Raw genomic sequence first — 57,671 nt, forward strand, 5'->3', positions numbered from 1 at the left:
TCGAAATTTAACGCTGTCGATAACTTCGCGATTGATCTTATCCAGATCTATGGAAGCAGCTGATTTAAATATCAACCGATTATGCTGAACCGTTGCCTGGATGTGAATATTTACGCTATCCTTTTTCAGGAACTTTATAAAATAGGGTTTAAGGACACTGAATTCAGGGCGGATATTCAGGTTTTCGATCTCAAAGTCGATCTCTTCATCGTTAGACAATTCCCATCTGTACTTAAATGCTATCGAACCAAACTTAAATGCAAGGGTTTCAATAGGAACTTCAATACGCTCATTAATTTTTCCGCTTATCGCTTCGCTCTCATCTGAGCCAGTGTTTAAATCATTGATCTTTATTTTATTGTAGTAAGCATTTCTTTTTTGGAATAGCTTTTCCAGGTAAAGAATATTACGATCCCGGTAATCATAAATAGTCGGTGCAATTTCCGACCGTTGAACTCGTCCGATATATTGAACCAGCTTACCTTCAAAAGCGAAGGGGTAAACCAAAAATAACGTGGTAATATTTTGAACATCTGTACCTTCTCCGAAATATTGGCCTGTCGTTATCAGGACTTGAAAATCACCATTCTTAATCGCAGTCCATTTAGATTTTTTCTGTGATTCCAAATCTTCGCCACTAATAGTGATAGTATCATAAGTTTGCTTTAGATATTGTTGTAGTGAGGTAATGTGCTCTTTGCGTTCGGTTAATATGACTACTTTCTTTCCTGTGTTTAATTCGGACGTTACATCGTTTAAAATGAGCTGGTTTCGAGCCGAATCGTGTACCAGGATCTTAAAAAGTGTTTCAAACTTGTCTGTTTTTATATTAAACGGAACAAACAGCCCGGTATCCCGGATCTTAATCTTAGCACCTTGATGATGGGTAATTTCAGGGCTTTTGATCTCATGGATTATTTCTCCCAGGTGAATGAATATCAATTTACCATCATTGTACTTTCTAAAGGGTGTTGCAGTTAACCCATATAAATAATAACTATTTAACTTAGAGATTACCTTCTGATACGTTTCCGCCGGAACATGATGACATTCATCTATGATAATAGTTCCAAAAGCATTACACAAGTCTGCGCCATCCTCTGATTCAAGTACCTTTTCCATGCTCTGAATCATTGCAACGGTAATCTGCTTTCCAAGCTTATTTCTTCCGGCGCCAATTTTTCCTATATCCTTCTTTACAATGCCCAAAAAAGATTCTATTCGCTCTATCCATTGATCGGCTAAAGTTTTCCGATGAACCAAAATTAACGTCGGCTGTTGTTTTGTCTGAATTATGGCTAAACTCACTATGGTCTTTCCAGCTCCTGGTGGGGCAACAATGACTCCAAAATCTTTTTTATTTGCTGCGTCTTTAGCCGCTTTTTGATATTCTCTTAATTCAATGGTGCCTTTAAATAGTATAGACTCCTTTTGTATTCGTTGGTCATTCAGAATATAGTCAATTTGCTTTTCTATACAGAAACGCAATAGTTTGCCAATAAAGCCCCGCGGTATCAATATATCTTCAGATGTCTCATTTAATAATTTGAAGTAGCGCTTAACGCCAAAGGTGCTTTTATTGATATTCTTCTTTACTTGAAATTCCGTATTAGCAAAGTTTAATTCTTCTTTCAGAAAAGAAACCAGCGATGCTGGCAAATTGGTTCTGCCTATACTAATCTCATTGTGTAAAGAGATAATCACTTTACCGGAAGCATCTTCTGTCGGCTGAAATAGGCCCTCTGATATGCTTACTTGCCCGGTTAGATCTTTATAGAGTTCATTTAGGTAAGCTATTTCAGCTCTTTTAATTGATTCAAAAAACTTCCATTGATCGTCATAAGGTGTTAGTGTTTCCGGATCAACGAAACAGCTGTTACCCTTATCTAAGCTGGACTTATTTAGAGGCAAGGCAATTAAATTGCCTACACCTTTCTTAGAAAGGGTATCCTGATTGGGGAAAAGGCGGTCAAAGCTTGAGTTTTTATCGAATATGGAGATGATGCCGGATTTCTCCAGCAATGTCAAGACTATTTTACGGCTTCGAAATGCTTCATAAGGCTCCTCAAAAAATATCCAAACGTGTCCACCCTTTCCAGAACGGGATCGCTCCAAATAGGCAGGAAGGCTATGTTCCTCACAAATCTTTAAAAATGACCGACATTCGTCTACCCAATTTAATTCATCAAAATCTGCAGCTATCAACCAGGATGTATTATTTTGAAGCAGAGGGTAGAGACCCACAACCTGCTCACCATTAAGGTGCTTTAAGAGTTCCTGATCATTTAAAGGTTTGTATGTTTTGTCATGGAATGATTGGAATGTACCTCCCTTTGCCAGATGCAGTTTATACCAGTGAGGGTCAAAACTAAAAGCCGGCATGTAATTTCCTTTGCCGTTCTTTTCCCAACTCACGGCAAAAACATCCTCTCGACCTTTAAAGAGAGACTTATATAGGTTTAACTGATCAGTAGTAATTGAGGTCTTCATTTCATATTCAGCAACTCATTCACCATTTCCGAGAGGAATGATCGCCCGACAGTAAATCTATATGATTATATATTAACCCCATAATTCAGGAACACACTTTCTACCTAGATTCTTAAGGCTCTTTACTGAACAATGATTAGTTAGCGCAACCTTTTCCTCAACGCCGACATACACAAGAACATTGTTGTTTTAAATCTGTTAATTAAGAAAACCAACTTTGTTAATTCTGTATACTAAAAATTGTTAATTGTTGATAAATACATTCCTTTATTAACATATTGATAAACAGATACTTTTTTGCTAAACTTGTTAAGTTTAAAAGTCGCGACTGTTAAATCATAAAATCCACTATGTCAAAAATTGATTTCAAACACATAGATCTGAAACTGTATGAGCCATCCTTTGGAGCTACATTGACAATGTTAAGCATAGAACTATAAAGCTAAAGCGTCTGAACTAGGATTTTAATCATACAAGTGCAAAAACAGCACATTGGAAATTATAGCAATCCCAAAAATCAAATAAATCATAGTTCAGACAATGAATGAACAGGAAGTAAAATCTCTACTTTTAGTTCTATTTTTAAATCCTCATTTATCAGGAGTTCGGAATGTGAAGAAATTTCCCACACCAAAATAACAAGATCAAAATCCTATTTTTGCAACATTAATCCCGATAAATGTCCGCAAATCCAATCCCTCCTTCCGCCGATACACCTGCAAAGTCCTTTGAACGTTTGTTAACGATCATGAATACCCTTCGTGAGCAATGCCCCTGGGATAAGAAGCAAACGATGGAAACACTCAGGCATCTCACGATTGAAGAGACCTACGAACTTTCTGATGCTATCCTTGAAGGGGACATGAACGAGATCAGAAAAGAACTGGGTGATATTATGCTTCATCTCGTGTTTTACACACGCATCGCTTCTGAAACTAATGATTTTAATATTGCTGATGTCCTGAACGGCATCTGTGATAAACTGATCCACAGGCATCCGCATATTTACAGCGATGTACAGGTTAATGATGAAGCTGATGTAAAACGCAATTGGGAGCAACTGAAATTAAAAGAGGGCAATAAATCAGTGCTCGAAGGGGTCCCTGCTTCATTGCCGGCCCTGATCAAAGCTTCAAGAATTCAGGAAAAAGCAAGAGGCGTTGGTTTCGACTGGGAAGAAAAGGCTCAGGTATGGGATAAGGTGGAAGAAGAATTGAGGGAATTCAGGGATGAATTTAACACCGATGATAATACAGCCATTGATAAAGAGAAGGCTGAAGGGGAATTCGGCGATCTGATGTTTTCTTTAATAAACTACGCTCGTTTCATCGATATCAACCCGGAAGATGCTCTCGAAAAAACAAACAAGAAGTTTATAAAGCGTTTTCAATATCTTGAAAGCAAGGCAAAAGAGCTTGGCAAAAGCCTGAAAGACATGACTTTATCTGAAATGGATATTTTCTGGAATGAAGCCAAAACTCAAAAATAAGCCTTCTCGAGAAAATAAATTGGGACCATTCTCAAGAAGCAATGACAAGTATTTTGTCATTGCCAACGCAGCCTCTTGTCATCGGGAGCACAGTCTCTTGTTATTGCGATCAGCCCTAGGCTGAGAAGCAATCTCCTACAATCATTAGATTGCTTCATCGTGCCTGGCCGTCCGGCCAAGCGAGCCTCCTACTCATGACATGTTATAGAGGCTTATAAATTATCCTTTTAGATTTCTCAAATGTTTTACTCTTGCTAAGACGCGTAATATATCACCTAAGCATATGATGATATGTTGCTATTTGCGTCTTAACGAGAGCCATTTTAGCATATTCAATTCCCTATAGCCCAATGTCACTATTTAAGATTTGATTTCATATTAAATACAAATTAGTATGTCTTGAATTATTTTTTACTTTTTTGATTTTGACGAACAATTCCAAATTATAGGATATTTAGCCCGCTCATGGCCGCGGGGCCTAGTCCTTTTCCTGCAGCCCGCCCGGATGAACCCGTTCGGACGGGCAGAAAAGGACCATGCCGAGGAGGAACGACGAGACCATGAGTACCTTAAAAACAATAGACAAAAACGAATAAATGCCGCCGCTGTCCCGAAGGTTCGGGAATGCTTTGAAGGTTTCTGCTTAGGGCTGGACAATTTTGCCGCACCATCCGACCTGGGCGGAGGAAGAAAGGTTATTAAAGGGGGCTGCTAGCCTGGCGTATAATATGATATTTGGTATAATTAGCAGGATCCTAGGCGTGTCGCCTTTGCAATAACATTCATATACTTTTTTTGCGGCATCGGACAGGGCGGTAAATTGAAGAGTTTCCATAGCTCTAACTTTCATAGCCCTGTACGCAGCCGTTGATGGATGAACATTCCTAAACCTCTAACGTTAATCTTAGCAGCCTTAAAATTTCAATAAAGGGGAATTAATTTGAATGAATAAGGATTTCCTGAGCGCGGGGAGGACAAAACGACGGGCCGGGTGTATGGCCTCTAGGGGTGGGAGCTTCGTTTTGTCTTGATTTTTTGGTTACTTTTTCATCAAGGAAAAAGTGAATAGGCCTCAGCGGCTATGAGCGGTTTAAAATTTGAGAATACACGGAATAATTTTAATCCTTAATAAATATAACCTACTGCATATTAAATATTAAAAGCACTAAATAATGGCATTGGCACTGCGCTCGCGAGGAGGCACGACGAAGCAATCTAATGACGTTTAGCACTATTAGTAAGGGGATTGCTTCTCCGCCTTGGTCGGATCGCAATGACATACTATTGATTATTGTGTTGAAATATAATTTTTCATATTCAAATTGATTTAAACCTCAGAAACATCTGCTCTAAGGGCACCCTTCCCTAATCAAAATATTTTTTATAATCGATGTAGCATTTCTGTATCCTGATTCGTCTTAGGTATATAAAACCCTATATATGAGAACTACAGGATTACTTTTACTTTTTTCGATTTTACTTTTTGCAGCATCATGTTCAGACAAAATTAATCTGAGCTTATTGGATGGAAACTATAACGGTTATTACTATTATACCGGCCCCGGCGAAACCAAAACCATAAAAAGCCAAAATACTGTAACAGTCAATCTTTCAGGCAAAGAGTACCATTCAAGTGGTGACGCTTCAAGAATACCGGCCGGAGGAGCCGGTGAATTTACTCTGGTGGATAAGGAAGAAGTACAGTTTAACGATAAACATATCTGGACTGCCGATTTCGACTGGAACTTAATTCTGAACGGACGATTTATTTATGAACTTAAAAATGACAGTTTAATTTTGACACGTAAATTTGAAATTTGCAAAACTTGCGCCATTAAGCCGGGAATGTTACCCGGATCATATCAATACCGGTTGAAGAGAACAAATTGATACATGTCAAAAACATCCCACATTCCTGAATCAGAGCTCATTCAGGAATGCAAAAAAGGCAATTTAAAGTACCAGGAAATGTTATATAAACATTTCTTCAGCTATGCTATGGGTGTTGGAATGAGGTATTTATCTGACCGTGATGATACACTGGAAGTTGTAAATGACTCCTTTATAAAGGTATTCAAATCAATAAAGGATTTTAAAAATGAACAGAATTTAAAACCATGGTTAAGCAGGATTGTAGTCAATACAGCTTTAGACAGGAGAAGAAAAGATCTGAAACATCAGTACCTGAGTCCGCTCGAAAATGCCTCAGAGCTATCTTATCCGGCTCAGGCATTAGAGAACCTGAACGCCAGGGACATCTGCAAATTACTGGACAAGCTTCCAAATATACAGCGGATGGTTTTTAATATGTATGAGATAGACGGGTACAGCCATGAGGAGATCGGAAATATACTTCAGATCCCTGCCAGCTCATCCCGGGTGAATTTAAGCAGGGCAAAAGAAAAATTAAGATTAGCCTTCAGTTTAGAACAATCAGCATGAAAGAAACGGAAGATCAGAGAATTGCAGCTAAATTCCGCCAGGTTTTCGAGGATTTCGAAGATCCTGCCTCCAATGAGGGTTGGCTGGAACTGCGCAAGAAATATCCGGAAGAAAAAGGAAGGCCTTTGTTCTTTTGGATCAGTTCGGCTGCTGCAGTACTAATTGTTCTATCCGGGCTATGGCTTTACATTCCTGAAATAAATCAGGAGCCTATTATAACTATAAACAAAACATCCATTGAGAGTAAAAAAACAGAATCTGAAACCAGCTCATCTGAACCACAACTTTCAATCCCTGCCCCTGCCCCATCCAAATTAATTGTAAAAGAATTACAAGCAGGTTCAGATACCAAGCCTGCCAGTATACTTTCTTCCTCATTTCATGAGGAAGAAAAATTGCTTAATAATCACCCTGATGATTATTCTAAAACATCAGACAGGTTGGTGATTTCTGCTAAGGATTCGGCATCTACCTATGAAAATCCTGTTGCAAAGTCGCCAAAAACTGCTGAAGAGCCTGCAATAACACAAGACACAATGGTTCTCGCAATGGAAGAAGTCAGAAAGACAGATTTTAATTTAAAACCAAAGTCAGAAGAATTAAAACTAACGGAAGAAAAGGAAAAAAAATCTGAAAAAAGCAGCAAAAAGAACTTTTCACTCAGTTTATATGCCGGGTCCTTCATCAATTATGCAGAAGGCAGTGAGAATAATGTGAATATGGGTGCAGGGCTTTCATCCGACTTCAGGATCAGTAAGAACCTTAGAATTTCGACCGGACTGAACCTGAGTAAAAACAGCCTTGCCTACAATCAAAATGAACCGGCAAATAATTATGGATCATTTCAGGATGCTAATTCATCAATTGTTGGAACACTTGTAGCACTTAGTAATTATGAGGCAGAACTTCTTGGCCTCGATATTCCTGTTAACGTTAAATACCTGTTTAATCCTGAGAAAAGCAGCACGTATTTCCTTGCAGGATTAAGTTCAGGCACTTATCTGAGCGAAAAATACGCTGTTAAGCAATCGAATTTTAACTCATTTGTTGGATCTTCTGCAGCCGCTAACAAGCAGGAAATAAGCAGGCAACTGAAAGACTTTGATCTGATGCGCACCCTGAATGTATCCTTTGGATTTAACACCCACTTAAGCAAAAAGCAGAGCCTGACCATTGAGCCCTTTTTAAAATATCCGCTCGGCGGACTTGGAAGTGAAAACATCAGATTTGGAGCATCAGGAATAAATGTTAAACTGAATTTTAACACTGCAAAAAAACCATGACCAAGCTTAAATTATTATTCAAAGCAGCACTCTTTTCAGGTGCTTGCCTGTTATTCTCATGCGAAAAATCTAACAGTCTATGCGGCGGAAATGACCCAATCAATGATCTTCCCTGGCTGGAACAGGAAATCAGTCGTTTAAGTTCACTCAACCAATGTTATATCATCTCAAGATCTACCTATGAGAAACAAACAGTTTTTATAATCTCAAACTGTGAACCCTACATAAATAGTGTACCTATCCTGCATGGCTGCGATGGTAAAACTCTGTATTTATCCGCCGAGGATTATCAGAATCTGAAGTTTAGCGGATCTATTGAATTGATCTGGAAGAGTAATTAATTCTTTAATATATACTTATGAAAAACATCAATAAATACCTAATAGTTCTGGTTTGTTTTACCGGACTTTTAATCAGCTCTTGTGAAAAAGATTCTATTGAATTTGACAGTCCCTTTGAACTGAAGGAAAATGAAAGTATTGTCCTGCAGGGAAACAATAATGACTTAAAAATTACATTACAAGAAGTTAATGATAGCCGCTGTCCGGTAAATGCTTTATGTATAAGTGCCGGTAATGCCAGGGTTAAATTAAGGATGTCAGATAATTCGGGAGCAGAGAATTTAGCTGAGCTTTGTCTGGGGTTTTGCGACAATATGAACAACACTGAAGACAGTGTAATCATCCGACTGAATGATATCAGTTATACTGTTGTACTTAAGGAAGTTAGCCCTTTTCCGGAACTCGGTAAGAAACAAGATAAAAAAGCCTTGCTGATCATAAGAAAAGAATGATTTACTTAAACCGGATGGCTTTAAGTGGCGATATTCTTGTCACAAGCATAGAGGGGAGTAGCAGGACAAATAAACTGATCAGCAAGGTTCCTGCATTCAGCATCAGAATATCCGGAACATCCAATTGAACCGGTACAAAATCAATGTAATATGATGCCTGATCCAAAGTAAAGAAATGAGTTTGCGACTGAAACAAACCAAGTCCGATTCCCAAAAGATTACCACAGAGTAGCCCCCATGCAATCAGGTAAGCAGCATTATAAAGAAATATTTTACGAATCTGCCAGTTCGTATTTCCCAGGGCCTTTAATATTCCGATCATATTTGTTCGTTCAAGAATCATGATCAGTAGCGCCGAAATCATATTAATAACTGCAACTGCCATCATCAGGATCAATATTACCTGAGTATTGACATCAAGCAGTGATAACCATTCAAAAATAGTTGGATAATACTGTTTTATAGTATATGATTTAAGTTCAATATCAAGATCTTCATAAACCCTGGCTTCAATTTCTTCAAGCTTATCGAAGTCAGAAACTCTTAATTCATATCCTCCTACTTCGCCCGGAGCCCATTTATTAAGACTTCGGATCAGTCCGATATCCCCGATTACGAAAAGTTTATCTACTTCTTCAACCCCAAGATTATAAATTCCGACTATCTGAAATTTTCGTTTACGCAGGGAATTTTCAATGAAATACATTAGAAAATCATCGCCTACCTTCAGTTTTAATCGGTCTGCTGTATATTTTGAAATCAGAATCTGTGTTCTCGACTTCAAGGTATCCGAAAATTCAATAACATTACCTGCTACAAGGATTTTCCTGAAATATTCCCAATTATAATCTCTGTCAACACCCTTTAAAACCACCCCTTCAATCTCATCATTCGTATTTATGATTCCGGGTTTGGTAGCGAATGATTGTATAAATTCTATCCCATTCTGTTTCAGAATTTTTTGAAGGGAAGAATCAGAAATACTAAAGGAAGTATTTTCGTAGGAAGTATTGAGATCCAGTTTAGATATCTGAATATCCCCTGAAAAACCACGAACTTTTTCACGAATCTCTGATTTAAAGCCCTTGACTATTGCTATGGCAAGAATCATCACCGCCAGGCCCAGCATGATTCCAAGAATTGCGATACGCACAATTAGCTTCGAAAAAGTTCGTTTGGAATTAAACGTTATTCGTTTTGCGATGAAAAGGGGTAAATTCAATCCTGAAATGCTTTTTTTTGTACCTTTAGCAAAGATGCATTTTTTTTAAATTCGTTTCTGAACCAATTATTAAGAACAATTAACCATTAATTTATATTCAATAATCCATATTGACTATGCACCGTTCAAGCTATTTCCTGATTTTCGCCCTTTTAATCCTGGCATGTAATTCCCTTGAAGTTCAATCTGAGCAATCAAAGATATTATCTTTAAGCAAGGATAATCCTGATACCGAATCCACCGCTAAGCTTCGAACAGGTGCCGAACAGATCGACCAGTATCTTCCTTATCTCAAAGGAAAGCGGATAGGAATGGTAGTGAATCCAACTTCCGTCATTGGGAATACCACCGTGGTTGACAGCCTGCTAAAACTTGGAGTTAAAATTGTTAAGATTTTTGGCCCGGAGCATGGTTTTCGTGGCGATGCAAGTGCCGGAGTTAAGGTGGATAACAGTTTTGATGCAAAAACAGGATTACCGGTAATCTCGCTGTATGGAAAACATTTAAAACCTACAAAAGAAGATATGGACGATGTGGATTTGATGGTCTATGATATTCAGGATGTAGGCACCAGGTTTTATACCTATATCAATACCCTGCAGCATGTTATGGAAGCCTGCGGAGAAAATAATAAAGAAGTTCTGATCCTGGATCGTCCTAACCCAAATGGTTTTTATGTTGACGGACCAATTCTGGATCCAAAATTAAAGTCAGGAATTGGTTATAATCCAATCCCAATCACTCACGGACTTACCATTGCAGAATATGCGCAAATGCTTAATGGAGAGGGTTGGATGGCAAATAAAGTCAAGTGTAACATCAGGATCATTAAGATTGCCAATTATACACATGCTACACCTTATATATTGCCGGTTAAACCATCTCCAAACCTGAACACTCCGCAATCCGTTTTACTTTACCCTTCCCTGTGTCTTTTCGAAGGTACTATCATCAGTCAGGGACGAGGAACGTATTTCCCCTTCACCATACTCGGGAATCCGGATCTGAAGGATAAATACAAATTCTCTTTTATCCCAAAAGGTATAAAAGGAATGAGTGAAACACCATTACACATGAATAAAGAGTGTTTCGGAATCGACCTGAGGCAGTATAACACTAATAAGATCAGGAAAGAAGGAAAGATTAACCTTAGCTGGTTAATTGAACTTTATAATGCCTACCCTTATAAAGAGAAGTTCTTTGATTTCAAACAAAGCAACCAAATGGGTAACTTTGATAAGCTTGCCGGAACATACGATCTGAAACAACAAATCATTGCCGGCAAATCTGAAGAGGAAATCCGCCAGAGCTGGGAACCCGGGCTTTCTCAATATAAGATTATGAGAAAGAAGTATTTGCTATATCAGTAGGGTCGGAAGCCAGAGGTCGGAAGTCGGAGGTCGGAAGGACTACCTCATACTTCATACCTCAGTCCTCAGTCCTCAGTCCTCAGTCCTCAAACCTCATACCTCAAACCTCAAACCTCATTATGAAAATCGTTTTCATGGGCACCCCTGATTTTGCAGTCGCCTCCTTAAGTGCCCTTTTGGATGCTGATTTCGATATAGTGGGGGTTATTACCGCAGCTGATAAACCGGCAGGCAGAGGACAAAAAATCAGCGAATCTGCCGTTAAAAGATTTGCTGTTGAAAAGGGATTAAAGATTCTTCAGCCGGTGAAATTGAAAGATCCGGAGTTTCTAAAAGAACTTAAATTGTTAGATGCTGATATACAAGTAGTTGTAGCATTCAGAATGTTACCTGAACTCGTATGGAATATGCCCCCAAAAGGTACTGTTAACCTACACGCTTCCCTTCTGCCCCAATATCGTGGCGCAGCACCCATCAACTGGGCAATTATTAACGGAGAAAAGCGAAGTGGGGTAAGTACATTTTTTCTGAAGCAAGAAATCGATACAGGTGACCTATTATTTGCTGAAGAGCTTGATATTGAAGATGATGATACCGCTGGTGATCTTCATGATAAACTTATGATAATTGGTGCCGGATTACTGGTAAAAACAATCAAAGCCATTGAAGCGGGAAAATATAGGGAGATACCACAAAACACTCATCAGGAACATGAGTTGAAAAAGGCTCCAAAAATTTTCAGGGAGGATTGTCAGATCAATTGGGATCGCCCGGTTAAAGATGTTTATAACCTGATCAGGGGATTAAGTCCGCATCCTGCAGCATTTTGCCAGTTACAAGATAAAACACTGAAAATTTTTAACGCCGCAATTGAAGAAAAAGCCATAACAGATAAGCCAGGCACAATATTGACTGATAATAAAACCTATCTCAAATTTGCCTGCCGCAATGGCTTGATTTCAGTCAGGGACTTACAACTGGAAGGCAAAAAGCAAATGAAAGTGGATGAGTTTTTAAGAGGAGTCAGGCTATAACCTATTTCTCATTATTACTTATTTCAATTCGAGTAAGTTGTAATCCCTGCCTCAGGCTGTTTGATCCTTCCCTGGCGGAAAAGGGACTCCGTAATAAATGGGGGCTGTTAGCGTGGCGTATAATAAAATAACTGGTATCATTAGAAACATCCTAGGCGTGTAGCCATTGTAGGAACTTTCATATACTTTTTTTGCGGCATTGGACAGGGCGGCAAATTAAACAATTGCCAAAGAACTAACTTTCATAGCCCTGTACGCAGCCGTTGATGGATGAACATTCCTAAACCTTTAACGTTAATCTTAGTAGCCTTCAAATTTCAATAAATGGAAATTAATATGAATGAATATGGATTTCCCGAGCGTGGGGAGGACAAAACGGCGGGCCGGATGTATGGCCTCTAGTGGTGGGAGCTTCGTTTTGTCTTGATTTTTTGGTTACTTTTTCATCAAGGAAAAAGTGAATAGGCCACCGCGGCTATGAGCGGTATAAAATTTGAAATTATACGGAATAATTTTAATCTCGGGTAAATATAACCTACTGTATATTAAATATTTAAGATACTAAATAATGATATTGGGCTCGACCCACCACCTCTTCCCTATTAAAAATTAGTTGCTCGCTTCTCGTTGCCCAGCCCTCAAACCAAATTCAACTTCTCACTCAGAAACCTGGACACCTCATTAAAATACCTTTTATTATTATACCCCATTACCCACTGAATCCCCTTTCCTGCATTGGTTAAAAATACCTCATCAGCTTCATTCAAAATTTCCGGATTGATTTGTGCCTCAACCAGTTCAATATCATTCTCCTTAGCAAGCCGCATCACTACCTGGCGCATGACTCCTGCTATACAGCCTTCATTTAGTGCAGGAGTATATAATTTTCGGTCATAAACAACGAAAACATTGCTGCTCATGGATTCACAAAGAAACCCCTGCTGATTTAGTATCAGTACCTCATCAAGTGCATTCTGATTCTTAAAAATGCCTGCAAGTACGTAGATCATTGCATTACAGGTCTTTAGATTGGAAAGTGCGTTTACGGGTTTAGGTATTTCATCATAAACATCAATGATGAGCCCCTTTTTATTCAAAATATACTGGCTTTCATTCAATTTCTGAATCTCGAGTAAATAGCCGAATTTATTGGAAACAGGACTGTATAAACCCTCTGAATCACGAAAAACTGTTAACCTTATCCTTGCATCTGCACCTGTTCTGTTTCTTCTTATAAGTTCTTCAACCTTTTCACGGATAAACCAGGCATCAATCAAAGAACAATTTTCAAACCTGAGTAGTTTCATGCCCTTTTGAATGCGGTCAATATGCATTTCAGAAAACTTCAACTTCCCTTTAATGTAGCGCATTGATTCAAAAAGCCCATCCCCATAGCGAAAACCGCGATTATTTGCCTTAAAAATCAGTTGATCAGCAGGAAGTATACTTCCGTTAAAATTAATATACTCGACACTCATATTTATTCCTTAATGTAATTACGCCACTTCTCAAGCACTGCATAAAAATCAGCAGGCAACTCTGTTTCAAAGTGAACAAATTTTCGGGTTGTAGGATGAATAAAGCCTAAAGACTTTGCATGCAGAGCCTGTCTAGGCATTAGCTCAAAGCAATTTTCAACAAACTGCCTGTATTTATTAAAAATAGTACCCTTTAAAATCCGGTCGCCACCATAGGCACTGTCATTAAACAATGGATGACCGATGTATTTCATATGTGCTCTGATCTGATGTGTCCTGCCGGTCTCCAACTCACATTCAATGAGTGTAACATAATTGAAGCGTTCCAGGACTTTATAATGGGTAACTGACCATTTTCCCTTTTCTTCCTCATCATAAACAGCCATCACTTTCCGGTCTTTAACACTTCGACCTATATAACCTTTTACAGTACCGGCTTCGGCCAGATCTCCCCAAACAAGAGCCAGATATTTACGTGTGATGCTGTGATCGAAAAATTGCTTGGCGAGAAAAGTGATTGCCCATTCATTTTTACTTACCAGTAGGAGTCCGGAGGTATCTTTGTCGATCCGATGCACCAAACCGGGCCTTCCTTCATTTCCGGGCATTTGCGGCAATTGCTGAGCATGATAAACCAGGGCATTTACCAGGGTTCCTGTATAATTATTGAAACCGGGATGAACTACCATTCCGGCAGCCTTATTGACCATAATTACATCATCATCTTCATAAATGATGTCGATCGGAATATTTTCGGGATAAACTTCGGTATCACGGGGAGGATGTGGCAAAACCATTGAAATGACATCGAGCGGCTTCACCTTATAACTGGACTTTACCACCTTTTCATTCACTAAAACATTTCCGGCATCAATGGCATTCTGAATCCTGTTGCGGGAGGTATTCTCGGTACGAATAATCAGGAATTTATCCAGCCTCAGTAATGACTGACCTTTATCCACAACGATTCGCAGGTGTTCATACAAATCCTGCTCCTCTAATTCCTGATTATCCTCTATCATGCTGCAAAATTAATTCTTTGCAGGGAAAACGATGCATAAACCTTCATTCATATTCCCGGAGATTTTATTTCCTCTTAAATCCTGAATTAACATCCAATTAAGACCAGTTTTAAGCAAAAGACCTTAACTTTACATTGAAAACATAAATATCCTGTATATGAAAAATCATTTTCACTACCGCTTCATTATTTTTGGCTTGTTCCTAACACTCCCTGGCTTTGTATATTCTCAAAGTGATGTGTCAGACCTCATAAAATCAAGTCCTGCGGATGCTACCAAACTTGCTCAAGCCTATTTAAAGCCTCTTTTTAAAGGCTTAGGTGTAGGGTTAAATTCAGGATGGAATAATACAGCACACTCCAAAAACCTTCTGAGGTTTGATCTTCGCTTCGGCATAACAGGTGCAGTAGTGCCGCAACCGGATGAGAGCTTTGATGTCACTAAAATTGGATTATCTAATAATATAAGACCAAGTAATCCGGCTCAAACCATAAGTCCTACACTCTCAGGTTCAAAGGATAATAACACCCAATTAACCGTATATGATAATAATAATCAGGCATTAGAAACATTTGCATTGCCGGGAGGGACAGGTATCGGCTTAATTCCGGCACCACAACTTCAGGGTTCTATCGGACTATCCAGAGGGATAGAACTAAGTGTTAGAGCTATGCCTACTGTTAAACTTGGCAGCGATTTCGGATCTATCGGGATGTTAGGTGGAGGACTAAAAGTTGAGCTGATCCCCTTAATTTCAGGAATGGCTGATAAAATAGTTCCCTTTGATATCGCTCTGGCTGCCGGATACACTCAATTTACTTATGAAGTTCCACTAAATGTACCGGCACCTTCCAACGCTGTACCTTCTTCAGCAACCCAACCTAATAATTTCTCAAATCAGAGGGTAGAAGCCAAATTCTCGGGCATTAATACTGAATTTATCGTTTCAAAAAGAATCCTGCTTTTTACCCCATTTATAAGTTTGGGTTATAATACTGCGAAAACTGATGCTGGTATGAAAGGCAATTTCCCGATAATTGATGGAGTAACCCCACTGGGACAGAGAACCTATACTGTGTTTACCGACCCTATAAATATTAAACAAACTGATATCAATGGGTTCAGAACAAACATTGGTTTTCAGTTAAATCTTGCCTTTTTCAGGATTTACGGATCATACAGTATGGCAGAATATAATTCATTTAACGGGGGTATTGGATTTGGTCTGGGAAAATAGATTCATTGTTCCAAATGATTGATCTGCCCATTTATAGTCCGCTGGAAGAAATATTTAACCCGCTCTTCAGCTTAAAGGGAGTTCAGATATTCATAAAAAGGGATGATATGATTCATCCCTTCATCTCAGGAAATAAATGGCGTAAGCTTAAATACATCCTCCTGGAGGCCAAAGAACATCAAAAAAAGCATCTGGTCACCTTTGGCGGCGCTTATTCCAACCATCTGATTGCTACCGCCTGCGCAGCAGCAAAATTCGGCTTTAACAGTACAGGAATCGTACGTGGCGAAAATGTCGAAAATGAGACTCTTTTACTATGCAGACTATTCGGCATGCAATTAATCTTTGAGGATCGTGAAAGTTATCGTGATAAGTCCCTGCTGTTCAAAAAACACTTCCATAAGAATCAGGAAGCCTTTTTTATTGACGAGGGTGGTTCGGGCAGCTTAGCTGCAAAAGGCTGCTCAGAATTGATTGATGAGCTTCCGGATGTGTATGATCATCTCTTTTGTGCCGCAGGAACCGGAACTACTGCGGCAGGCATACTTTCAGGTATAAACAGAAAGGCTTTAAGCACTAAAATGCATGTCGTTCCTGTGCTCAAAGGAGCAGATTTTCTCAAAAATGGGATTGACAACCTTACGAATGGGGCTTTTTTTGAATTTCACACAGATTATCATTTCGGAGGATATGCGAAAACGAGCGATGCGCTATTGAATTTTATTAAAGATTTTACTAGTTCAACCGGCATATTAATCGACCCGGTCTACACCGGAAAGTTGCTTTATGCAATTTATGATCTGATCTCGAAAGATTATTTTGCACCTGAATCTCGGATACTTGCAGTACATACCGGAGGAATTACCGGAATATTGGGAATGGCAGAGAGATTTAAATTCTGATTGCCCGAATTCAGGCAGAATTCTCCGTCATTTCTTGTAATTTTTAAGGATCAATAAAATTACCGAAAAGACCATCAGTTCAAAAAACAGGTTTAAACTGTTTAAACCTATTTTTTATAAAAAACTTAGTAAAACCTCGAAATTTGCTCATTTGAGGGCATTTCAGTAATTTTGAGTATATCCTAACCAATATGTATAAACTATCCGTTTCACCAGAAAAAGTTCAGGAAACACTCAGCAAACATATCCTCGCCGACGGTTACGACCTTACTTTCGACATGGAAAAAAGCAATGGTGTTTATATTTATGATTCCAAACATGAGCGTACATTATTAGATTTTTTCACCTGTTTTGCATCAGTTCCTTTGGGCTATAATCATCCCAAAATGGTGAATGATGAAGAATTTAAAAAAAATCTGATGCTGGCTGCATTGACCAATCCTTCCAACTCAGATATCTATACCACCCAATACGCTCAGTTCGTTCAAACTTTCTCACGCGTTGGAATTCCGGATTACCTGCCCCATGCTTTTTTTATTGCAGGTGGCGGGCTTGCAATAGAAAATGCACTTAAAGTAGCTATGGACTGGAAAGTTCAGAAAAATTTTCAGAAAGGGTATACGAGGGAACGCGGTTTTAAGGTACTTCATTTTGAAAATGCATTCCATGGCCGAACTGGGTATACCATGAGTTTAACCAATACCATTCCGGATAAAACTAAATGGTTTGCGCATTTTGACTGGCCAAGGGTGAGTGTTCCAACTATTCATTTTCCGTTTACAGATGAGGGCTATGAAGATCTTAAGAAAAGAGAAGCCCTTTCTCTGGCACAGATCCGACAGGCATTTATTGACAACAAAGATGATATCTGTGCCATTATCATCGAACCTATTCAATCAGAAGGTGGTGACAATCATGTTCGTCAGGAGTTTCTTGAGCAATTAAAGCTGATCTCAGATGAAAACGATTGCTTTTTAATTTATGATGAAGTTCAAACAGGTGTAGGTCTCTCGGGTAAATTCTGGACTCATGAGCATTTTGGAGTGAAAGCTCGTCCCGATATCGTAGCATTTGGCAAAAAAATGCAGGTCTGCGGAATTCTGGTTGGAAATAAAGTTGATGAAATTGAGAACAATGTTTTCAGAGTACCCTCACGGATTAATTCAACATGGGGTGGAAATTTGGTAGACATGGTCAGGTCGACCCGCATACTTGAGATTATTGAAGAAGATAATTTACTGAGTAATGCTACCATCACAGGGAACTACCTTCAGGAACGATTACGTAAAATTTCCGATAAGCATGTAAAAGTATCCAATGTGAGAGGCCGTGGTTTAATCACTGCATTTGATTTTCCAAATAAAGGTATGCGCGACAAGTTCATCACTGAAGGAATGAAAAAGAATGTCATGTTTCTTGGTTGCGGTGACAAGTCGATCAGGTTCAGGCCTTCTCTGATCATTGAAGAGAAACACATTGATGAAGGACTGGAAATACTTGAGAATATTGTACCTTCTTTGTAATAAATTATAAATGCCCTCATAAACATCGAGGGCATTTTTTTTCATTCAATGATCTGATTTTACCTCAGATCGAATATATTATCAATTCCAAGTAATTTTCTGCTTGTAAATCCTTCGGCATATTCAGCACCAATGGCCTTACCTAATTCACGGGATCTGGCTTCTATTACTTTTAGAAAAGATGGAGAAGATATATATGTCTCCTTTTCGTCACTATCCGGATCAAAGAACTGGGTTTTGAATGCACGGATACATTCCATTTTTTTATCCCAGAAATCAGTCACATCAACCAGAATATCCGGTTCAATGTACCTGTCTTGTATGTATTGAAGCAATAGACGGGGTCTGAATGCAATCTGTACGTTCCCATCTAACTCGGTTTCTATTTTTGAAAGTCCGGCAAGAAAAAATGAATCATTAACCAGATCCCCTGCTTTTCCATGGTCTGGATGCCGGTCATGCAGTGCATTACTGAATACAATATCAGGGGTGTATTTTCTAATCATCCGGATGATCTGTAACTGATGCTCTTCATCATTCCGAAAAAAGCCATCTCTCATTCCCAAATTTTCCCTGGCATGCAGACCCAGGATACGGGTTGATGCTTCGGTCTCCTTATCACGGGTTTCAGCTGTTCCACGGGTACCTAATTCGCCACGGGTAAAATCAATAATTCCAACTTTCCTGCCGGCTGAGATGTATTTCAGTATGGTTCCGGAACACCCGAGTTCAGCATCATCAGGGTGAGCAGCAAAAACCAGCAAATCTAATTTCATAATTTCTCTGTAATCAGCAATTTATTAATCCTCTTTTTGATTCTGGAAGAATTCGGTTTGGTAAAAGGATAGAAAAAATCTACGGGTTCACCCTTAGTATTTATGAGATATTTATGAAAATTCCATCTTGGCGAAGCACCAACATTTCCATTAAGTTTCTTATCTGAGAGAAATTTATATAAGGGATGAGCATATTCACCCCTAACACGGATCTTTTCAAACACCGGAAAACTCACACCATAATTCTTTTCACAAAAATCACCCAGCGCAAAGCCTTCCAGCGGTTCCTGTCCCCCGAAATCATTGGATGGGAATGCCAGTATTTCAAAATCCTCGCCCTGATAATCCTTGCGAAGGCTTTCGAGTTCCTTAAGCTGTGGCGTAAAGCCACATTCAGAAGCTATATTGACCAGCAGCAATACTTTACCCCCATAAATATCCAAATTCATATGCTCCCCATTCAGTTTTTGAACACTGAACTGGTAAACTGATTTTTTATTCATAAATAGCTGTATGAGTAATATCCTGAAGACTGTATAATGGCCTCTATATCCCGATCTTCCTGAGGATCATAAGTATTTTTAAGGTTATTGCCAAAAATTCTCGCGATTGACTGATAGAAGAAGGCAGTTATACCGCCTTTCATATCCTTTAACAAATCATAGCTACTGGTGCCGGTTTCCCTGTCAATTAATTTGATCAATATTCCACCCTGTGTAATGGTCAGATTTTTCACCTCACGGTTAAACATATCTTTAATTTCTCCTTCAAATGCCTTAATCATTACCCTTTTTTCCTTTCTGCTCTTAACGTTATCCAGATTCAGTTGCAATTCCTGATACTTTCGTCGGGCATACATGGCATATGGTAAAACCTTTAACACATTATATCTCAGCCTGTTAAACTTTGCTTTTTCTTCTGGCGATCTGAAAAGACGGGTATCAATAACTGAAACTTCAGGAATAACGATCCAGGGGATCATTTCATTGTCCACATTGGTAGTTGAAACTCTGATGGTATCTTTCGGTCCTTTTATAGTAGGGTCGTTTTTATACTGGGCAGATGTCACGTTTGACATCAAAACCACACAAATAATTACCGATAGCCTTAAAAATTTCATAAATTTATGGTCTGCAAATTTACAGCTAAATTTTGTATATATTAATACATAATTTACGCAATGTAACCCGGCATATACGCTTAAGGCTTTAAAATATAGCTATTGCATGACAAAATGAAAGAAATAGTAATTGATCTTGAGGCTGAAAAGAAGGAAATACTAAAGCGGTACCGGGCTTTACTACGTGCGTGTAAATCGACCATGCAAAAGGGCGACAAGCGAATGATCCGTCTTGCTTTTGACATGGCCCTTGAAAGCCATCAGAATATGCGCCGAAAATCCGGTGAGCCTTACATATACCATCCTATTGCAGTTGCCCAAATCGCGGCAGAGGAAATTGGTCTTGGAACCACATCCATAGTTTGTGCACTCTTACATGATGTGGTAGAAGATACTACCATTACGCTGGATGATATTGAACGTGAGTTCGGAAAGAAAGTAACCAAAATCATTGACGGATTGACTAAAATATCCGGTGTTTTCGATTACAACAGTTCACTTCAGGCCGAAAACTTCAGGAAAATGCTTCTCACCCTCGCCGATGACGTCAGGGTAATTCTCATCAAACTCGCTGATCGTCTGCATAATATGCGGACAATGGAATTCATGCCCAGGGATAAACAGTTAAAAATTTCTTCAGAAACAGTCTATCTCTATGCCCCCTTAGCACACCGTTTAGGGCTTTACACATTGAAATCCGAGCTTGAAGATCTTTCCATGAAATACATGGAACCTGTTACCTACAAGTTCATCGCCCAGCAGCTAAATGAAAAAAAAGCTGAAAGGGAAAACTTTATTAAAGATTTTATTGCTCCGATCAAGGATATATTAAATGAGCAGGGACTTCATGCTGATGTGTATGGCAGACCAAAGTCAATACATTCTATCTGGACAAAAATGCGTAAAAAGAACATTCCTTTTGACGAGGTATATGATCTTTTTGCAGTTCGGATCATTTTGAACAGCAAGCCCGAAAATGAAAAATCTGATTGCTGGAAAGCCTATTCCATCGTTACCGACCTCTATCACCCAAATCCTGACAGGCTTCGCGACTGGATCTCCTCACCACGTGCCAATGGATACGAATCGCTTCACACCACTGTAATGGGCCCCCGGGGTCAATGGGTTGAAGTTCAAATTCGTACAACACGAATGAATGAAATTGCCGAGAAAGGATTTGCCGCACACTGGAAATACAAAGAAGAACCTAATAATGACAGCGGGCTTGACCAATGGATTCATAAAGTAAGGGAACTGCTGAGCAATCCGGAGTCAAATGCCCTTGACTTTCTGGATGATTTCAAGATGAACCTCTTCTCAGATGAAATCTTCATTTTTACACCAAAAGGGTCTTTAATTCAGCTCCCTGTAAATGCCACAGCATTGGATTTTGCATTTGAGATTCATACCGATATCGGTGCAAGTTGTATCGGAGCCAAGGTGAACTACAAACTGGTACCATTATCTTATAAACTTCAAAATGGCGATCAGGTAGAGATTATTACTTCCAGTAAACAGTCACCCAAAGAAGACTGGCTAAATTTTGTTGTTACTGCAAAGGCTAAATCGAAGATCAAATCCTCCTTAAAAGAAGAAAAACGTAAAATAGCTGAGAATGGCAAGGAAATCCTCGAGCGCAAGCTTAAATCATTAAAGGTCACTTACAATTCAGACAACCTCTACAAGCTTGCTTACTTTTTCAAGCTTCCATCAACACTTGATCTCTTTTATAATGTTGCACAGGGTAAAATTGATGTGAAGCAATTAAAAGAATTTGTTGCATCTGAAAAAATTGTCGAAAATAAGCCTGAAAAGATTGAATTTGTTCCGAATGAACAATTTAGTAAGAAGGTTAAAGGCGATGATAGCGATACTTTACTAATAGGTGAAGATCTGCAGAAACTGGATTATAAACTTTCGGCTTGTTGTAACCCGATCCCGGGAGATGATGTTTTTGGCTTTGTAACCGTCGGTGATGGAATTAAGATTCATCGTACCAACTGCCCGAATGCAGCTAAATTAATGGCAAACTACGGCTACAGGATTGTCAAAGCCAAATGGAATTCACAAAAAGAACTTGCATTTTTAACCGGCCTTCACATAACCGGAATTGATGATGTAGGACTGATCAATAAAATTACAACCGTTATATCCAGCGATTTCAAAGTCAATATGCGTTCGATCACAGTAGATACTGAAGATGGAATTTTTGAAGGCTCAATTATGGTCTATGTTAACAACACAAAACATCTGGACAACCTTATTTTAAAATTGAAGGAAGTGGTTGGGGTAAGCTCTGTGACCCGATTTGACTCTCATGATGAAGATATGGTAAAGGCCTCCTGAATTAAATGCTGAATATTCTTATTTTTTGGATAAATTTGGGCGTTATTTAATAGCACTATGCCCGGAAAAGATACAATTGCCCTAGTTATAAAGATTTTTGAGGCTTATCTGGAGAACAAAAGCCTGAGAAAGACTCCTGAACGTTACGCAATCCTGGAGGAAATCTACTCCCGTAACGATCATTTTGATGTGGAATCTTTGTACATCCATATGAAAAACAAGAAGTACCGGGTAAGTCGTGCCACTGTTTATAATACCCTTGAACTTTTAGTTTCATGTGATCTGGTTACCAAGCATCAGTTTGGCAAGAACATGGCTCAATTCGAAAAATCATATGGCTTTAAGCAGCATGATCATATAATTTGCATTGATTGCGGGAAGGTCGTGGAATTTTGTGATCCAAGGATACAGCAAATTCAAAGCATGATGGGTGATATTCTAAAATTTGAGATCAAACATCATTCACTCAATTTATATGGAAATTGCATACGCCTGAAAGAAGGGCATTGTGATTCATATGTTAATAAAAGTTAATCTAAACATACCTAATACTCCCTTATTATTAATCATGACTGTTGACGTATTGCTAGGCCTCCAATGGGGCGACGAAGGAAAAGGAAAAATTGTTGATGTTTTAAGTCCCGAATATGACTTAATTGCCCGCTTCCAGGGTGGGCCAAATGCCGGTCATACTTTGGAATTCGACAATCAGAAATATGTGCTGAATACCATTCCTTCCGGAATATTCAATGATAAAGCGATGAATCTCATTGGTAATGGTGTGGTTATTGATCCAATCATCCTAAAAAGGGAACTTGATAACCTTAAAAAAAATGGGTTTGACCCGGTTGCAAGAAAAAAAATGGTTATTGCCCGAAAAGCCCATTTGATTCTGCCAACACATCAGCTTTTGGATGCTGCATCCGAAAGCAATATGGGTGAAAGCAAAATAGGCTCAACTTTAAAAGGGATTGGACCAACCTACATGGATAAAACCGGCAGAAATGGTTTACGCGTGGGCGATACCATGCTTCCTGATTTCCGCGAACGTTACATGCGTTTGGTTAACAAACACCGTTCAATCTTATCACATTACGGTGAAATACCTGATTATTCAGAAAAGGAAGCTGCTTTTTTTGAGGCAATCGAATTATTAAAAGCAATACCACAGGTTGATAGTGAACATTTTGTAAATCAATACCTTAGAGATGGAAAAAAGGTATTGGCAGAGGGTGCACAGGGTACCATGCTCGATATTGACTTTGGCTCATATCCTTTTGTAACTTCATCCAACACAACCACCGCCGGTGCATGCACCGGACTTGGAGTGGCCCCTAAAAATATAGGCCATGTCATTGGTATCTTTAAAGCATACTGTACACGTGTAGGAAGCGGCCCCTTTCCAACTGAGCTTGAGAATGAAACCGGTGAAGAACTGAGAAGGCTTGGACATGAATTTGGGGCTACCACAGGCCGACCACGCCGTTGCGGATGGATAGACCTACCTGCTTTAAAATATGCAATCATGTTAAATGGCGTTACTGAGATGGTAATGACCAAGGCTGATGTATTAAGCGGGTTTGAAACTATTTATGCCTGTACCCATTATAAATACAATGGTGAAGTAGTTGATTATATGCCATACGATATTAACGCGATAAAGGCAGAACCTATATATGAGCCTATACCGGGATGGAAGGAAGATTTAACAGGCATCCGTGAAATTGATCAGATTCCTGAAAAGTTGAACAATTATATCGCTTACCTTGAAAAGCAGTTGGGTGTACCGATTAAATATCTTTCAGTAGGTCCGGATCGGGTTCAGACCCTGACTCTTTGTTAATTCGGGAAACAGAACATCCAGGGGTATTCATTTGATTCAAGGTATCTATGTTAAAGGTTTTTCATACCGATGATCCGGAAACTTTTAAATCAAAAGCTTTGTTTTGGGCAAACTCATTTGATACAGTTTGTTATTTTGATTCCAATAATTTTTCAGATCCCTACTCCGCATTTGGGGTTTATATAGCTGCAGGAAAAGCTGCCGGATTAAGTGTTACCAGTGGTAATGCTTTTACAGAGCTGGAAGATTTTTTACTTACAAACAAGGGCTATATTCCGGGTTACTTCTCCTACGACCTTAAAAATGAGACTGAAAACCTTATATCCGAAAATCCGGATTACCTGGAGTTCCCTGAAATTCATTTTTTTTCTCCAAAACACAGCATTCTGATCAGGAATAATGAGGTTAGTATCTTGAGTGATGCTGCAGATGAAGTTTGGAGCATGATTCATAAAACTCCTTTAAAGCCGCCTATGGGGAAGGCTAGCGGGCTCGCAATAAAAAGCAGGTTTAACAGGAATGAATACATCCAAACCGTTCAGGATATTAAAAAACACATTCAGAGGGGAGATATTTATGAGATCAATTTTTGTCAGGAATTTTATGCAGAGAATGCAGAAATTGATCCGTTAGAGATTTTTATTGCACTTAACAAACTCTCTCCAACCCCATTTGCCAATTATTTTAAAATAAATGAGCACTATATTGTTTCGGCTACACCTGAACGTTTTTTGAGCCGCAGAGGAAACAAATTGATCAGTCAGCCTATAAAAGGTACATCATCCCGGAAGACCAATGGTTCAAGAGATAAAAAGCAGAAAGAAGAACTATTAAAAAATGAGAAAGAACGTGCTGAAAACGTCATGATTGTAGATTTGGTTCGGAATGACCTCACCAAAAGTGCAAAGCCAGGAACAGTACGGGTGGAAGAACTCTTCGGTATATATAGCTTTAAACAGGTTCATCAGATGATCTCAACAGTGGTTTGTGAAGCAGATCAAACCCTTACCAATGCCGGGATCATTGCAAACACTTTTCCGATGGGTTCAATGACTGGTGCGCCTAAAATAAGAGCGATGCAACTGGCTGAAAAATATGAACGGAGTAAACGAGGTGTCTATTCAGGTGCTGTTGGTTATTTCGCACCTAATGGTGATTTTGATTTCAATGTGGTCATCCGCACAATCCTCTATAATGCCAAACATAAATACCTCTCATTTCATGTTGGCAGCGCCATTACCCTGGATTCAGATGCGGAGAAAGAATATGAAGAATGTCTTTTGAAAGGAAAGGCAATCAGGGATGTATTAAAGTAAGACGATTCCTGATTGCCACATGTTTATTTCACTCTGGCGCCGGTATAATACTGGCGCGCTTCAGGCAACAGTTTCCTGATCGCAGAAATCCTGCTTGCATCGCTTGGGTGTGAACTTAAAAATTCAGGAGGTGCACCACTGCTGCTTTTAGCTGTGGCCATCCGCTCCCAGAATGCTACAGCATTATCAGGATTATATCCGGCCATAGCCATGAAAATAATCCCTAAACGATCCGCTTCACTTTCCTGGTTGCGGGAGTACTTCAACATTGCAAGCTGACCTCCTATACCGTAAAGCTGACCTATTATCTGCTGAGTGCCTTGTGATGCACCGCCTACAGCAGCACCAAGAATTCCACCCCCGGCCTGAGCAAGTGACATTTGAGAATATCTTTCTGCAGCATGTTGTGCGATGGCATGAGCGATCTCATGTCCCATAACAGTTGCAAGACCTGATTCATTCTGGGTAACAGGCAAGATTCCTGAGTAAATTGCCACTTTTCCTCCCGGCATACACCAGGCGTTAATATCCTTACTCTCTACCAGAGTAAATTGATAATTATAGTTGTACTTATCCCCAAAACCATTTGCCTGCATGTAACGGTTAATAGCTGAGGCAAGTTTATTTCCAACTGTTTTCACCTGCTGTGCATTCGTACCACTTGAAATTACTTTGGTAGAAGGATCAGAAAGAAATTGATTATAAGCATTGGCAGCTTCATTTTGCAGGGCGGAATCATCCACCAGACTTAACTGGCTTCGCCCTGTTAGCGGAACCTGAGAGCAGGAAGACAGGAATATTCCGACCGCTGCTGCGATGATCAAGTTTAATTTTTTCATGATTAATAATTAAATAATGTGATTATTGAGCTTTTCTTTTAAACAGATTTACTCTGGATTCTTTTCCTTTTAGAAGTCGCTCGATATTCTTTTGATGTGTCACTAAAATCAGAACACATATGCACATTCCATAAAGCAGGACGGAACGGATTGGTGATTGAAATATGAAAATGATACTGAGGGGGAACGAAAACCCCGCCATTATGGAGCTTAGTGATACATATTTGAAAATCAGCAAAAATACAACAAAGGTAAGAACGCAAAGCATCGCTGCCTCCGAGTGTACTGCCAATATCATACCAAATAATGTGGCAACCCCTTTACCTCCCCGAAAACCTGCAAAAACAGGAAATAAGTGCCCTAATACTGCGGTTACCCCTAGCGCCAGCTGATAATTCACAAATTGTACCGAATTTTGAGGACCGGTTACCGAAAGTCCGATCAGATATGCAAGATTTGTTGCCGTATAACCTTTAAAAATATCGAGAAACATCACAGCGATGCCGGCTTTTTTACCCAATACCCTGAATGTGTTGGTTGCACCGGCATTCCCACTGCCATACTCCCTTACATCTATTCCATAAAAAGCCTGACCAATCCAAACTGCCGTAGGAATTGATCCGAAAAGATATGCAACAATTAAGGCCGAGAGCGAGAAAATCGAGATCATTCTTTACAATATTACAAATTCGATCAGGTCTATCTGTGAAAAAATAAATATTAATGGGACTTAACAGCCTTTAGGCTCATGTCCATACTTTTAACTGAATGTGTTAATGCACCCATTGAAACATAATCAACCCCGCATTTGGCGTACTCTAAAACATTCTGCTCAGTAATACCACCCGAAGCTTCTGTTATATATGATCCATTAACCAGGCCAACAGCCTCTTTGAGTAAAGAGAAATTAAAATTATCAAGTAATATTCTATCGATTTGACCAAAATTCATCACTTCTTTCAACTCATCCAAATTTCTAACCTCAACTTCAACGGGAATACTGATTTTATTCGCTTTTAAATAGGCCTGAGCAGATTTTATTGCATTACTTATCCCCCCGGCATAATCAACGTGATTATCCTTGATCAAAATCATATCGTACAAACCAAACCTGTGATTGACCCCTCCCCCTATTTTAACAGCCATTTTTTCGAGATAACGGAGGCCGGGAGTAGTTTTACGGGTATCCAGCACTTTGGTACCGGTATCTTTAAGGATTTTTACTATCCGATTGGTGGTACTTGCTATACCACTCATTCTCTGCATTATATTCAATACCAAACGCTCTGCTTTAAGAATGGAATGCACACTACCGCTTACATAAAGGGCAATGTCACCCGGCTTAACAGACTCGCCGTCCTGAATGAAAATTTCAATTTGAAGATTTGGATCAACCAGTTTGAATATTTCTCTAGAGACATCAACACCTGCGATAATACCATCGTCTTTGATCAACAACTTCGCTTTACCTGTCTGGCCTTTAGGGATAGTTGAAAGTGAGGTATGATCACCATCACCAATATCCTCGGCAAGAGCGCTCAATAGGAATGGCTCTAATATTGCTTTGTCTAAATTCATTGTAATTGGTCAGGCAAAAATAGAAATACTTAATTAAAATCCCTATTCTTTATCGTTTTCGATCGTAATGGTTTTGATCAAAAATTTATTGCCATTATTTGCCATTGATATTGAAACCCTTAGTTTTTTTGATTTAGATTCAAACGATAGCACTCCAAATTTATAGTTTGAACTTGAACTAAGCCGGTGAAGAACTTTTACCGAAACTGCTGAATGCCTGGAAAAAAAATCACGAAGAATTAATTCCGCTTGTGCTTTTGAGTACTCACCTTCCTCAGAAAGTATGTCTAATTCAATCACACTTTCAAAGTATGCTGCAATATCTTTACTGTTTGAATCCTTGAAATAGACTGATAGAGTGTCAAATATATCCTTCTGTTGTACCTCAGGTTGTATAAATAAAAAAAAACAAGAAATAGTACTGATTATTAGAATTTTGATTCCCATTTTTTTTTAAATAATAGCACTAAAAGTATGCCATAATACAGATACTGTAAATTTATTTAATTTGGGCGTATATTTGCATTGTGAAAAATAAAAAAGCAATTCTTTTAATCCTCGACGGCTGGGGCTACGGAAATCATGATAAATCTGATGCAGTGAGTATGGCTGATACCCCTTTTTTCGATTATTTAATCAACACCTACCCAAACTCAAAATTACAGGCTTCCGGAGAAGCGGTTGGCCTTCCTTCCGGACAGATGGGTAATTCGGAAGTGGGGCATATGAATCTGGGAGCAGGCAGGGTTATCTATCAGGAATTAGGACGTATAAACAAGGCGGTTGAAGATAATGAGCTAAATGATCAACCAGTACTGAAAGCAGCATTCAATTATGCAAAACATGCAAATAAAAATGTACACTTTATTGGACTTTTATCCAATGGAGGCGTTCATTCTCACATTAATCATCTGAAAGGTTTATGCGATGCTGCAAAAGCCAATCAGGTAAAAAATGTGTTCATCCATGCTTTTATGGATGGGCGCGATACTGATCCGGCCTCCGGATTACAGTTTGTGCAGGAATTGAATGCTCATCTTGAGCATTCGACGGGAACCATCGCTACTGCTATAGGCCGCTATTATGCAATGGATAGAGATAATCGTTGGGAACGGATTAAACTGGCCTATGATCTGATGGTTCATGGAACAGGTAAACCAAGCAATAATATTTCAGACAGTATACAGCAGTCGTATGAGGCAGGAATTAGCGATGAATTTATTGAACCTATTGTAAAAATCGATAATGACGGTATACCAGTTGGAAAGATTGAGACTGGAGATGTAGTAATATGCTTCAATTTCAGAACTGACCGGGGAAGGGAAATTACTACTGTACTGACTCAGCAATCATTTCCTGAATACAATATGCAGGCACTTGATCTTTATTATGTAACTCTGACCACTTATGATGAAACATTTAAAAATGTTCATGTTGTATTTACTAAAGATGATCTGAATGAAACCCTTGGAGCAGTCCTGGAACAAAATCACAAAAATCAAATTCGGATTGCGGAAACAGAAAAATACCCCCATGTTACCTTTTTCTTCTCAGGGGGGAGAGAGCGGGAATTTGATAATGAGAAACGGATTCTGATTCCATCCCCTAAAGTTGCAACTTATGATCTCCAACCAGAGATGAGTGCCTCAATAATTGCAGAGGCAATTTGTATCGAACTTGAAAGTGGATGGCCTGATTTCGTCTGTTTGAATTTCGCTAACCCGGATATGGTAGGACATACAGGTGTATTCAGTGCGGTGGTGAAGGCAGTAGAAACCGTTGACCGGTGTCTGGAACAAGTAGTTAAATGCGGAATAAAAAACGGTTATTCATTTATTATCCTGGCAGATCATGGCAATGCAGATTATATGATAAATGAGGATGGCTCTCCAAATACCGCACATACTACAAACCTTGTTCCCTGTATTCTGATAGATGAGAATTATAAACATATCAAAGACGGCAAACTGGGTGATATTGCACCTACAATCCTGAAAATAATGAATATTAAATCGCCGGAAATAATGAGCGGTGAAATATTGGTTTTTTAATGTATCGTAAGTCATTTATTCTCCTTATTATTTTTATTTCCTCATGTACAGGTGGGGAAGAATTGGAAACAAAAACTCAATTTTTTGATATCAAAGGATTTTTTGAAGCTGAGGCTAATAGACTGTCAAACAAAAAATCATACGTAGATAAGAGTGTTATTCAAAATAATCAGGCAGAGGTTAAAAAAAAACTAGCTGTAGACTGGGATAATGAACTTGCCCTATTCATAGCCTCAGATATTAATAAGCCTGCCTGGATTGATAGCTACAAGGTTGTAGGTGATGGTGTCCGGGTCACCTACCTGGCAATTGATACGAATCTTCGCACCAGATTTGTGGAGATACTAAAGGATAAGCAGGGAAAAGCTGTATATTTCAAAATAAAAAATTATACCCGGAGTAAGTTGTATGAATCTTCTGAAGAATTGTCATATTTTCCAGATTCGATTTACAAGATAAATAAAAATCAAACTGTGCTATTCCTGGGCAGTAACACTTATCAGATCATTGGGAAAATATTAAAATAAAAATCAATCCTATTCCCTGCTGTCTTGAAAATTTGCTAACTTATTATAAATAAACCCATAATAGATCATCAATATAATAAGACCAATGATAAAAAATATCATTGCAAAAGAACGTAAGCTATCATCGTAAAAAAACTCACCAATCATCCAGATTGTATTGGCCATTATCCAAAAACAGACAGCCAGGTTGTGATAAAGTTCGGAAATTATCTTTCTGAACTTAAATGTGATAAAAAAAGCGAGGAATAGTGTAGGGAAGATCATAATTAACCCAAATATCCGCAAATCCAAAACCCAACAGGTGTCTTTAAGTAACCAGCATGCAATATGAAGATTTTCGAACTTTCTGATTGATTTAAGCATTGGAGAAAATGAGTAATCTGAATATCCTAAATTTTCAATAAAAGGAAAACCCGGAACATGCCGGGTTTTCAAACTGTATTGATAATACTATTTCAGATTCTGAAGATATATTTTTGCGTCTTCCAACTGAGTAATGATATCCCTGCGGTCGGGGGTGATTGATAATACTTTTTCAAAATCTGAAATGCAGGATCTGAAGGAACCCGTTGCTTTGTTCTTATCGTATAAGCCAGGAATTTTTTGACCTTTAAGTACACCATAATCCCGGTAAGCTACCGCCCTGTTCTGATATAATTTAACATCATCGGCGTTCAGGTCAATTGCTTTCGAAAAATCCTTGATAGAAGAAAGGAGCAGTTTCTCTCTATCGGCATTTGCAATACCCTTTGTATCATTTGCCATAATATTACTGGCTTTGCCTCTGTAGTAATAGGCACTATTTTCAGAAGGTTTTAAGGCAATGACCTTATTGAAGGTATTCACCGACTCTTTATACCTTGCAGCATGATAATAAGAGTACCCTAACATATACAAGGTATTTAAATCAGTTGAGTCTTTCGCAAGTGCTTTTTCAAGGTTTGAAACGGCAGCTTTGAAATCCCCGTCAATCAGAGCCTTCTGGCCCATTTTGTGGTAAGCGGTCTGAGCGAAAGCAATATTCGCTGTTAATAGAATAATTAGTAAACCTGAAAATGATCTCATTTTAATTGGTGACAGTTTAATTTCGTAGCAATAACGATCCTTTATATTTAATATTTTAAATGTACGAATTTAGTTTCTTGATAGAAACAAACTATGCCAAATTAATAAAACATGTCAGAAAATTTGTCTGTATATTTCTTTTTATCTGCCTATTTTATTAAATACAGGGATTTGGCACATACCTTGCACTTTTAGTTTTCAGGCTGATTTAATCGGCTTTTGAGAAAATTCAACTGTCATAATGACGTTATTAAGATATAGATGAGTAACTACGATAATTTTGATTTCAATCGCACTTTACCTTTAATTAGTGAAGATACCGAGTTCTTTCCACTGATGTCACAGGAAGATGAGGAGGAAATGAATAATGAAGAAACACCCGACATTTTGTCGATACTGCCTTTACGCAATACCGTATTATTTCCGGGTGTGGTAATTCCGATCACGGTTGGGAGGGATAAATCAATCAAACTGATTAAAGATGCATATCGTGGTGAAAGAATAATTGGAGTGGTGTCTCAAAAGGATGTAGGAATTGAAGATCCTGAATTCGAACAATTAAATCAGGTAGGTACAGTTGCGCTGATAATTAAGATGCTTCAGATGCCTGATGGGAACACTACGGTGATTATTCAAGGTAAACAGCGTTTTCGTTTGAATGAAGAGGTACAGAGCGACCCATATATTAAGGCCAGTATACAGAAGTTTGAGGAGGTTCGTCCCAAGGCCGACAAGGAGTTTAAGGCACTAATGGCATCTATAAAGGAGATGGCCATGCAAATTATTCAGCTTTCCCCGAATATTCCAAGTGAAGCCGGTATCGCCATAAAGAATATTGAAAGTTCATCTTTCCTGATCAATTTCATTTCTTCAAATATGAATGCTGAGGTTTCTGCAAAACAGCAGATGCTGGAAGTTGCTAACCTTCATGATCGGGCAAAAATGGTTCTGGTGCATTTAACCCAGGAACTGCAAATGCAGGAACTAAAAAACCAGATACAGTCGAAAGTGCGTGTTGACCTGGATAAGCAACAGCGGGATTATTTCCTGAATCAGCAGTTAAAAACTATCCAGGAGGAGCTCGGAGGAAATTCCCCCGACCTTGAGTTAGAAAACCTGAGAGGCCGTGCCGCGCTTAAAAAATGGAGTAAAGAGGCAGCCGTTCACTTTAACAAAGAAATTGAGAAACTGGCCAGAATGAATCCTGCTGCAGCAGATTATTCGATTCAAATCAATTATCTCGAGCTATTACTGGATCTTCCATGGAATGATTTCACTAAGGATATTTTTGATCTTAAACGTGCCGTTAAAATCCTTGAAAAGGATCATTATGGATTGGATAAAGTAAAGCAACGAATTATTGAATACCTCGCTGTACTTAAATTAAAACATAATATGAAGGCGCCGATCCTTTGCCTGGTAGGCCCTCCGGGAGTAGGAAAAACCTCACTTGGTAAATCAATTGCGAAGGCTTTAGGCAGGAAATATGTCCGCATGGCCCTTGGTGGAATCAGGGATGAAGCGGAAATCAGAGGCCATCGCAAAACATATATCGGTGCCATGCCTGGTCGTATTATCCAATCCATAAAAAAAGCGGGCAGTTCAAACCCGGTATTTGTACTTGACGAAATAGATAAAGTTGGCAATGATTTTCGGGGTGATCCATCATCAGCACTTCTCGAAGTGCTTGATCCTGAGCAGAATAATGCATTCTACGATCACTATGTAGAAGTAGATTATGACCTGTCGAGCGTGATGTTCGTAGCAACTGCCAACAACCTTAGTTCTATTCAACCGGCCTTACTGGATCGGATGGAGATTATTGAAGTAAACGGCTACACCATTGAAGAGAAAATTGAGATCGCCAAACAGCATCTCTTACCAAAGCAGCGTGAACAACACGGCATTAAAGCGAAAGATATCAGCCTTAAAAATCAGGTTCTTGAAAAAGTAATCGAAGACTATACCAGAGAATCCGGAGTTCGTGGCCTTGAGAAGAAAATAGGTTCACTGGTACGTGGAATTGCGACCAAAATTGCAATGGATCTTGATTATAATCCGGCAGTCAGTAAAACCGATGTGGAAACTATTCTTGGTCCGCCAATTTACGACAAGGACTTGTACGAAGGCAATGAAGTTGCCGGCGTAGTAACTGGCCTGGCATGGACCCAGGTGGGCGGGGATATTTTGTTTATTGAAGCAAGTCTTAGCCCCGGGAAAGGGAAATTATCCATGACCGGGAGCCTGGGGGATGTAATGAAGGAATCTGCAACAATTGCTATGGCCTATTTACGAGCCAACTCATCAAAATTTAATATAGATAACCGTTTATTTGACCAATGGGATGTCCATGTGCATGTTCCTGCCGGAGCAACACCTAAAGACGGCCCATCGGCAGGGATTACCATGCTCACGGCACTTACTTCGGCATTCACCCAACGCAAGGTCAAACCTCATCTGGCAATGACAGGCGAAATTACCCTGCGTGGTAAAGTGCTACCAGTTGGTGGTATTAAAGAGAAGATATTAGCCGCAAAGAGAGCAAATATTAAAGAGATAATTCTATCAAAATCGAACAGAAAAGATATACTTGAAATTAAGGAGGATTATATTAAAGACTTAAACTTTCATTATGTGACCGAAATGAAGGAAGTAATTGAGCTTGCATTGAGTAAAGACAAGGTAAAGGATGCAATAGATCTTTCTTTAAAGACTAAATTAGCTGAAGTGCATTAATTTGTCAAGAAATTCTGTAATAATCTTAATTTTATTGTGCACCTATCTAAAATTCAGATTATGATAGCCAGAATTACTATAATATTAATCTTTTGTATTTCGCTAATAAGTAATACAAGAGCGCAGGAAAACAGAGCAGAATCTTCAGTACCTGAAAAAAGAGCGCAAAATATATTTGTTGAACTTGGTGGGCAGGGCTTATTATTCACCGCCAATTATGATACACGTTTTTCCAACCGAAGGGATGGGCTAGGCGGGAGGGTTGGAATAGGTTATGTTGCCATAGACGGAGATAATGCTACCACTGTACCATTATCCCTCAATTATCTTTTAGGCAAGGGGAAACATTTTTTTGAAATGGGTCTTGGAGCAACATTTATGGCTACAGGCGGTACTGAAAATTCCTTTTTTTTTGATGATAATAATAGCAATGTAATTGGTACTATGAGCTTTTCATACCGATTACAGCCCTCGAATGGCGGCTTTTCACTTAGGGCTGGAATTACTCCGGTTTTCAACAAAAACTTTTTTATTCCATACTACGCTGGTTTAAGCTTAGGTTACAGTTTTTAATCTATAATACAAGATGTTTACAGTTTTAATTCCCTCTAAACATATTACTCTAAATAACTGAATGAAAAAAATACTCCTGTTATTAACTCTTGCGTTATGTCTTACATTTTTGAGATCAAATGCTCAATACAATAGTTATAAAAGTGAATTGGGATTTAGAAGTGATAATGATTCCTATCTGGCACAAGGCCAGGACAGATATTACACCAATGGCCTGTTTGTGAAGTACAGAAGTGCCATCGATCAGTCGGCTATAAAAAACCCAAAGTTGAATAAAATTATCTGGGAGCTTGAATCCGGGCAAAAAATGTTTAATCCGCAAACAGGAAGTATTATGAATCCGGATTTTATTGACCGGCCTTTCGCAGCTTATCTCTATGTAGGCGGAGCTATCAATTTCCTTTATAATTCTGAAGGCAATCTCAAATTAAAAATGCAGATTGGAACTATTGGCCCATCAGCAAAAGGGAAAGAGGCCCAGGAGTTCCTGCACAATACATTTGGTTTTTATGAAATTGATGGCTGGCAATGGCAGGTTAATAATGAGTTAGGGATCAATTCGAGCCTGGAATTTCAAAAGCTTATCGGTAGGCTGGGGTCCCAAAAAACAGATTTTAGTGTAAGCTCTTATCTCAATGCCGGAAACACTTTTGCCGGTGCAGGTGCCGGAATACTTTTCCGTACGGGTGCCATAAATCCACTACATAGCTCTGCAAGTACCCAAAGCGTTGTTTCAAATAATAGCAAATCAAAAGTTGAAAAAGAATTTTTTTTCTACGCAAAACCCATGCTTCATTTCATAGCTTATGACGCAACGATCAAGGGTGGTATGTTCAGGAATGAAAAAGGACCTGTGGTCTTTGATGCAAAACCCCTGGTTTTCAGTCAGCAGGCCGGTGCTATTTTTTCAAGAAACAGATGGACAGCTGATTTTTCTGTTATATTCAAATCAAGGGAGATTAAAAGTAGCGCAAAACCTCATCAATACGGCTCTATGGCCCTATTTTACAGGTTAAATAAAGAATAGTTTATTCTCTAAAAAAATCCCTTCTGCTTATTTTCTTTAGCGCATTTAAATGTTTTGTCCTGAGCCTGCTTTCAATAGCTGAATGTTTGGGTTTTGTAGCTTTTCTGGCAGGAGGCACAAATAGGGCATTTTTGATCAATTGCTGAAGTTTTACCAAACTTTTCTGTTTATTAAGCAACTGACTTCTCTCCTCCTCGGTTATAACTTGTAATATTCCTTCAGAATTTATCTTATTAGCAAGTTTTTTCATTAAAATTTGCTTCTGCTCCCCGGTAAATAACCCGGATGCCTGAATATTGAGATTCAGTTCCACTTTTGAGGAAACCTTATTCACATTCTGACCACCTTTGCCACCACTTCTGGAAGTTTTGAAGCTAACCTCCTTAATCAAATCCTTTACCGCAAATTCCATGAACAAAATTATCGATTACTGAATAATAAATAGCATCCTATAGCAGCTCCTTTCAAAATAATATCAACCGGAAATCGAAAGCAAATTCTATTTTTGCAGTGATGAGCAAAAACATAGTCATAGCCATAGATGGTTATTCATCCTGCGGAAAGAGTACAATTGCAAAAGCCCTGGCTAAAAAGCTGCATTTTATTTACATAGATACCGGTGCGATGTACCGTGCTGTAACGCTCTATTTCCTGCGGAATAAAATTGACCTAAACAATCCTGTTGCTGTAAATACCGCTCTGGATAATATCAATATCAACCTGGATAACCATAATGAACAGACTTTAGTACTGTTAAATGAGGAAGATGTATCTGAAGAAATACGACAAATGCCTGTATCAGAGAAAGTGAGTCAGGTAAGTGCAATCAAAGCTGTTCGCACAGAAATGGTAAAACAGCAGCAAAGAATGGGTAAATCCAAAAACATCATCATGGATGGTCGTGATATAGGTACAGTAGTCTTTCCTGATGCTACACTGAAATTTTTCATGACTGCCGACCCGCATATTCGTGCAGAACGACGCTATAAAGAACTGATAAATAAGGGAGAAAAGGTGAGTTTAGAAGAAATCTATGAGAATCTTGCACTTCGAGACCATCAGGACACAACCAGGGAAGAAAGTCCCTTATCAAAGGCAAAAGATGCCATTGTACTTGACAATTCAACAATTAACCAGGAAATGCAACTGGAATTCGCATTAACTTATATAAGGCCATTGCTATCAGATAAAAACCTCGAATAATACCTCTCTATTCAATAAAAGCCTTCATAACAGAGAGGCTTAATCCAAGGATTCCAGTCGTCCCAAAGATTTAAATACCCAGACCCCTCCGATTTAATTAAAATAAAGCATAGAAATGTTTTTTATTAAAAATCTTATTTTCTACCTTTGCAGTCCGATTTAATGATCGGAAAAAGGAGATAAATTAATTAATGGCCAAAAAACTAGAAGCCGAAAAGGAGTTGACTGCTAAACAAGCGGAGCTTCAGGGCGAAGAAACCACTACGGTTAAACAAAAGGAAACCATTGAATCAGAAGCTGATTCAGTGTCGATCGAAGAGATCAAATCAAAAACACTCATCACCCCTACAGGCGATTTCGACTGGGATGCTGATGACAAAGGGTTCGGAAATTACAGTGCAGCAGACCGTGAAAAGTTTGAAGAAATGTATGCAGGGACTTTTAATTCGATTAATAAGGGCGAGATTATCTCGGGAATTGTTGTATCAATCAACAACAAAGATGTAGTATTGAACATTGGGTTTAAATCTGATGGTTTAGTATCACTATCTGAATTCCGTGATACACCTGACCTTAAAATCGGTGACAGCGTTGATGTATTTGTAGAATCACAGGAAGATGCTAACGGTCAGTTAGTATTATCCCGTAAGCGTGCAAAAACCCAGCGTTCATGGGAAACAATCAATGAAGCTTTGGATCAGGACAAAATCATTACTGGTTTTGTTAAGAGCCGTACAAAAGGTGGATTAATTGTGGACATTATGGGTGTTGAAGCTTTCCTTCCGGGATCGCAAATCGACATCAAACCTATTCGTGATTACGATATTTACGTTGGTAAAACAATGGAATTCAAGGTTGTTAAAATCAATCATGAGTTCAAAAACGTTGTAGTATCACACAAAGTGTTGATTGAAGACGATTTAGAAAATCAAAAAACTGAGATCGTTGCGAAACTGGAAAAAGGACAAGTACTTGAAGGTACAGTTAAAAACATTACTGATTTCGGTGTGTTTATTGACCTTGGTGGCGTAGACGGTTTATTACACATAACTGATATTTCATGGGGCCGTATTGAACATCCACGTGAAGTATTAAACCTTGATCAAAAGATCAACGTTGTTGTTTTAGACTTTGATGACGAGAAAAAACGTATCGCATTAGGATTAAAGCAATTAACTCCACACCCTTGGGAAGCATTAGATACGGCATTAGAGATCGGATCTAAAGTTAAAGGAAGAATCGTAACTGTTGCAGATTACGGTGCATTCCTTGAAATTACTCCGGGTGTTGAAGGTTTGATTCACGTATCTGAAATGTCATGGTCTCAAAATCTTCGTAACCCTCAGGAATTCCTGAAAGTTGGCGACGAGGTAGAAGCTCAGGTTTTGACCTTAGATCGTAACGAACGTAAAATGAGCCTTGGTATCAAGCAACTTACTCCGGATCCATGGAAAAACATCGGTGAGCGCTACCCTATCGGAAGCAAGCACAAAGCTGTTGTTAAGAACATGACCAATTTTGGTGTATTTGTTGAGATTGAAGAAGGTATCGACGGATTGATTCATATTTCTGACCTTTCCTGGTCTAAGAAGGTTAATCACCCCAATGAATTCACTAAAGTAGGTGAAGAACTTGATGTAGTTGTCTTAGAACTTGATGAGGCTAACCGTAAACTGAGCTTAGGCCATAAACAGTTAGAGGAAAATCCTTGGGAAACTTTTGAAACTGTATTTACAATGGATTCAATCCACGAAGGTACTGTGTTAAAAGTTACTGATAAAGGTGCTATCATTGCTCTACCATATGGTGTTGAAGGATTTGCTCCAACTAAACACATGGTAAAAGAAGATGGCAGTTCAGTTAAAGCTGAAGAAACTGCAGAATTCAGAATCATTGAATTTAATAAAGATTCTAAGCGTATTGTAGTTTCTCATGCCCGTATTTGGGAAGAGGCTAAAGCTGAAGAGCGCAAAGAAGAGTTCAACGCTAAAAAGAAAGAAGCTAAAGCAACAACTACTGCCGTTAAAAAGGTAAAAGAGTCTGTTGAAAAATCAACTTTAGGTGATCTGGGTGTATTGGCACAATTGAAAGAGAAGATGGAAGGTGCAGAAAGCAAAGCCAAGAAAGCTAAGAAAACTGAAGAGGATGCAGCTGCAAGTACTGAAGCAGCAGAAACTTCCGAAGAAAAAGCAGAATAAGCTATATCTTATATTCTTGAAAGCCCTGATGAAAATCAGGGCTTTTTTTGTTTTTACTCATTCTCCACCCGAAAGCTTTCGGGTCTCCATTCTCAATTCCTTAGCATCTAAAACTTACCTGTAAACTTTTAGCTTAATCCTTTCAGCTTTTAGCTTTTTTCCCTACTTTTGCTCAAATTAAACCAAGATGCAAAAACTCACCCTGCTTGACGGTCCGAAATTCCAGATCACCATACAGCGCCTTTGCCATCAATTAATAGAAAATCACAATCTTTTTGAAAACTCTGTCATATTAGGAATTCAGCCGCGTGGAATTTTTCTTGCAAAACGTATTATCACAGAACTAAAAATCAGTCTTCCCAAGGTTGAGATTGAAAGCGGAAATCTGGACATAACATTTTTCAGGGATGATTTCCGTCGCAAGGATGGATTATTGATACCAAGCAGCACAGAAATCGATTTTATTATTGAAGGAAAAAAGGTAATCCTGGTGGATGATGTACTTTGGACCGGCAGAACCATCAGGGCAGCAATGGATGCTTTGCAATCATTCGGAAGACCAGAAAAGGTTGAACTTTTAACCCTTGTTGACAGGCGTTTTTCAAGGCACTTACCAATTGAAGCCGATTATATCGGAATTAAGGTTGACACCATTGCCTCACAAAAAGTTATTGTTAGCTGGAAAGAAACTGATCAAGAGGACAAAGTAATCTTACTATCAGAAAAATAATGGCAGAACCAATTCAAACGTTAAGCACTAATCACCTGCTGGGAATTAAGGATCTCACTACCAGAGATATTGAATTGATTTTTGAAACTGCCGATACCTTTAAAGATGTATTGAACCGGCCCATTAAAAAGGTACCCTCCCTGCGGGATATCACCATTGCGAATATTTTCTTTGAAAACTCGACACGTACACGTCTTTCCTTTGAACTTGCTCAGAAAAGGCTTTCTGCAGACATAGTAAATTTTGCTGCATCTTCCTCCTCTGTCAGTAAAGGGGAAACCCTGATTGATACAGTGAATAACATTTTGTCAATGAAAGTTGACATGGTCGTTATGCGACACCCCTATCCTGGTGCTGCTGTATTTTTAAGTAAGCACGTTAAGGCCCAGATTGTGAATGCGGGAGATGGTGCGCATGAGCATCCTACACAAGCACTTCTTGATGCCTTTTCGATCCGGGAGAGATATGGAGAAGTCAGAGGAAAGAAAATTGCCATTATTGGTGATGTACTTCATTCACGCGTTGCACTTTCAAACATTCTCTGTCTCCACAAATTAGGTGCTGAAGTAATGGTTTGTGGACCCAGTACACTAATCCCCAGGTATATTGAAACATTGGGTGTAAAGATTGAACATGACCTTATGAAGGCTTTAAACTGGTGCGATGTCGCAAATATGCTTCGTATACAACTCGAACGTCAGGATATTAAATACTTCCCATCTTTAAGGGAATATTCCATGATGTATGGTTTGAATAAGCATATCCTTAACTCACTGGATAAGGAAATCACCGTAATGCATCCCGGCCCTATCAACCGGGGGGTCGAAATCACCAGCGACGTTGCTGATAGTAAGCAGTCAATCATCCTTGATCAGGTTGAAAACGGGGTAGCTATCCGGATGGCTGTATTATATCTACTTGCGAACCAGGGGAACAAGTAACTCAATTGTTGACCTGATTTTACTGATTATCTCATCTACTATAACATCATTTACTATTTTCCGTTAATACTCTGTTTTCAACACATGTTAATTACTAATGTGAATAGCCTTAGGGCCTTTAGATTAAATTAGCGAATATTATTTTGGTTACTTATGCTCAGACAATACGCAATCTTCACACTACTGCTTACATTTTTAGCCACCCCACTCTTTGCTCAAAATACGGCATGGATTGAAATAAATCAGTTCTATAAAGGTGGAATAGAATTGTTGGATCAGGGAAAATATGCCGCAGCAGCACAACAATTTGGTCGTGCAAGCAAATTTGAACAAAAAAGCTCTGTGCGGGCAGAATTAAATCCGGAATTAAGTCTGATAAAAGAAAATTCCCAGTATTATATAGCTTTTTGTGCCCTTGAATTAGGGAACAGTGATGCAGAATCTTTATTTATCGATTTTATCAATAAGTATCCGGCAAGCAATTACACTAAACTCGCTTATTATCATCTTGGAAGATCCTATTTTTCAAAGAAAAACTACCCTAAAACCATAGAATGGCTAACAAAACTCGAAGGAAATAATATTTCCGGAAAAGAATCTTCAGAATACAGATATAAACTGGCTTATTCTTATTTCGAAATCAAAGACAATGATAAAGCAAAACCAATATTTGCTGAATTGAGAAACGAGAAAAGCACGTATAATGAGCTCTCTATCTATTACTATGCTTATATCAGCTACCTGCAAAAGGATTACAAAACTGCTTTAACTGAGTTTGAAAGACTAAAGGGGTCAAAATCTTATGAAACTAGTTATCCCTATTATATTTCGGCGATGTACTTCCTGGATCAGCGTTATGATGATGTGCTAAACTATGCGATACCAATATTGAATTCTACTAAACAAGTCTATGAAACAGAAATGTTCCGGATAGTAGGTGCTTCATACTTTGCAAAGTCTGATTACACTAATGCAGGTGTTTATTATAAAAACTTTCAGCAAAATGATCAGGGTAAAACTCAAAACAATCAGGATAATTATCAGATTGGTTATACCTGGTATAAACTAAAAGATTACAAGAATGCAATAGTTGAGCTTGAAAAACTGGAAACAACAGATCAGTATTTCCAGAGTGGAATGATTGCTCTGGGCGAGTCATTTCTAAAAACAGATAATAAACAAGGTGCGAGAAGTGCTTTTTTTAAAGCCTCAAGGTTAGATTATGATAAAAAATTACAGGAAGAAGGTTTATTCAATTATGCGAAATTATCCTATGAACTTGATTTTCATCAGGTTGCTTTAGACGCTACCCAACAATTCATTAAAACATACTCCTATTCAGAAAAGCTGGATGAAGCTAAAATTCTACTGGGTGAAATCTTGCTCAGCACAAAAAATTACAAAGATGCAATTGATATCCTCGAGAGCATTCCCAATAGAAACCGGGAGGCCAACGCTGTCTATCAAAAAGTTACCTATTTCCGCGGACTTGAATACTATAATGAAAGGGCATTTCAGAATGGAATTTCCATGTTCATGCGCTCAAATACTAATGCGGTAGACAATGAGATCCATGCCCTATCAACCTACTGGCTGGCAGAAGCGATGTACGAGGTCAGGAAGTTTGGTGAATCGGTTGACAACTTTGAGAAGTTTATGACTCTTCCGGCTGCAAAAAGAACCGATGTATTCAATTTTGCACATTATGCATTGGCATATGCTGCTTTTGAACATGAAAATTACAGAAAAGCAGCTACCTATTTCAAGCGATTCCTGCAAGGGAATGAAAAAGATGTGAATACTATCAATGATGCAGTACTTCGGCTAGCCGACTCCTATTTTGTATTAAAAGATTATGGTGATGCATTAGGCTATTATGACCGGATTATCTCCTATAAAACATCTAGTGAGGATTATGCAATGTTTCAACGGGGTATGATCCAGGGTTTACAAGGACAGAATGATTTAAAAATTGCAACTCATCAATCTTTATTAAAACAATTTCCGAAGTCCAATTATTCGGATGACGCCGGATTTGAAATTGCATATACCTATTTTATCAAAGGCGATTACGAAATTGCAAAAGCTGATCTTAGTTCATTAATTGAAAAATATCCGCGAAGCAGTTATGTACCAAGAGCCCTGATCACTATTGGACTGGTTGAGTTAAATCAGGATCAGGAAGAATCTGCATTGATTACCTTTAAACGCGTAATCAGTGAATACTCTACTACTGATGAAGCCAAACTTGCACTTGAGTCTATAAAGAATATATATCTGCAAAGATCGGATGCATCAGGATTCCTGGATTATGCAAACAGTACAAGTATTGGAAACCTTAGTTCTTATGAACAGGACTACATTACCTTCCAGGCTGCAAACAACCGCTTTTTAAACGGTGATTATCAGGGTACTTTTGAATCTGTCAATGCCTATTTTGATAAGTTTCCAAAAGGTGTTCATGATAAACATGCCAGATTTATCAGGGCTGAAAGTCTGGTACGACTGAAACGTCCGGATGAAGCTATTCCTGATTACGAATATATACTGAACGACTGGACAAGCGATTATACAGAAAGAGCACTTATGAGTATTGCGAAAATTTACATCGCTCAGAAAAAGTATAACGAAGCCATAGTTCATTTGAAAAAACTGGAGCTAACCTCAGAGTACAAAGCAAATTACAATTTCGCAGTCAACAATCTGATGGAAGCCTATTCCAGTATGAACATGCCTGATGAAACCCTTAAATATGTCAAATTCATCAGGGAATCTGATAAATCGTCTGAAGAAGATATCTTCAGGGCAGGTCTTTATGCCGGTAAAGCGGATCTGGCTATCGGTGATACGGTTCAGGCTGTAAAAGAAATAGAAGCTATTGCAGATAAGACTCAAACTGTTACGGGCGCAGAAGCGAAGTATATCCTGGCAGATCTCCAGTATAAAAAACGTGACTATAAAAAATCACTTGCAACTGCATTTGATCTGACTAATAAAATGCCTTCTCATGATTACTGGGTTGCAAAAACATATATCCTTATCGCAGACAACTATGTGGCAATGAAGGATATTTTTCAGGCAAAGAGTACTCTTCAAAGTATCATTGAAAATTATGATGTAAAAGAAGATGGTATTCTGTTGCTGGCTAAAGAAAAGTTGGATTTACTGAATAAACGCACTAAATAATGAATACAAATACTTTTAAATATTCTCTGTTCTTAAGCCTATTTAGTTTATCGGTATTGACCAGTGCGCAGGACAAAAAAGATCAGAATCCACCGGCTCAGCAGCCCCCTGGCGGTGCAACACTTCTCGAAGAAATTGAGGTTGTACGGCCATATAAACCGGTTCTGGCAGACGCTGTTAAAATCAGACGGAATCCTGACATGAATACAGTTGCGGCATTTAAACCTGTACTAACTTATACAATAATCGATAAAAAACTGGACCTGAATTCCAATATCAAGGAATTACAGGCACAGAAAATGGCGGATGAACTGCCAGTAGTTCAGAGCAATAACTACGCAAAAGCAGGTGCCGGAAATTTCAATACAGCATTAGGTGAGGTCTATCTCAATACAGGCAGGGATGAAGCTTTGCAGGGCGGAGCGTTTTTTAAACACCTTTCACAAAAAGGCAATCTGGATATGCAGCAATTTTCAAAACAGGAATTCGGCTTGTTTGGAAGATCAATCGCAGATGATTATGCATTAAGCGGTAGATTGATCTACGATAGAAATGCCACTAACTTTTATGGTTTTGATCCGGTTTCTTCGATACCTGCCGATATGAGTAAACAACGCTTCAGTACAATCGGTGCCGAAGCAGAGATCGCAAACAATTACTCTGAATCTTCCACATTCAATTACTCTGCAAATATCAATGCTTACCAGTTCAGTAATATTGATGATGCCCGTGAAAGTTCAGTATTACTTCAGGGATCACTTAATAAAGTTGTAAAACAATCAAACATCGGTGTAAACTCTTCAATAGATTTAACTTCTACAAAAGACCTCGCTTATAAGGTCGGAAACAATATTCTGAGAGCCAACCCGTACATAAAGCTAAGTGCAGGTGGTTTTAACCTGAATCTTGGAGCAAATATTGTTCAGGAATTCGGTACACAGTCAAGGCTTAATATTTTCCCGGCAGTTGCAGCCGAACTTCCCATCATAATGGGATATGCTACGATATTTGCAGGTGTCAACGGAGATGTTTTAAAGACAAATCTGAGAGATCTTGCCTTTGAGAATCCTTACCTGAATAAGAATATCGGCATAAAAAATTCCCTTGAGAAAATGAATATATATGGTGGTGTAAAAGGAAATGCCAGTGCTGAATTCGGCTATAAAATAATGGCCTGGTACAAAACAATGGAGGATCTTCAATTATTTGTAAACAGTCAGGCACTCGTAAACCGATTTGAAACTATTTACGACAATGGGCAAAGTAAGATTCTCGGACTTGAAGGTGAGATCAATGTTAAAGCATCAGAATTTCTGAACCTGACCGCTAAGGCACAACTCTTTGATTATCAGTTGGCTTCAGAGCAAGAAGCATGGTTCAAACCTAAGCTCAGACTGATGTCAAATGCAAGGTTTCAGATAAACCGAAAAGTATTCATAGATGCAGAATTGTTATTCCAGGAAGAGGTCTACGCCAGGGTAAATGGTACCCCTGGAACATTTACATCAAAAAGCTTAAATGGCTTCATTGACATAAGTGCCGGGGCAGAATATAAGGTGAACAATAAAATCGGGGTATATTTACGGGCTAATAACCTTACCGGACAGTCATATCAAAGATTTCTTTATTATCCAAGGCTGGGGATGAATGTATTGGGCGGAATAAATTATGCATTCTGATCCATTTTTTGGCTAATGAGAATTAAAAATTAACTTTACCACCCAATGGAGATCGGACTTTACATCGCAGAATTGTTAGGTGAGCAGGATGAAGTAAGCGTCGCTGGTTTAGGTACTTTTTTTAAAGAAAGGGTTGCCGGTACATATGATAAACAAAGTAATTTATTTTATCCACCTTCCTACCATTTATCATTTAAAGAAGATGTCTTCAACTTTTCAGGATTAAGTGAATATATCAGCCTGAAAAGAAGCCTTAGTATTTCGTCTTCAGAAGAATTGATCAAGAAGTTCACCGAAACTATACTTGATGTACTGAATGGTTCTGATGCAGTGGAAATAAATCACCTTGGCAGCCTGTATAAAAGGAATAATCACCTGACTTTCAAGCCTTCCGACAGTTTTGGAATTGCTGATAAATTTTATGGTTTAAAACCAATTCCAGAGCTAAATGTAGCTGCAGGTCCTCTGATAGAGCAAAAAGATATCCAAACAGAGGTTCATGAAAATAAATACAAGCCTGAAAATCCCGAATCTGAAGAAGAAGTTTTTGAACAGGCACCTAAAGCCAGGCTTGTGCCAATTCTAATGATCAGTTTTATTGCAATTATTGCATCCCTGCTTGCCTTATTCTATTTTGACAAGAGTTTCAATCATTTTGTAAAAGACATAATATACCCAAAAGCTAAACCTGCAGCTTTACCTGAAACTATGACCGATTCAGGGGCTGCTTCTGTAGTATTAGATTCTATTGTTGAGCCGCTTGATAGTAGCGGGACTATAAAAACGGAAATTCAGGAAGAATCCAAAACTAATATTGAAGCTCAGGCAACTGTTGCATCACTTGAAGAAAAAATTCCGGCTGCCAACCAGGATATAAGCTACGAAATTATTGTTGCTGCATTTTCGAGAAAAATTGATGCAGAGACTTATATAAAGGAAATGGATTCAAGAGGTATAAAGGCAAAAATTGTTGAGAATTTACCAGGAAAAATGCTTAAAATCAGCCTTGGAACGTTTAGTGAAGAAGAGCCGGCTACTATTGAACTTAATCGAATTCAAAAAGAGATAAATAAAGATGCCTGGATAGCCAGGGTTAAACCGTTAAAAAATCCATAAGAATGTTATTACTGCAAATTGACACATTAAACCCGGTAGCTGATGCCGCAGCTTCAACCATTCAAACAATGCCAACCAGTGAAGAGTTAAGGTTCATTGAGCTCCTGTTCAAAGGGGGCTGGGTAATGTTGCCGCTCGCAATTCTGGCTTTTATTGGTCTGGTCATTTTTGTGGAACGATATTTAACTATACGCAAGGCCTCCAAAGATGAAATGAATCTTATGTTACAAGTTAAGCAGAGTATTAAATCGGCTAAACTTGAGTCTGCACTCGCTATTTGCAGAAACAGTAACACGCCTTTGGGAAGAATGCTGGAGAAAGGTTTGCTGCGTATCGGAAGGCCAATAAAAGATATTGAAGGTGCTATTGAAAACGTAGGAAAACTGGAAGTATCGAAGCTCGAAAAAAACATAAGCATACTTGGTATTATTGCCGGAATTGCACCAATGCTCGGTTTCGTTGGTACTATTATTGGTGTAATTACGATCTTCCATGAGGTTTCTGTAAAGGGAATTATTGAAATAGGAACCATATCGGGAGGTCTATATGTGAAAATGATCACTTCTGCAACCGGATTGATTATTGGAATAATTGCTTATGTTCTATATCATATATTGAATATTATGGTAGACCGGATTATCCTTAAAATGGAAACCGATGCTATTGAATTTATTGACTTGTTAGAGGAGCCCGGCAAATGAATTTAAGAAAAAGACAAAGAGGGCACGTTGAGGTTCACACATCAGCATTGAATGACATCATGTTTTTCCTGCTGCTGTTTTTTTTGCTGGCATCAGCTGTTGCCAACCCAAATGTGGTTAAGTTATTTTTACCAAGATCAAATTCCGGACAATCCATTCCTCAGAAAACGATCAATGTATCAATAACAAAAGATCTGGAATATTTTGTTGAGAAAAAACAGGTTGACGCGGCAAATCTCTTTCAAAGCATAGAAACCTATCAAAAGGCAGCACCTGACTTAACCATCATATTGTATGCCGATCGCAGCATTGCCATTGAAAATGTGATCGAATTGACCGATATTGCAAATAAACTAAAGGTAAAACTTGTTTTAGCGACAGAAACAAAGAAATGATCGAATACCGTCGACAGGAAGAAAATAATTACCCGAAAGCATATGCCGTTTCCAGCGGTATAATGCTTGCTTTTTTGGTGATCAGTTATTTTATTATCGCCAGCCGAGTTGAGCCTGATACCGGTACAGGTGGAATAATTGTGAATTATGGCACTTCTGAGTTCGGCATGGGCGATGATTATATGAGCGTTGAAGAGCCTTCTAGCTCGCCCGATGCGAACAGCACTTCTCCTGATAAGGTAATTATGGATAAAACTACTTCCACGGAGTCCAATTCGGAAGTTTCTGACAAAGCAATTGCCACCCAGGATAATGAAGATGCCCCCGAAGTTATAACAAAAGAAAAGAGTAGTGCGAAAGCTCCAGCTGTCACTACTCCTGCGAAAGAAAATAAACCTGTTGTGAATCAAAATGCCCTCTACAAGGGTAAACAGAACGATGGATTAGGAAAAGGTGATGGTACAGGTACAGTTGCTGGAAATCAGGGAAGTACTAATGGCGACCCATTATCGCCGGATTATGGTGAAGGAGGGTCAGGCAATGGCCCCTATAGTCTCGACCTGAAGAGCCGCAGATTCACTAATCTGACCCCTCCTCAAGATAATGGACAGAAATATGGCAGAGTAGCTGTACGGATTTTTGTAGATAAAAATGGAGTCGTGGTAAACGCCATTCCGGGAGTAAAAGGCACAACTTTATCTGACAAAGAAATATGGGAAAAATGCCGTCTGGCTGTCATCGGATCTTCATTGAATAAGCTTGAATCTGCTCCAGAGGTACAGATTGGCGTGGTTATGTTCAACTTCAAGGTAAAATAAGTCCGTTTATCTAGGCTGATCAATGAATATGCCTGAAAATACCTCTGATAATCTTAAGCCTGAGGGGCCCTTTAATTCTTACTCAAATGTAATTTCCTATTTATACTCCCGTCTTCCGATGTTTTCGCGGCTGGGTGCTGATGCAATAAAGGCTGATCTGATCAATACCGAAAAATTTTGCACCCATCTTTCTGAACCTCAGAATACATTTAAATCGGTACATATTGGTGGAACCAATGGAAAGGGCTCTTCATCACATATGCTAGCGGCAATCCTCCAAACTGCCGGTTATAAAACCGGTTTATACACTTCTCCACACCTTAAAGACTTCAGGGAAAGGATCCGCATCAATGGTGAAATGATTTCAGAACTTGATGTTTTGCAATTTGTGAACGATAATTATGAATTTATTGAAAGACTTGAACCCTCATTTTTTGAAGTTACTGTCGCTATGGCTTTCCATCATTTTGCGATCAATAAAGTCGATATTGCAGTAATTGAAGTTGGCTTAGGAGGAAGGCTCGACTCAACCAATGTAATCCATCCGCAACTTTCCCTGATCAGCAATATTGCATTCGACCACATGAATATTCTGGGAAATACACTTCTACTTATAGCCGGGGAAAAGGCCGGAATCATAAAAAAAGAAGTACCGGTAATCATCAGTCAGAAACAGGATGAGGTAGAAGACATTTTTATAAAAAAGGCAGCAGAACAGCAATCCAAAATAGTATTTGCAAGTGAAGTATGGCTTATAAAAAAGAGTAGTCCTCAACCAAATTTACCTGAACTGCTAAAAGTAGACATCAAACAGAAAAATGATTCAGTTCCATCCTATTTCGGCTTTAATACACTGGAATTGGATCTGACAGGAATCTACCAGTTAAAAAACCTTGCCGGTGTATTAAGCGCTATCAAGCAGTTACACGATTTTGGCTATCAAATAGCCGAGCAAAACATTATTGATGCATTAAGGCAGGTAAAGGCCCTGACAGGGCTAATGGGGCGTTGGCAGATGTTACAGAAAGCTCCTTTAGTTATCTGTGATACCGGACACAATGAAGATGGGATTAGGGAAGTGCTAAAAAATATAGAACAATGCTCCTTTGATCAGCTTCATATGGTTATCGGAATGCTCAGCGATAAAGACAGCTCCGGAATTTTGAAAATGCTTCCTAAAAATGCAAAATATTACTTCTGTCAACCTGATTTACCAAGAGCAAAACCGGCAATTGAGTTAAGAAATGAAGCCCAAGCCTATAATTTGCATGGTAAATATTATTCTTCAGTATCAGATGCGCTGGAGACAGCAAAAAAAAATGCTGGCAAGAATGATCTGATCTTTGTTGGTGGCAGTACATTTGTGGTTGCAGAAGTGGTTTAAACACTGGTGGATGCTTAAAAAATTAAGTGCGAAAAAAATGCTTCAGGTTTTATTTTGCCATGAAGCATTGAAAATGAATTCCTGCCACAATTTTTACTGTGCCAGATAACCGCCATCAATTGGATAATAAGATCCGGTAACAAAGGAAGATTTATCAGATCCTAACCAAAGAATAAGCTCTGCGATTTCTTCTGATTCTCCCAATCTGCCAATTGGATGCATTCCTTTTATCACATTGAGTGTGGCCTCATCAAGTGCATTCATTACCATAGGTGTTTTAATATAGGCCGGCCCAACTGAATTGACCCGGATTTTCTGATCTGCATATTCCAGGGCGGCGGCTTTTGTTAAACCAACAACACCATGTTTTGCTGCTACATAGGCTGGTGAAAATTTGGTCCCTGCAGCACCCAGGATTGATGCAATATTGACAATGCTACCTCCACCCGACTGCATCATTGCAGGAATCTGATATTTTAATCCGTAAAAAACTCCTGATAGATTTGTGTCAATGACTTTTTGCCAGCCATCAATAGGATAATCAGCAACATTACTTAATGGGCCGGCAATCCCCGCATTGTTAACTGCAATATGCAATGCACCATATTTCGCAACCGTCTGTTCAACCAGATTCAGGTTATCTTCGGCTTTGCTGGTATCCGCCTTTATAAAAAAAGCCTGCCCCCCAGCTTTATTGATCTCTGAAACAACTGCAATCCCATGTTCTTCATTTATATCAGAAACTACCACCCTGGCACCTTCTGTTGCATACAAAATTGCTGCTGCCCTTCCAATACCTGATCCTGATCCGGTAATTATTGCAACTTTATCTTTCAAACTTTCCATAGAATATGATTTTTAGAATTATACAAATGTCGAAAAAACAAAAATCAGGAACATGACCCAGATCACTTGATTTCAAAGTATTAGTCATATTTACTCAGAAAATACATATTATTAAGTCTGAAATAATGGATATTAAACATCCGATGTTTATACCCCTTTCTTGGCAAAAGCTTTCCACATGTAAAATACAGGAACACCGGTTAATACAACGATCAGGCCGGGCCATGTGAAATTTGGCTTATAGATGATGAGAAGGGTACAAAAACAAATCCCCATCACAATGTAAATAGCAGGCAGGAATGGATACCCAAAGGCTTTATATGGCCTCTCTGCACCAGGACGTTTAGACCTCAATATATATATTCCAATAATCGTCAGAACATAAAATATGACAACCACGAAAGAGATCATATCCAAAAGATCCCCATACCTTCCGCTCAGACAAAGTGCTGATGCAACCAGGCATTGCAGCCATAAACCGAATTCAGGTACGGCATGTTTATTTAACGATGCAGTTTTCTTAAAGAATAAACCATCATTTGCCATGGTATGATAAACCCTTGCCCCGGCCAGAATTAATCCGTTATTACATCCAAAGGTTGATACCATAATCATTAGCGCAATAATTACAGTGCCTATATTTCCGAATATGACACTGGAGGCTGCAACTGCAACCCTATCTTTATCAGCCGTTGCTATCTCCTGCAGTGGCAAAACCGCCATATAAACCAAATTCGCGAGAACGTATATCAGGGTAACAATCAGGGTACCTAAAAATAAGCTGAGCCCGATATTACGTTTGGGATTTTTGACCTCACCTGCAATAAAGGTGATATTATTCCATGCATCACTACTGAAAATAGAACCTACCATAGCTGCAGCTACAGCACCCAGGGCTGCCACCAGGGAATACGATTCTAATGTTCCGTCAACATTTAATTTTTGCATACTCCAGGCATTGACCCAGTTGGCCTCCCATATATCCGGTTTGAGCATGATGAAACCAAAGATGATCAATCCAAATAAACTCACAAGTTTTGTCAAGGTAAAGGAAGTCTGTATAATTTTACCCCCTTTTACCCCTTTGGTATTGATATAAGTCAGCAAAATAATAATCCCAATGGCCAGAACCTGGGCAGGGGAAACTGATATTGTGCCCAAAGTAAATAAGACAATATCCTCACTTACAGCCGGCCATAGATAGGCTGTGAATTTAGAAAAGGCAACCCCTACTGCCGCAATCGTTCCTGTTTGAATTACTGCAAAAAAACTCCAGCCATACAAAAATCCAACAAGCGGATTATAAGCTTCTTTCAGGTAAACATATTGTCCTCCAGCTTTTGGAAACATGGCACTTAATTCCCCATAGCTCACTGCAGCAATTAATGTCATCAAACCAGTGATCAGCCAGACAGCAATCAGCCATCCAGCAGAGCCTACATTTCGGGTTATATCTGCAGTGACAATAAAAATACCTGATCCGATCATACTTCCTGCAACCAGTAAAGTCGCATCAAGCAGACCAAGCTCACGCTTCATTTCATTTTGCCCCAATGTTTCATTCATGCCAATAATAAATTTGATTCCAGAATAAACTTACACTAAAAATATACCTCATACCCAACTATTTTCATCCAAATGAATATATTCTTAAATAGCTAAAAAAAAAACAACAATATTTACAAATAAATAATCTATATAACTACCTCATAATCAATAGATATACTAATAAGTGTTGATAAATAGGACTGAATATCATAACATTATGAATTTCAATATTTGATTAATAGAATAAGCCTGCTATTTTTGCGCTTCGTATAAGAAAAAATATCAATAATAAATAGGACTTTCTATGGAGTTTTTACAAGACAATTTAATTTATTTAATACCTGCAATGGGTGTTTTCGGTATTATAGTAATGGCTGTTAAATCAGCATGGGTTACTAAACAGGATGCCGGAGACGAGAACATGCAAAGACTTTCTGGTTATATTGCAGATGGTGCCATGGCCTTTTTGAAAGCAGAATGGAAAGTACTCGGATATTTTTCTGCTATTGCCGCTATTTTGTTGGCTTATTCGGGTACCCTGGTTGAAACTTCAAGCTGGGTTATTGCCGTTTCTTTCATTATTGGTGCCTTTACATCTGCTCTTGCAGGATATATCGGGATGAATATTGCAACCAAAGCAAATGTTCGTACTACTCAGGCAGCCAGAACCAGCTTAGCAAGTGCTTTAAAAGTATCATTTACCGGTGGAAGTGTAATGGGTATTGGTGTTGCCGGACTTGCTGTACTTGGTTTAGGAAGTTTATTTATTGTATTTTATCAGATATATGTTATTAATACTGGTGCAAGTGTCAATGGTAAAGAAATGGAAAAAGCACTTGAGGTTTTAGCCGGTTTTTCCCTTGGTGCTGAATCCATTGCACTTTTTGCACGTGTTGGAGGTGGTATTTATACTAAGGCTGCTGATGTTGGGGCTGACCTAGTAGGTAAAGTGGAGGCTGGTATTCCTGAAGATGATGTACGTAATCCTGCAACTATTGCAGATAACGTAGGTGATAACGTAGGTGATGTTGCTGGTATGGGTGCCGATCTTTTCGGATCTTATGTTGCCACCATCCTTGCAACAATGATCCTTGGACGTGAGATCATTTCAGTTGATAACTTTGGTGGAATTGCTCCTATCCTCTTACCAATGCTAATCGCTGGTCTTGGACTTATTTTATCGATTGTAGCCACTGCCTTTGTTAAAATCAGCAAAGAAACCGACAGTGTTCAAAATGCCCTCAATATGGGAAACTGGTCATCCATCGTCTTAACTGCAATTGTTTCGTTTTTTGCGGTGACCTGGATGCTTCCTGATAATATGATTATCCGTGGTTTCGAATTCAGCAAAATGGATGTGTTTTACGCAATCATAGTAGGACTTGTTGTAGGCACATTGATGAGTTTAATTACTGAATATTACACTGCAATGGGCAAGCGTCCGGTATTGAGCATTATTCGCCAGTCTTCGACAGGACATGCTACCAACATTATTGCAGGACTTTCTGTAGGTATGGAATCAACAGTATTGCCTATTTTGGTACTTGCCGGTGGTATTTATGGATCATTTCACTTTGCAGGTTTCTATGGTGTTGCAATTGCAGCCGCAGGAATGATGGCAACTACAGCAATGCAACTATCAATTGATGCTTTCGGGCCAATTGCTGATAATGCGGGTGGAATTGCCGAGATGAGTGGTCTGCCCCCAGAAGTAAGAGAACGTACTGATAATCTGGATGCTGTTGGAAATACAACTGCAGCAACCGGAAAAGGTTTTGCAATTGCATCTGCAGCACTAACCTCACTGGCCTTATTTGCGGCATTTGTTGGAGTTGCAGGTATTGATCAGATCGATATCTATAAAGCTGATGTACTTGCCGGACTATTTGTTGGAGGTATGATTCCATTCATTTTCTCAGCTTTATGTATCTCTGCAGTAGGTAGAGCAGCAATGGACATGGTAAACGAAGTTAGAAGACAGTTTCGTGAAATCCCTGGTATTATGGAGTACAAAGCAGAACCGGAATATGAAAAATGTGTTGCAATATCTACCAAAGCATCTATCCGTGAGATGATGCTCCCTGGAGCCATAGCACTAATTGTTCCAATTATCATTGGTTTCGCATTTGGACCAGAGGTATTGGGTGGTTTGCTTGCAGGTGTTACTGTATCTGGTGTTTTAATGGGTATGTTCCAGTCGAATGCAGGAGGTGCATGGGACAATGCAAAGAAATCATTCGAAGCGGGTGTTGAAATTGATGGTGAGATGTACTATAAAAAATCGGAACCGCATAAAGCCTCGGTTACAGGTGATACAGTTGGAGATCCATTTAAGGATACCTCAGGCCCTTCGATGAACATTCTGATTAAACTAATGTCAATTGTTTCCCTGATTATTGCCCCACATATTTCAACCGGCAACTCCCATCAGGTAAAAGTTGAGGTCAGAAAAGAGATTAAGATGATCAGTGCTGTTGACCAATCTGGAAAAACGGTAATTGATACTTTAATCAATACAACTGATTCAATCAGCAGATAATTAAGAAAATAAAAAAAAGCAGAAGGAGTTTAATAAAATTTCTTCTGCTTTTTTGCTTTAAAACAATTTGTTAAACCGTCCAGACAGCTATGTTTTGGGAATCAATTTCAATCATATGTAGGTTTCATTATTCCAATTAAATTAATTACGTTTGAAATCTTTAAAAACAAACTCCAATTAAATATTATTAACTAAACCAATTTATATGTTCCACAAAAAATCCATAGAACAGTTACTGTTCGAATCCAACCAAACGGGTGCAGGCACATTAAAACGTTCACTAAGCAGTTTAAATCTCGTTGCGCTTGGAATTGGTGCAATCATTGGAGCGGGCCTATTCTCATTAACCGGAATAGCTGCAGCAGAGAATGCAGGGCCGGCAGTAACCATTTCATTCGCTCTGGCAGCATTTGCCTGTGCGTTTGCGGGACTATGCTATGCAGAGTTTGCATCCATGATACCGGTTGCAGGTAGTGCCTATACCTATTCGTATGCAACAATGGGTGAATTTATGGCCTGGATAATTGGATGGGACCTTGTTCTGGAATATGCCTTAGGTGCAGCTACTGTTGCTGTAAGCTGGTCGCGATACCTTCTTGAGTTATTGCATAAGTATAATATTAATTTACCACATGAGCTCATTGTATCCCCCTGGGAAACTATGAAACTTGGGGATGGAACAGTCATAGAAGGTGGAATAATCAATCTCCCGGCGATCTTCATCGTATGCGTATTATCACTGGTTTTGATCAGGGGCACACAGGAGTCAGCAACTATGAATAATGCACTCGTTATTCTTAAAGTTGCAGTGGTATTAATGTTCATTACTTTAGGCTGGAGCCATATCAACCCTGAAAATTATGTTCCATATATTCCTGAGAATACCGGAAAATTTGAAAATTTCGGATGGACTGGTATCTCCACAGGAGCAGCCGTGGTATTTTTCGCATTTATCGGGTTTGATGCGGTTTCAACAGCGGCTCAGGAGGCAAAAAATCCACAAAAAGGAATGCCAATAGGTATTCTGGGTTCATTGGTTATATGTACTATACTTTATGTATTATTTGCACACGTTATGACAGGTCTTGTTAATTATAAAGACTTCGCGGGCGATGCAAAACCAGCTGCAACAGCATTTGCAATGACAGGATACACCTTCCTGCAGGACGCTTTAATTATTGCGATTCTGGCAGGTTATACCTCCGTAATATTAGTTATGCTGATGGGACAGTCCCGGGTATTCTATACCATGGCCAAAGATGGCCTACTGCCAAAATTCTTTGCTGTGGTTCATCCTAAATTTCGTACCCCATGGAAAACCAATTTATTCTTCCTGGTTTTTGTAAGTCTGTTTGCAGGATTCGTTCCGATTTCTGATCTGGGGCATATGGTAAGTATTGGTACATTATTCGCCTTTACACTCGTTTGTATTGGAATAATGGTGCTTCGGAAATCATTGCCTAATGCAGTCAGACCATTCAGAACTCCCTTCGTACCATTCGTGCCAATAATGGGAATCATTACCTGTCTTTATCTGATGTACACTTTACCAAGTGAAAGCTGGTTCCGTTTATTTATTTGGATGGCGATGGGTGTACTCCTATATTTTTTATATGGTAAAAAACACAGTAAGATTCGTGAGTTAAGGGATGGCAAAATTATTGAAAAAGACAGAGAATAAACAAAGCATATTTTAAAGCAAATAGGTTTCCGACATAGTCTGAAACCTTTTTGCTTTTGGTCTGATTTTAAACTATCAGAACAGATTCGAAAAAATGATGGAAAATTTCAACTACAAGCAGATCCTTTCGGTAACTATGATCTTATTTGCGATCATAGATATTCTCGGATCAATACCTGTTGTGATATCACTGAGAAATAAGGTTGGACATATTCAGTCTGAAAAGGCCTCTATTGTAGCTCTGATGATCATGATACTTTTCCTTTTTATAGGAGATGAAATGCTCAAAATTATAGGGCTTGATGTTTCTTCATTTGCAATTGCAGGTTCTGTGGTTATTTTCATCATTGCAATGGAAATGATATTAGGGATCAATTTTTTCAAGGAGGAAGTACCTGAAAGTGCATCGATTGTTCCATTGGCTTTCCCACTAATAGCAGGATCAGGAACATTGACTACCCTCCTATCCCTAAAATCCGAATATGAAACACAGAATATAATTGTTGGAATTATTCTGAATATTATCTTTGTTTACGTCGTTCTGAAGAACACGATTTACCTTGAAAAACTGCTGGGAAAGACTGGTTTGAATATCATGCGTAAAGCCTTTGGGATTATTCTATT

At 38.8% G+C, this 57,671-nt stretch carries 49 protein-coding genes (2 of these 49 cut by a window edge); 34 read left to right on the plus strand and 15 right to left on the minus strand.

Going from position 1 to position 57,671, the window contains the following annotated elements:
* On the minus strand, positions 1-2,490 hold the 5' portion of the coding sequence (locus tag Q8S11_RS17350; RefSeq protein ID WP_305663381.1) for a DEAD/DEAH box helicase. 507 nt of this gene lie to the left of the window's left edge; only the first 2,490 of its 2,997 coding nucleotides appear in the window; it begins with the start codon at positions 2,488-2,490; the stop codon falls past the left edge of the window.
* 679 nt (positions 2,491-3,169) lie between these two features.
* Here Q8S11_RS17350 and mazG point away from each other — a divergent pair.
* From mazG to Q8S11_RS17380, 6 genes are all read left to right on the plus strand, one after another.
* Positions 3,170-3,979, plus strand: coding sequence for a nucleoside triphosphate pyrophosphohydrolase (mazG, locus tag Q8S11_RS17355; protein WP_305663382.1), 810 nt, complete (start codon positions 3,170-3,172; stop codon positions 3,977-3,979).
* 1,440 nt (positions 3,980-5,419) lie between these two features.
* Positions 5,420-5,869: a hypothetical protein gene (locus tag Q8S11_RS17360; protein ID WP_305663383.1), complete on the plus strand. Its 450-nt coding sequence runs from the start codon at positions 5,420-5,422 to the stop codon at positions 5,867-5,869.
* Positions 5,870-5,872: 3 nt separating this feature from the next.
* Positions 5,873-6,421 (plus strand): RNA polymerase sigma factor, encoded by a 549-nt coding sequence (locus Q8S11_RS17365; RefSeq protein ID WP_305663384.1) that lies wholly within the window; start codon positions 5,873-5,875, stop codon positions 6,419-6,421.
* Complete coding sequence (locus Q8S11_RS17370; protein WP_305663385.1) at positions 6,418-7,704, plus strand: outer membrane beta-barrel protein; 1,287 nt, start codon at positions 6,418-6,420, stop codon at positions 7,702-7,704. Before Q8S11_RS17365 ends, Q8S11_RS17370 begins: the two co-directional genes overlap by 4 nt.
* Positions 7,701-8,045: a hypothetical protein gene (locus tag Q8S11_RS17375; protein ID WP_305663386.1), complete on the plus strand. Its 345-nt coding sequence runs from the start codon at positions 7,701-7,703 to the stop codon at positions 8,043-8,045. Before Q8S11_RS17370 ends, Q8S11_RS17375 begins: the two co-directional genes overlap by 4 nt.
* Before the next feature lie 17 nt (positions 8,046-8,062).
* Positions 8,063-8,497 (plus strand): hypothetical protein, encoded by a 435-nt coding sequence (locus Q8S11_RS17380; protein WP_305663387.1) that lies wholly within the window; start codon positions 8,063-8,065, stop codon positions 8,495-8,497.
* A 1-nt stretch (position 8,498) separates the two neighbouring features.
* On the opposite strand, the gene Q8S11_RS17385 is transcribed toward Q8S11_RS17380, so the two are convergent.
* Complete coding sequence (locus tag Q8S11_RS17385) at positions 8,499-9,719, minus strand: FtsX-like permease family protein (RefSeq protein ID WP_305663388.1); 1,221 nt, start codon at positions 9,717-9,719, stop codon at positions 8,499-8,501.
* A gap of 116 nt (positions 9,720-9,835) precedes the next feature.
* On the opposite strand from Q8S11_RS17385, the gene Q8S11_RS17390 reads away from it, so the two are divergent.
* Positions 9,836-11,089, plus strand: coding sequence for a DUF1343 domain-containing protein (locus tag Q8S11_RS17390; RefSeq protein ID WP_305663389.1), 1,254 nt, complete (start codon positions 9,836-9,838; stop codon positions 11,087-11,089).
* A 119-nt stretch (positions 11,090-11,208) separates the two neighbouring features.
* Positions 11,209-12,123, plus strand: coding sequence for a methionyl-tRNA formyltransferase (gene fmt / locus Q8S11_RS17395; protein ID WP_305663390.1), 915 nt, complete (start codon positions 11,209-11,211; stop codon positions 12,121-12,123).
* 638 nt (positions 12,124-12,761) lie between these two features.
* Here the strand turns inward: fmt and Q8S11_RS17400 are convergent.
* Together Q8S11_RS17400 and Q8S11_RS17405 are read right to left on the minus strand one after the other, a co-directional pair.
* Complete coding sequence (locus Q8S11_RS17400) at positions 12,762-13,601, minus strand: aminotransferase class IV (protein WP_305663391.1); 840 nt, start codon at positions 13,599-13,601, stop codon at positions 12,762-12,764.
* Positions 13,602-13,603: 2 nt separating this feature from the next.
* Positions 13,604-14,623, minus strand: a complete 1,020-nt coding sequence (locus tag Q8S11_RS17405) for an RluA family pseudouridine synthase (RefSeq protein ID WP_305663392.1) — start codon at positions 14,621-14,623, stop codon at positions 13,604-13,606.
* Positions 14,624-14,780: 157 nt separating this feature from the next.
* On the opposite strand from Q8S11_RS17405, the gene Q8S11_RS17410 reads away from it, so the two are divergent.
* From Q8S11_RS17410 to lat, 3 genes are all read left to right on the plus strand, one after another.
* Positions 14,781-15,860: a DUF6588 family protein gene (locus tag Q8S11_RS17410; RefSeq protein WP_305663393.1), complete on the plus strand. Its 1,080-nt coding sequence runs from the start codon at positions 14,781-14,783 to the stop codon at positions 15,858-15,860.
* A gap of 14 nt (positions 15,861-15,874) precedes the next feature.
* Positions 15,875-16,762: a 1-aminocyclopropane-1-carboxylate deaminase/D-cysteine desulfhydrase gene (locus Q8S11_RS17415; RefSeq protein ID WP_305663394.1), complete on the plus strand. Its 888-nt coding sequence runs from the start codon at positions 15,875-15,877 to the stop codon at positions 16,760-16,762.
* 191 nt (positions 16,763-16,953) lie between these two features.
* Positions 16,954-18,285 (plus strand): L-lysine 6-transaminase, encoded by a 1,332-nt coding sequence (gene lat / locus Q8S11_RS17420; protein WP_305663395.1) that lies wholly within the window; start codon positions 16,954-16,956, stop codon positions 18,283-18,285.
* A gap of 59 nt (positions 18,286-18,344) precedes the next feature.
* Here lat and bshB1 read toward each other — a convergent pair whose 3' ends face one another.
* From bshB1 to Q8S11_RS17435, 3 genes are read right to left on the minus strand one after another with little or no spacing between them, the layout of a single operon-like run.
* Entirely contained in the window at positions 18,345-19,061 is a 717-nt protein-coding gene (gene bshB1, locus Q8S11_RS17425) for a bacillithiol biosynthesis deacetylase BshB1 (RefSeq protein WP_305663396.1), read from the minus strand.
* Positions 19,058-19,564, minus strand: coding sequence for a glutathione peroxidase (locus Q8S11_RS17430; protein WP_305663397.1), 507 nt, complete (start codon positions 19,562-19,564; stop codon positions 19,058-19,060). Before Q8S11_RS17430 ends, bshB1 begins: the two co-directional genes overlap by 4 nt.
* Entirely contained in the window at positions 19,561-20,181 is a 621-nt protein-coding gene (locus Q8S11_RS17435) for a DUF4294 domain-containing protein (RefSeq protein WP_305663398.1), read from the minus strand. Before Q8S11_RS17435 ends, Q8S11_RS17430 begins: the two co-directional genes overlap by 4 nt.
* A 114-nt stretch (positions 20,182-20,295) precedes the next feature.
* On the opposite strand from Q8S11_RS17435, the gene Q8S11_RS17440 reads away from it, so the two are divergent.
* The 4 genes from Q8S11_RS17440 to Q8S11_RS17455 are packed head-to-tail and all read left to right on the plus strand — an operon-like array spanning position 20,296 to position 25,686.
* Positions 20,296-22,527 (plus strand): bifunctional (p)ppGpp synthetase/guanosine-3',5'-bis(diphosphate) 3'-pyrophosphohydrolase, encoded by a 2,232-nt coding sequence (locus tag Q8S11_RS17440; RefSeq protein WP_305663399.1) that lies wholly within the window; start codon positions 20,296-20,298, stop codon positions 22,525-22,527.
* A 57-nt stretch (positions 22,528-22,584) separates the two neighbouring features.
* Positions 22,585-23,061: a Fur family transcriptional regulator gene (locus Q8S11_RS17445; protein ID WP_305663400.1), complete on the plus strand. Its 477-nt coding sequence runs from the start codon at positions 22,585-22,587 to the stop codon at positions 23,059-23,061.
* A gap of 34 nt (positions 23,062-23,095) precedes the next feature.
* The gene (locus Q8S11_RS17450) at positions 23,096-24,370 is read left to right on the plus strand and encodes an adenylosuccinate synthase (protein WP_305663401.1); all 1,275 of its coding nucleotides are present in this window, start codon (positions 23,096-23,098) and stop codon (positions 24,368-24,370) included.
* Positions 24,371-24,417: 47 nt separating this feature from the next.
* Positions 24,418-25,686, plus strand: a complete 1,269-nt coding sequence (locus Q8S11_RS17455; RefSeq protein ID WP_305663402.1) for an anthranilate synthase component I family protein — start codon at positions 24,418-24,420, stop codon at positions 25,684-25,686.
* Between the two features lie 23 nt (positions 25,687-25,709).
* Here Q8S11_RS17455 and Q8S11_RS17460 read toward each other — a convergent pair whose 3' ends face one another.
* The 4 genes from Q8S11_RS17460 to Q8S11_RS17475 are packed head-to-tail and all read right to left on the minus strand — an operon-like array spanning position 25,710 to position 28,550.
* Positions 25,710-26,525: a M48 family metallopeptidase gene (locus Q8S11_RS17460; protein ID WP_305663403.1), complete on the minus strand. Its 816-nt coding sequence runs from the start codon at positions 26,523-26,525 to the stop codon at positions 25,710-25,712.
* A gap of 22 nt (positions 26,526-26,547) precedes the next feature.
* Positions 26,548-27,195: a glycerol-3-phosphate 1-O-acyltransferase PlsY gene (gene plsY / locus Q8S11_RS17465; protein WP_305663404.1), complete on the minus strand. Its 648-nt coding sequence runs from the start codon at positions 27,193-27,195 to the stop codon at positions 26,548-26,550.
* A 50-nt stretch (positions 27,196-27,245) separates the two neighbouring features.
* Positions 27,246-28,103 (minus strand): carboxylating nicotinate-nucleotide diphosphorylase, encoded by an 858-nt coding sequence (gene nadC, locus Q8S11_RS17470; RefSeq protein WP_305663405.1) that lies wholly within the window; start codon positions 28,101-28,103, stop codon positions 27,246-27,248.
* Between the two features lie 42 nt (positions 28,104-28,145).
* Positions 28,146-28,550: a DUF4783 domain-containing protein gene (locus Q8S11_RS17475; protein WP_305663406.1), complete on the minus strand. Its 405-nt coding sequence runs from the start codon at positions 28,548-28,550 to the stop codon at positions 28,146-28,148.
* Positions 28,551-28,630: 80 nt separating this feature from the next.
* On the opposite strand from Q8S11_RS17475, the gene gpmI reads away from it, so the two are divergent.
* Together gpmI and Q8S11_RS17485 are read left to right on the plus strand one after the other, a co-directional pair.
* On the plus strand, positions 28,631-30,154 hold the full coding sequence (gpmI, locus tag Q8S11_RS17480) for a 2,3-bisphosphoglycerate-independent phosphoglycerate mutase (protein ID WP_305663407.1): 1,524 nt from the start codon (positions 28,631-28,633) through the stop codon (positions 30,152-30,154).
* Positions 30,154-30,681 carry a hypothetical protein gene (locus tag Q8S11_RS17485; protein ID WP_305663408.1) on the plus strand — a complete coding sequence of 176 codons (528 nt, stop codon included), beginning with the start codon at positions 30,154-30,156 and terminating at the stop codon, positions 30,679-30,681. Before gpmI ends, Q8S11_RS17485 begins: the two co-directional genes overlap by 1 nt.
* Before the next feature lie 450 nt (positions 30,682-31,131).
* Here the strand turns inward: Q8S11_RS17485 and Q8S11_RS17490 are convergent, their stop codons facing one another.
* Positions 31,132-31,746, minus strand: a complete 615-nt coding sequence (locus Q8S11_RS17490) for a tetratricopeptide repeat protein (protein ID WP_305663409.1) — start codon at positions 31,744-31,746, stop codon at positions 31,132-31,134.
* A gap of 261 nt (positions 31,747-32,007) precedes the next feature.
* Here Q8S11_RS17490 and lon point away from each other — a divergent pair, with 261 nt between their 5' ends.
* The 3 genes from lon (at position 32,008) to Q8S11_RS17505 (ending at position 36,082) form a co-directional block, all read left to right on the plus strand.
* Positions 32,008-34,482, plus strand: coding sequence for an endopeptidase La (gene lon, locus Q8S11_RS17495; RefSeq protein WP_305663410.1), 2,475 nt, complete (start codon positions 32,008-32,010; stop codon positions 34,480-34,482).
* A gap of 60 nt (positions 34,483-34,542) precedes the next feature.
* Positions 34,543-35,055 (plus strand): hypothetical protein, encoded by a 513-nt coding sequence (locus tag Q8S11_RS17500; RefSeq protein WP_305663411.1) that lies wholly within the window; start codon positions 34,543-34,545, stop codon positions 35,053-35,055.
* A 61-nt stretch (positions 35,056-35,116) separates the two neighbouring features.
* Positions 35,117-36,082: a lipid A deacylase LpxR family protein gene (locus tag Q8S11_RS17505; protein WP_305663412.1), complete on the plus strand. Its 966-nt coding sequence runs from the start codon at positions 35,117-35,119 to the stop codon at positions 36,080-36,082.
* Between the two features lies 1 nt (position 36,083).
* Here the strand turns inward: Q8S11_RS17505 and arfB are convergent, their stop codons facing one another.
* Positions 36,084-36,494 (minus strand): alternative ribosome rescue aminoacyl-tRNA hydrolase ArfB, encoded by a 411-nt coding sequence (gene arfB / locus Q8S11_RS17510; protein ID WP_305663413.1) that lies wholly within the window; start codon positions 36,492-36,494, stop codon positions 36,084-36,086.
* A 101-nt stretch (positions 36,495-36,595) separates the two neighbouring features.
* On the opposite strand from arfB, the gene cmk reads away from it, so the two are divergent.
* The 11 genes from cmk (at position 36,596) to Q8S11_RS17565 (ending at position 50,433) form a co-directional block, all read left to right on the plus strand.
* Positions 36,596-37,285 (plus strand): (d)CMP kinase, encoded by a 690-nt coding sequence (gene cmk / locus Q8S11_RS17515; RefSeq protein WP_305663414.1) that lies wholly within the window; start codon positions 36,596-36,598, stop codon positions 37,283-37,285.
* Between the two features lie 191 nt (positions 37,286-37,476).
* Positions 37,477-39,483 carry a 30S ribosomal protein S1 gene (rpsA, locus tag Q8S11_RS17520; protein WP_305663415.1) on the plus strand — a complete coding sequence of 669 codons (2,007 nt, stop codon included), beginning with the start codon at positions 37,477-37,479 and terminating at the stop codon, positions 39,481-39,483.
* A 187-nt stretch (positions 39,484-39,670) separates the two neighbouring features.
* Entirely contained in the window at positions 39,671-40,213 is a 543-nt protein-coding gene (gene pyrR, locus Q8S11_RS17525) for a bifunctional pyr operon transcriptional regulator/uracil phosphoribosyltransferase PyrR (protein ID WP_305663416.1), read from the plus strand.
* Entirely contained in the window at positions 40,213-41,154 is a 942-nt protein-coding gene (locus Q8S11_RS17530; protein WP_305663417.1) for an aspartate carbamoyltransferase catalytic subunit, read from the plus strand. Before pyrR ends, Q8S11_RS17530 begins: the two co-directional genes overlap by 1 nt.
* Before the next feature lie 153 nt (positions 41,155-41,307).
* On the plus strand, positions 41,308-44,340 hold the full coding sequence (locus Q8S11_RS17535; protein ID WP_305663418.1) for a tetratricopeptide repeat protein: 3,033 nt from the start codon (positions 41,308-41,310) through the stop codon (positions 44,338-44,340).
* Positions 44,340-46,019, plus strand: coding sequence for a TonB-dependent receptor (locus Q8S11_RS17540; RefSeq protein WP_305663419.1), 1,680 nt, complete (start codon positions 44,340-44,342; stop codon positions 46,017-46,019). Before Q8S11_RS17535 ends, Q8S11_RS17540 begins: the two co-directional genes overlap by 1 nt.
* A gap of 45 nt (positions 46,020-46,064) precedes the next feature.
* Positions 46,065-47,135 carry an SPOR domain-containing protein gene (locus Q8S11_RS17545; protein WP_305663420.1) on the plus strand — a complete coding sequence of 357 codons (1,071 nt, stop codon included), beginning with the start codon at positions 46,065-46,067 and terminating at the stop codon, positions 47,133-47,135.
* A 2-nt stretch (positions 47,136-47,137) separates the two neighbouring features.
* Positions 47,138-47,836, plus strand: coding sequence for a MotA/TolQ/ExbB proton channel family protein (locus Q8S11_RS17550; RefSeq protein WP_305663421.1), 699 nt, complete (start codon positions 47,138-47,140; stop codon positions 47,834-47,836).
* Positions 47,833-48,231 carry a biopolymer transporter ExbD gene (locus Q8S11_RS17555; protein WP_305663422.1) on the plus strand — a complete coding sequence of 133 codons (399 nt, stop codon included), beginning with the start codon at positions 47,833-47,835 and terminating at the stop codon, positions 48,229-48,231. Before Q8S11_RS17550 ends, Q8S11_RS17555 begins: the two co-directional genes overlap by 4 nt.
* On the plus strand, positions 48,228-49,049 hold the full coding sequence (locus Q8S11_RS17560; protein WP_305663423.1) for an energy transducer TonB: 822 nt from the start codon (positions 48,228-48,230) through the stop codon (positions 49,047-49,049). Before Q8S11_RS17555 ends, Q8S11_RS17560 begins: the two co-directional genes overlap by 4 nt.
* Before the next feature lie 28 nt (positions 49,050-49,077).
* Positions 49,078-50,433 carry a folylpolyglutamate synthase/dihydrofolate synthase family protein gene (locus tag Q8S11_RS17565; protein WP_305663424.1) on the plus strand — a complete coding sequence of 452 codons (1,356 nt, stop codon included), beginning with the start codon at positions 49,078-49,080 and terminating at the stop codon, positions 50,431-50,433.
* A gap of 93 nt (positions 50,434-50,526) precedes the next feature.
* Here the strand turns inward: Q8S11_RS17565 and Q8S11_RS17570 are convergent, their stop codons facing one another.
* Positions 50,527-51,279 (minus strand): SDR family NAD(P)-dependent oxidoreductase, encoded by a 753-nt coding sequence (locus Q8S11_RS17570; RefSeq protein ID WP_305663425.1) that lies wholly within the window; start codon positions 51,277-51,279, stop codon positions 50,527-50,529.
* Positions 51,280-51,426: 147 nt separating this feature from the next.
* A complete protein-coding gene (locus Q8S11_RS17575; RefSeq protein ID WP_305663426.1) occupies positions 51,427-52,845 on the minus strand; it encodes an APC family permease in 1,419 nt (472 codons plus the stop codon).
* Positions 52,846-53,131: 286 nt separating this feature from the next.
* Here Q8S11_RS17575 and Q8S11_RS17580 point away from each other — a divergent pair, with 286 nt between their 5' ends.
* The 3 genes from Q8S11_RS17580 to Q8S11_RS17590 form a co-directional block, all read left to right on the plus strand.
* Entirely contained in the window at positions 53,132-55,366 is a 2,235-nt protein-coding gene (locus Q8S11_RS17580) for a sodium-translocating pyrophosphatase (RefSeq protein WP_305663427.1), read from the plus strand.
* A 205-nt stretch (positions 55,367-55,571) separates the two neighbouring features.
* Complete coding sequence (locus Q8S11_RS17585; RefSeq protein WP_305663428.1) at positions 55,572-57,047, plus strand: amino acid permease; 1,476 nt, start codon at positions 55,572-55,574, stop codon at positions 57,045-57,047.
* Positions 57,048-57,141: 94 nt separating this feature from the next.
* A protein-coding gene (locus tag Q8S11_RS17590; RefSeq protein ID WP_305663429.1) for a MarC family protein crosses the window boundary here: on the plus strand, positions 57,142-57,671 show its 5' portion. 43 nt of this gene lie beyond the right edge of the window; only the first 530 of its 573 coding nucleotides appear in the window; its start codon is at positions 57,142-57,144; its stop codon lies off the right edge, out of view.

It is taken from the genome of Daejeonella sp. (assembly GCF_030695525.1).
In the GTDB taxonomy this organism is placed as follows: Bacteria; Bacteroidota; Bacteroidia; order Sphingobacteriales; family Sphingobacteriaceae; genus Daejeonella.

Bases quoted from the DNA above. Each gene is read 5' to 3' on its own strand.
- Q8S11_RS17490 (WP_305663409.1), bottom strand. From the start codon at position 31,746: ATGAGATCATTTTCAGGTTTACTAATTATTCTATTAACAGCGAATATT.
- Q8S11_RS17580 (WP_305663427.1), top strand. From the start codon at position 53,132: ATGGAGTTTTTACAAGACAATTTAATTTATTTAATACCTGCAATGGGT.
- Q8S11_RS17550 (WP_305663421.1), top strand. From the start codon at position 47,138: ATGTTATTACTGCAAATTGACACATTAAACCCGGTAGCTGATGCCGCA.
- nadC (WP_305663405.1), bottom strand. From the start codon at position 28,103: ATGAATTTAGACAAAGCAATATTAGAGCCATTCCTATTGAGCGCTCTT.
- Q8S11_RS17505 (WP_305663412.1), top strand. From the start codon at position 35,117: ATGAAAAAAATACTCCTGTTATTAACTCTTGCGTTATGTCTTACATTT.
- Q8S11_RS17475 (WP_305663406.1), bottom strand. From the start codon at position 28,550: ATGGGAATCAAAATTCTAATAATCAGTACTATTTCTTGTTTTTTTTTA.
- rpsA (WP_305663415.1), top strand. From the start codon at position 37,477: ATGGCCAAAAAACTAGAAGCCGAAAAGGAGTTGACTGCTAAACAAGCG.
- Q8S11_RS17555 (WP_305663422.1), top strand. From the start codon at position 47,833: ATGAATTTAAGAAAAAGACAAAGAGGGCACGTTGAGGTTCACACATCA.
- Q8S11_RS17585 (WP_305663428.1), top strand. From the start codon at position 55,572: ATGTTCCACAAAAAATCCATAGAACAGTTACTGTTCGAATCCAACCAA.
- Q8S11_RS17500 (WP_305663411.1), top strand. From the start codon at position 34,543: ATGATAGCCAGAATTACTATAATATTAATCTTTTGTATTTCGCTAATA.
- Q8S11_RS17380 (WP_305663387.1), top strand. From the start codon at position 8,063: ATGAAAAACATCAATAAATACCTAATAGTTCTGGTTTGTTTTACCGGA.
- Q8S11_RS17365 (WP_305663384.1), top strand. From the start codon at position 5,873: ATGTCAAAAACATCCCACATTCCTGAATCAGAGCTCATTCAGGAATGC.
- plsY (WP_305663404.1), bottom strand. From the start codon at position 27,195: ATGATCTCGATTTTCTCGCTCTCGGCCTTAATTGTTGCATATCTTTTC.
- lon (WP_305663410.1), top strand. From the start codon at position 32,008: ATGAGTAACTACGATAATTTTGATTTCAATCGCACTTTACCTTTAATT.
- bshB1 (WP_305663396.1), bottom strand. From the start codon at position 19,061: ATGAAATTAGATTTGCTGGTTTTTGCTGCTCACCCTGATGATGCTGAA.
- Q8S11_RS17390 (WP_305663389.1), top strand. From the start codon at position 9,836: ATGCACCGTTCAAGCTATTTCCTGATTTTCGCCCTTTTAATCCTGGCA.
- fmt (WP_305663390.1), top strand. From the start codon at position 11,209: ATGAAAATCGTTTTCATGGGCACCCCTGATTTTGCAGTCGCCTCCTTA.
- Q8S11_RS17415 (WP_305663394.1), top strand. From the start codon at position 15,875: ATGATTGATCTGCCCATTTATAGTCCGCTGGAAGAAATATTTAACCCG.
- arfB (WP_305663413.1), bottom strand. From the start codon at position 36,494: ATGGAATTTGCGGTAAAGGATTTGATTAAGGAGGTTAGCTTCAAAACT.
- Q8S11_RS17575 (WP_305663426.1), bottom strand. From the start codon at position 52,845: ATGAATGAAACATTGGGGCAAAATGAAATGAAGCGTGAGCTTGGTCTG.
- Q8S11_RS17360 (WP_305663383.1), top strand. From the start codon at position 5,420: ATGAGAACTACAGGATTACTTTTACTTTTTTCGATTTTACTTTTTGCA.
- Q8S11_RS17430 (WP_305663397.1), bottom strand. From the start codon at position 19,564: ATGAATAAAAAATCAGTTTACCAGTTCAGTGTTCAAAAACTGAATGGG.
- Q8S11_RS17565 (WP_305663424.1), top strand. From the start codon at position 49,078: ATGCCTGAAAATACCTCTGATAATCTTAAGCCTGAGGGGCCCTTTAAT.
- Q8S11_RS17445 (WP_305663400.1), top strand. From the start codon at position 22,585: ATGCCCGGAAAAGATACAATTGCCCTAGTTATAAAGATTTTTGAGGCT.
- Q8S11_RS17460 (WP_305663403.1), bottom strand. From the start codon at position 26,525: ATGAAAAAATTAAACTTGATCATCGCAGCAGCGGTCGGAATATTCCTG.
- Q8S11_RS17530 (WP_305663417.1), top strand. From the start codon at position 40,213: ATGGCAGAACCAATTCAAACGTTAAGCACTAATCACCTGCTGGGAATT.
- Q8S11_RS17400 (WP_305663391.1), bottom strand. From the start codon at position 13,601: ATGAGTGTCGAGTATATTAATTTTAACGGAAGTATACTTCCTGCTGAT.
- Q8S11_RS17405 (WP_305663392.1), bottom strand. From the start codon at position 14,623: ATGATAGAGGATAATCAGGAATTAGAGGAGCAGGATTTGTATGAACAC.
- Q8S11_RS17370 (WP_305663385.1), top strand. From the start codon at position 6,418: ATGAAAGAAACGGAAGATCAGAGAATTGCAGCTAAATTCCGCCAGGTT.
- Q8S11_RS17540 (WP_305663419.1), top strand. From the start codon at position 44,340: ATGAATACAAATACTTTTAAATATTCTCTGTTCTTAAGCCTATTTAGT.
- Q8S11_RS17570 (WP_305663425.1), bottom strand. From the start codon at position 51,279: ATGGAAAGTTTGAAAGATAAAGTTGCAATAATTACCGGATCAGGATCA.
- Q8S11_RS17545 (WP_305663420.1), top strand. From the start codon at position 46,065: ATGGAGATCGGACTTTACATCGCAGAATTGTTAGGTGAGCAGGATGAA.
- Q8S11_RS17485 (WP_305663408.1), top strand. From the start codon at position 30,154: ATGTATCGTAAGTCATTTATTCTCCTTATTATTTTTATTTCCTCATGT.
- Q8S11_RS17375 (WP_305663386.1), top strand. From the start codon at position 7,701: ATGACCAAGCTTAAATTATTATTCAAAGCAGCACTCTTTTCAGGTGCT.
- lat (WP_305663395.1), top strand. From the start codon at position 16,954: ATGTATAAACTATCCGTTTCACCAGAAAAAGTTCAGGAAACACTCAGC.
- pyrR (WP_305663416.1), top strand. From the start codon at position 39,671: ATGCAAAAACTCACCCTGCTTGACGGTCCGAAATTCCAGATCACCATA.
- cmk (WP_305663414.1), top strand. From the start codon at position 36,596: ATGAGCAAAAACATAGTCATAGCCATAGATGGTTATTCATCCTGCGGA.
- Q8S11_RS17455 (WP_305663402.1), top strand. From the start codon at position 24,418: ATGTTAAAGGTTTTTCATACCGATGATCCGGAAACTTTTAAATCAAAA.
- Q8S11_RS17535 (WP_305663418.1), top strand. From the start codon at position 41,308: ATGCTCAGACAATACGCAATCTTCACACTACTGCTTACATTTTTAGCC.
- Q8S11_RS17440 (WP_305663399.1), top strand. From the start codon at position 20,296: ATGAAAGAAATAGTAATTGATCTTGAGGCTGAAAAGAAGGAAATACTA.
- Q8S11_RS17435 (WP_305663398.1), bottom strand. From the start codon at position 20,181: ATGAAATTTTTAAGGCTATCGGTAATTATTTGTGTGGTTTTGATGTCA.
- Q8S11_RS17410 (WP_305663393.1), top strand. From the start codon at position 14,781: ATGAAAAATCATTTTCACTACCGCTTCATTATTTTTGGCTTGTTCCTA.
- mazG (WP_305663382.1), top strand. From the start codon at position 3,170: ATGTCCGCAAATCCAATCCCTCCTTCCGCCGATACACCTGCAAAGTCC.
- Q8S11_RS17560 (WP_305663423.1), top strand. From the start codon at position 48,228: ATGATCGAATACCGTCGACAGGAAGAAAATAATTACCCGAAAGCATAT.
- Q8S11_RS17450 (WP_305663401.1), top strand. From the start codon at position 23,096: ATGACTGTTGACGTATTGCTAGGCCTCCAATGGGGCGACGAAGGAAAA.